The organism is Bacillus thermozeamaize, assembly GCA_002159075.1.
Taxonomy (GTDB): Bacteria; Bacillota; Bacilli; order ZCTH02-B2; family ZCTH02-B2; genus Bacillus_BB; species Bacillus_BB thermozeamaize.
In genome coordinates this window covers 1-57,671 of sequence record LZRT01000067.1, presented here as the reverse complement: position 1 = coordinate 57,671, position 57,671 = coordinate 1, and the positions used below count along the sequence as shown (strand labels likewise).

Here is a 57,671-nt window from a genome sequence, read left to right as displayed (position 1 = left end):
AACGACGACGGAGCTTGCCCATTTTTCTTCCCCCATAATTGAAATTTTATTTTTTCCTGAATATACAACTGATTCAACTTAAATTGTTTTCAAAATGTAAGCGGATACGTCAGAGACAAGAAAACGCTTTTTTTCAATCGGAGTCATGACGCTTCATGTTTTCGCCTCCTTGCCGTGTGATGTGATGTGTTTATTAAATGGTCGTGCAAAAATCATGCCAACTTTTTTACAGAAAACGTTTTGCTATTTTTTTTTGGCATCAATTTTGCTTAATGGTTGATGTGACAGGAAAGGTGACATTCTTCGTCAGAAGCGAAAGGAGTTGATCCGCATGATGACACCTGAGCAATATATCAACAGCTTGCGGGAACAAAAAAAAGAAGTCTACTTTATGGGGCAACGGGTGGAAAATGTCGTCGATCATCCGGCGATGCGTCCGCATATTAATTCGGCAGCCGTCACCTACCAGCTTGCTTGTGATCCTGCTTATGAACATCTTGCTACCGCAGTGTCCCATTTAACCGGTCGCAAGATCAACCGCTGGACCCATATTCCGCAAAACCAAGAGGATCTTGTGAAAAAAGTGATGATGTTACGCGTGGCGGGTCAAATCACCGGCACCTGTTTCCAACGCTGCGTGGGCATGGACGGTTTGATAACCCTTTATACGGTCACGTGGGAGATGGATCAAAAGCTGGGTACAAATTACCATGAACGGTTTAAAAAGTTCCTGATTGAAACGCAGGACAACGATTACATGACAGACGGCGCGATGACCGATCCGAAAGGAGATCGTTCCAAGAGTCCCTCTCAACAGCATGATCCCGATCTCTATGTGAGAGTTGTCGAGAAGAGGGAAGACGGCATCATTGTTCGCGGGGCAAAAATGCATCAAACGGGTGCGATCAACTCCCATCAGATCTTGGTGATGCCGGGTACAGCAATGAAGGAAGAGGATAAAGATTATGCGGTATCTTTTGCCGTCCCCGCTGACGAAAAAGGTGTCATCTATGTGTTCGGTCGTCAAGTGAATGACAGCCGGAAGTGGGAAGGAAAGATTGATCAGGGGAACCCCAAATACGGGGTGGTCGGCGGAGAAGCGTTGATAATATTTGATGATGTATTTGTTCCATGGGAGCGCGTGTTCATGTGTGGCGAGACGGAATTTACGGGGATCCTTGTCGACCGTTTCGCCTCGTACCATCGCCAGAACTATGGCGCGTGCAAGTCAGGCAATCTCGACGTCTTGATCGGGGCGACAGCAAAGATCGCTGACATGCATGGTTTGTCCAAAGCCGGTCATGTGAGGGATAAACTGGCGGAAATGGCTCACCTCGTGGAGACGATGTACAGCGGCGCCCTTGCTTGTTCGTACCATTGTTCCATGTTGTCATGCGGTGTCGCTTACGTGGACCCGGTATTGGCGAATACGTCGAAGTTTAATACGGCCCGGTATTACCCTGAAGTAACGAGGATTGCTCAGGACATCGCGGGCGGATTTGTGGCTACGCTTCCCTCGGAGCAGGAATTGGAAAATCCTCGCATCGCGCCATTTATTCACAAGTACTACAAGACCGGTGAGAATGTTGATCCGATCGAGCGCATCAAGCTGGGCCGCCTGATCGAAAACATGACTGGCGCAACCCCGATTATCGAGTGCATGCATGGCGCAGGCTCACCGCAAGCTCAGCGTGTCGTGATTCAGCGATCGATAGATTGGCAAGAAAAGCGTCGGCTGGCGGAGGCCATTATCTCTTCAGAGCCGAATGAAAAAAAGAGTGAGAATCATATAGGGTCGAATGTGTAAGAAACATAGAATCGCGAAACCCATTGGGATTTCCTGCATGGGCAAAAAACTCTGGATTCGCAAGCGAGCCAGAGTTTTTTTGTGATCAAATTGATGAATTTATGCAAGTCCCGTAAAAATGATGCATTTTTTCATCAAAAAAAGATTTTGGTCGTTTATATAAAGTTGAGCGAACTAATAGAATGGTGTATTTTTTAATCATATAGAATGATGTATTTTTTCATCATATGGGAGACGATGGGTGGGAGGGGATCTGATGCATTACCTGAAAGATTTCTTGGTTGAACTTCTTGAAACGATAAACTCCGCTGTGGTGTTTGTGGATAAAGAGGGCAAGATCCTGTTATACAATCGGAAAGTAATGGAGATTACAGGTCTGAAGAGGAAAGAAATTTCAGGCAGATTCATCAATGATGTTTTTCCTGAGAGCAAGTTGATGGATTGTATTCGTAACGGAGAATATCATTTTGGCCAGAAAGTAAAATTGAAGGGATCGACGTACATTGTTTATAGACGGCCGGTGTACCATAACGGAGAAATCATTGGTGGATTATCGGTCTTTCACGACATCTCGGAACAAGAAGAGCTGCAAGCTTCGCTTGATTACGCCCAAAAGTTAAATCATCAATTGGAGTCGATTATCAATTCGAGTTATGACGGGATCTATATCACTGATGCTCAAGGCAACGGAATCAAAGTCAACAAGGCTTATGAACGGATTACTGGGGTCAAACCGGAAGAGTTGTTGGGGAAAAATATGAAACAGGTTGTCGATGAAGGTATCGTCTCTGAATCAGTATCACTGAAGGTGATTGCCACTAAAAAGCCGGTCACCATTGTACAAAATGTGAGGGGAAAAGAAGTGTTGGTCACAGGCAATCCGGTATTTGATGAGGAGGGGCGATTGATCAATGTTGTTACGAACATCCGTGACATTTCGGAATTAAACAAGTTGAAACAGGATCTGGAAAAAACAAAAGCCCTTTCAGAAAAATATTTTTCCGAATTGACACGTCTGCGCCAAAAAGAAAAAGAAAACGAAGCAGGAGAAATCGTGGCCTATAGTAAAGAAATGAAACAAATCATCTATTTGGCCCGTCGTCTTGGACAAGTCGATTCTTCCGTTTTGATTCTTGGGGAGTCCGGTGTGGGAAAAGAGGTGATTGCACAGTTGATCCATGAGTCGGGAAAGCGAAAAAAGCACCCATTTATCAAAGTAAACTGCGGAGCGATTCCGCACAACCTTTTGGAATCCGAATTATTCGGTTATGAAGCGGGGGCTTTTACCGGAGCCAATCGACGCGGCAAACCCGGATTATTTGAATTGGCTGACCGGGGAACGTTATTTTTGGATGAAGTTGGAGATTTGCCGCTCGACCTGCAGGTGAAGTTGTTGAGAGCGGTTCAAAATCTTGAAATCACCCGCGTAGGCGGGACAAAAACGATCCACGTGGATGTGCGGATCATCTCGGCTACCAACAAAAACCTTGAAAAAATGGTGGAAGATGGAACGTTTCGCCAAGATTTATATTATCGTTTGAACATTGTCCCGATCAAAATTCCGCCTTTGCGTGAGAGAACAGAGGACATTATCCCTTTAACCTACTTTTTTCTGAATAAAATCAATCAAAAATATGGGATGAAGAAAAAAATGTCTCCTGAGCTTCTCAAAGTTTTCCAAAGTTACCATTGGCCGGGAAACATCCGTGAGTTGGAAAATTTGATTGAAAGACTGGTTGTGACGACGGAAGAGGAAACGATTACCCCGGACGATTTCCCGTCTGAAATGGTGACAGACTCGTTTATAACGCCGGAGTCCCCTCGCCCCTTGAAAGAGATTTTGCAAGACGTTGAACGAGGAATCATTGCCCGTGCGCTAAAAAAGTACAAAACGACGCGAAAAACGGCGGAAGTTTTGGGAGTTGATCAGTCCACTCTCGTTCGCAAAATTAAGCGCTTACATATTCCATATCCCCATTGATCCTGATGCCAAGAGTAACAGCTGATCGTTTGGCCAGCGTTGGCATAAAAATTGCTGAAAGATAATATGAGCTCACGATTTCTGGTACAATCCAATCCCGTCAAGCAAAACAGTAAGGGGGCAATAACGATGAAGATACCGACTTTTGACCTTACGGGGAAAGTGGCCTTAATTACCGGAGGCACAAAAGGGATCGGATTTGGCATGGCGATGGCCTTGGCTCATTATGGTGCGGACGTGGCCATTGTTGGGCGTAACAGGCAAGATGGGGAAACGGCGGTTCGCAAACTGCAAGAGAAAACGAACAAAGTGGAATTCTTTGCAACGGATGTCACTGACAAGCAACAAGTGAACGATATGGTGCAAAAAGTGGTAGATGCGTTCGGCCGCATCGATATTCTGGTAAACAATGCGGGGATGAATATTCGCAAGCCGTTAATCGAAATAGAAGAGGAAGATTGGGATCGGGTTTTGAACACCAATTTAAAAGGAATCTTTCTTGTCGGCCAAGCTGTCGCCCGACAAATGATCAAGCAAAAAGGGGGACGAATCATCAATATTTCATCCATTTTAGGATCGATTGGGTTGTCTCACCAGACAAGCTATGCCGCTTCTAAAGGCGGAATTAATCAGTTGACGAAAGTCTGGGCCTGTGAATTGGCGCCTTATCAGATTACAGTAAACGCCATTGGGCCTGCCTACATTAAAACGCCGATGACCGCAGAATGGTTGTCGGAACCCGATCGTTATCAAAACATTGTCAATAGTACTCTATTAGGAAGAATCGGCGAACTGGAAGATCTGGCAGGTCCAGTCGTTTTTCTCGCCTCGGACGCTTCGTCTTACATTACTGGCCAAGTGCTCTATGTCGATGGCGGATGGCTTGTCAGGTGAAAGGAGGAAAACCAATGTGGACGGAAAATGAAAAAAGTGGGATCGTCCGGGAATCTCATTTTGGACGGGAAGTATTCGTTTTTTCTGAGCGGCCTGCCAATGTGATGGAGATGCTGGAAAGCTCTGCTGTTCGTTTTCCTGACCGCGAGGCCCTGGTGATGGGGGAGCGGCGTTTGACATATCGGCAAATGAGGGAACTGGTAGAAAATATCGCCGGCCATTTGTACCACCGTTATCAGGTGCGGAAAGGGGAAAGAGTGGCGCTGTTATTGGGGAACGGCGTGGAATTCGCCCTCTTGTTTTTTGCTTGTGCCCGGATCGGGGCGATCGCGGTTCCTCTAAACACACGGCTCAACAGCAAGGAAATTACGTTTATGCTCAACCAGTCGGGTTCTTCTATTCTCTTTACCGACGATGAGTTCGCCTATCTTGTACAGAATGCGCATACATCCGTACCCTCGTTAAGGGCGAGATTTATCCTTGGCGGCGAAAGAGAAGGCTTTTTGCCTTATGAACCGCTGGAATCTCCCGCTGTTTCACCGCCGGAGACGATGGTTCGTGAAGAGGATCCGTTGTACATCATGTATACATCCGGCACTACCGGATTGCCGAAAGGCGCTGTCGGTAGCCATCTGGGTGCGATCCATTCGGTCATGTGTTATCACCGGATTTTCAGAACGACGGAAGCGGATCGTTCGTTAAACGCGGTTCCTCTTTTTCATGTGACCGGCTTGATCGGACAGCTTCTACATATGGTGTATGTGGGCGGAACCAATGTGTTGATGAGAAGGTTTAAGGCGGAACGGTTTATTCGTTTGTTGTCAGAGGAAAAGATTACATTTACTTTTAACGTTCCGACCATTTATGTGATGATGATGTCCCATCCTTCTTTCCGGGAGTACAGCTATCCTTCCCTGCGGATCTTGGCTTATGGCGGTGCCCCCATGTCCACCCATACCATTGAACAACTGCGAAGGGAATTCCCGGGTGTGCAGCTGCACAACGCATATGGGGCAACAGAAACGACATCACCGACAACCGTGATGCCGATAGGCTGCCAGGAAAAAAAGCCTGCATCCGTTGGTTACCCCATTCCGGTTGTTGAGATAAAAATTGTGAATGAAAGGGGAGAAACATGCAAACCAGGAGAAGTGGGAGAGCTTTGGATCAAGGGTCCTAATGTCGTATCCGGCTACTGGGAAAACGAAGAGGCCAATCGTAAATCGTTTCATGGAGAGTACTGGTGTTCTGGAGACCTGGCGATGATGGATGAAGAAGGTTTTGTCTACATTATGGATCGCCTCAAAGACATGATTAACCGAGGCGGGGAAAAGGTTTTTTCCGTCGAAGTGGAAAATGTGCTGTATCAACATCCGAAGGTGCTGGAGGCGGCGGTCGTCGGGATTCCGGATCCGGTTTTCGGCGAAGTGGTGAAAGCAGTGATCGTACCCAAACAAGAAACGACGGTGACGGCGGAAGAGATAAAACAATTCGTCAGGGAAAACCTGGCTGATTACAAAGTGCCTGCGGTGGTGGAATTTTGCAGCGAGCTTCCTCGAAATCCCGGGGGCAAAGTTTTGAAAAATTTGCTGCGTGAATCTCAACGCCAAGCGTAGAAAATTTGGCCAAATGTTCCTTGTCAAGTAGACAGGCATAAAAAGTCAAATGACCTGATCAAGATCCATGCTTGCCGGCATGGGTCTTTTTCTTTCCCATTTTGAGGATGTTCCTGTCCGATTTGGGAATCCTGTAAATGAGGAGCTTGGCGTCCAAGATTGGGGTCCAACATGAAAGAGCAGGGTGAATCGGATGAACAATGTGGTGGACTTTCAAGCATACCAGCAAAGAAACTGGGACCAGTTCAGGGAGCGCGCCGTTCATTGGCTGGATCCCGCAGAATACCAGACCTATTATCAAGAGATGGTCAGCTGGGTACTGGCGAGGGCCAATTGGTATGAACGTTATCTTGTGGAGGAGGCCTTGTTTGAGACGTTGCTGGACGGCTTTTGCATGGGGCTTGAAGCCAGCCGCCGGTATAAGGATGCGGAAAAGGGAGAAAAACGGGAGCAGGCTGCGGCGGTATTCAAGCAGCATTACCTGAAGCTGGCGGACGAATCGGTACGCCGGTACAGCGGAAAATATCATCTTTTCCATATTCTGGACGAATGGACATACCTTTCCATTCAGATCGTCCTGGATGATTGTATCTGCCGATGGTTTGAAAAAGGTTTTCGGGAAGGGATGCTTCGCAAAAAAAGGAAACAATGGTGAGACGGATGAACACAACCTTCAGCAGGATGAGAATCAGGAGGCGGCTTGTCCAAGTGATCTTGGGCTTGACCATGCTATGTTGCCTGAACATGGGAACCATCGGCCTGCATGTGGGGGCGGGCTCGGCCCATGCCTTGTCGCCTCTTGCGGGGAAAGTCGTTGTGCTTGACCCCGGTCACGGCGGACCGGACGGCGGGGCTGTCAGCCCGTCGGGTCTGGTGGAAAAAGCGGTGGCCCTGCAGGTGGCGCAATATCTCAGGGACTACCTGCAACAAGCAGGCGCGCTGGTGCGGATGACGCGTGAGACGGATACCGATCTGGCCAAGGCGAAAACCCGTGGCTATTCCCGGCGCAAGACGGAAGATTTGATGAAGCGGGCGCGCATCGTCAATGAGAGCCAGGCTGACATCCTGATCAGTATTCACCTCAACAGTTTTCCCAACCCGCGATACAGTGGCGCGCAGACGTTTTACTGCTCCAAACTGGAAGAAAGCCGCAAATTGGCGTCTTCAGTGCAACAGGAGTTGATCGCGGGGCTTGCCAACACAAAACGGATGGCCAAGCAGTTTGACGACATCTTTTTGTTGAATCAAAGCCGGATCCCGGCCGTTCTGGTGGAGATCGGGTTTCTCTCCCATGCGAAAGAGGCACAACTTCTGGCCGAGCCGGAGTATCAGAAAAAGGTGGCCGCTTCCATTTATCGGGGTATCCTCCGTTATTACACCGCCCCCCCTGACTGACATATTATGATATAATCATGGAGACGAAAGAGGTGTTGGATTCACAATAAGAGGTGATTAGGCCATGTTGACTCGCGAGCAAGTGCTCGAAGTGTTAAAGGATGTGGAAGACCCGGAGCTCCATAAAAGCGTCGTTGAACTAGATATGGTGCGAAACATCCAAATCAGCCCGGAAAACGATGTCCAGCTGGAATTGGTGCTGACGATTCAGGGCTGTCCCTTGAGAGCGGTGATTGAGGAAAGAGTGACAAAAGCGTTGAAGGAACGGGGAGCCCGCAATGTACAGTTGCGCATTGGCGCGATGACCGACGAGGAACGGGCCGCTCTCGCCAAGCGCTTGCGGGAAGAACGGGCGGCTCAGGCCGGGGCGACTTCCCAGCCGTCGGTTTCCCCGCTCTTGTCCAAGGATAGCGGTACCCGGTTTATTGCCATTGCAAGCGGGAAAGGCGGGGTAGGGAAGTCCACTGTAACGGTGAACCTGGCGGTTGCACTTGCGCGCGCGGGTGTTCGGGTGGGGGTCATCGATGCGGACATCTATGGCTTCAGTGTGCCGGATATGATGGGGATTGACCAGCGGCCCACCGTCATTGACAACCTGATTCTGCCGGTTCAAAAGCTGGGTGTCAAGGTCATGTCGATGGCCTTTTTCGTCGAAGATAACCGGCCGGTCATCTGGCGAGGCCCCATGTTGGGCAAGATGCTGCGGAACTTTTTCAGCGAAATCCACTGGGGCGAGCTGGACTACATGCTTCTCGACCTGCCGCCGGGGACAGGGGATGTGGCGCTGGATGTTCACCAACTGATCCCGCAAAGCAAGGAAATCATCGTCACGACCCCCCATTTGACGGCAGCTTTTGTGGCTGCGCGGGCGGGTGCCATGGCCATTCAGACCAATCATGAAATCATCGGCGTGGTTGAAAACATGTCCTGGTACGAATGCGGCCATTGCGGGAACAGAGCCTTCATTTTTGGCCAGGGTGGAGGACAGAAGCTGGCGGAGACGTTGCGCACCAAGCTGTTGGCCCAGATTCCCCTCGGCGCTCCGGAAGGAAGTGGTTTGGACGAGGCTCCCGGTATCTATCCGGCAGGTTCGCCGCAAGCCAAGATTTTTGATCAGCTGGCCAAAGAAGTGATCGACAGGACTGCTCCTGCCGTCAAGGGATAGATGGATCACGCGGTGGGCGCAGGGTGATTTTGCTGTGAGCGACCCATGGGTTCGGTGCTGCTCGCAGGTTAACTTCCACCCGCTGCACCACCGCCACCACCTTTTCCGCCGTCCTGCTGTCCACCCTGCTGCTTTTTTTCTTTCTTCGGCTTGGTGGCTTCTTCTTGCGCCTTGATCATCAATTGCAGGAGCTCCTCCTGGAACATGGGGCTTTGCAGCGACTCTTTCATCACGCTCATCATTTGCTGACGGAATTGGTTGCTTTTGAACAGTTTCAACAATTCCTTTTCGAATTCGGGATCCTGCATGGCTTCGATCATCATGGAGCGGTATTCCGGATCTTTCATCAAATCCTTGAGGAGCGTCTTGTTTTGTTCTTTTAACGCTTTTCCCAACTCGGCGGCAAACTTCGGTTCACGGATGATTTCATTCAATTTTTCCCGGTTTTGTTCACCGGTGATCATTTCTTGAATGATTTTTTTCAGGTCGTCCTCACTGAGGATGACCTGTTTTTGAAATTCCGGATCGTTAAACATCTCCTGAACCGCTTTTTTCCCGGCGTCCGTTTTGAGAATGTCCACGACCATTTCCTTTGTGCTTTCATAGGGCAATGGTTCCTGGGGCCGTTGTGCCGGGTTACAGCCATTGGCGACCAGGATGAAGGCCAACAGCCCCATCAGTGCCATCCGCCTTTTTCGCAACCCCCATGGATGTGTCTTTGCTTGAGAATGGCTCATGATGATACTCCCCTCGGATAACATTCTGGATGTATTATGCGTGAAAAGGTTCCTTGGAATGCGGGCGGAAGACTGGTAAAATCATAATGAAAAGCGCCTTGAAGGATAAGCCGAAGGCGTGATAGGGGAGGATATGCGTAGTGAAAGCGCGCAACTGGGCGTTTCTCTTTTTCACCACATTGGCGATTGGCGGCCTTTCCGGGCTGTTCTTTGGTTTCGGTATGTACGTGTTTCAAACCGGCGAAGAGGTGGTCGGCCAGGAGTTGATCCTGTCGATTATCGGTTATGCGGGCGCGGGGCTGATGTTCAGTTTAATCAGCCAGATGGGCCTGTTTGCCTATCTGTTTTTCCAGTCGATGATGCTGGGGCTTCTGAAACGAAACTGGCTCTGGCAAAGCTTTCAGGCGTTGCTCATCTTGCTGGTGCTGATCGACTGGGTATGGCTGAGGGCTGCGGCAGGCGGCGGCCGCTGGCTGGATTACCTGCCTCTGCCGCTGGCCCTTCTTGCCGTTGGGTTGGTCGTTGCGATACTGAAAAGCTGGATGACGGACAGGCAAGCCTTTATTCCGACGTTGTTTGTGATGGTGGTTCTGACGACGCTGGAATGGCTGCCCGCCCTGCTCACAGGCAACCCGCTGTCGATGTGGGTCATGGGGGTGCCGCTTTTCGTTTGCAACGCTTGGCAGGTGTTAATCTTGCACCGGCTGGTCAATGACGGAAAGAAACCGTCACCGGCGCGGAAGAAGAAATGGGCCACCGCCTGAGCGTCAAGGCAGTTCGGTGGTATCGATCTGGGCGGTCGCGATCAGTTCAGAGACGGTAACCAGTTCATATCCTTGTTCGCGAAGCCGGTCGATAATCACGGGCAGGGCTTCATGCGTCTGTTTGCAGGAGTCGCTGGCGTGCATCAGGATGATGTCCCCGGGGTGCACCTTGTCCAGGACGCGTTGGATGATGCGGTCAACCCCCGGATTCATCCAGTCGAGGGAGTCGGTATCCCACTGAATGACCGTATAGCCCAGCGAATCTGCCACGCGCAGGACACGCTTGTCAAAATCCCCGTTGGGCATCCGGATGAGATTGGGTTTGACGCCCGTCAACTCGCGCAGGATTTGGTCAGCCTTGGCGATTTGCTGGCGAATCTCTTCATCGCTCAACCGGCTGTAGTTGACGTGTTTATGGCCGTGGCTTCCGATTTCATACCCCGCATCGACGATTCGCTGTACGATCTCGGGATGATTTTCGGCCCAGGGCGAGGAGAGAAAGAAAGTGGCCTTTTCCACCTGTTTATCTTTCAGCACATCCAGAATCGGTCCGGGGCGCTTGTCTCCCCAGCTGATGTCGAAAGTAAGGGCCACTTTTTTCTTGTCTGTCGGCACGCTGTAGATGGCTGAGGGTTCGTCGCTGGAGAAGGTGGGGACGGCGTCGGCAAAGATGCTCTCCTCTTCTTTTTCCACGAAAAACACGCCGACGGCAAAGGCTGCGGCCACGGTAAAAATCAGGAACCTCTTCAATTGTGCGGCTTTTAAGACCATGAAAAGATTCATCGGGCGACACCTCTTTTCTGATGGGTTTGCTTGATGTTGGCATCAACGTGAAGAACGAGGCATGATCGTGATAAGGTTGTCCGCGCATGCCAGTATTAATGTATGCCTAACTTGCGGGCTGTATGAGAAAACCCGTCACCCGGCGTAGCCGGTCGCGGAATGGCATTTTGATCCGCGATGACTGTTGACAAAGACAGGTATCCATGGTATCATTCCTAACGTTGTTGCAGTTGCCCGTTGGCAACTGAACGAGGCATCTTGAAATCTCCGTCGAAACGTATTAGAATAATGAAGTGCACAGAGAGGTGCGCAGACCGTTCCTCCGTAGCTCAATGGTAGAGCAACCGGCTGTTAACCGGTAGGTTACAGGTTCGAGTCCTGTCGGAGGAGCCAGTTCAAGCTCCCATAGCTCAGCAGGTAGAGCGCTTCCATGGTAAGGAAGAGGTCACCAGTTCGAGTCTGGTTGGGAGCTCCAGCAGATGGCCCGTTGGTCAAGTGGTTAAGACACCACCCTTTCACGGTGGTAACAGGGGTTCGAATCCCCTACGGGTCACCATGGACGGTTAGCTCAGCCGGGAGAGCACCTGCCTTACAAGCAGGGGGTCGGCGGTTCGAACCCGTCACCGTCCACCATCGACAACTGGAGCTTTGACAGTCAAGCCGGTGTAGCTCAACTGGCAGAGCAACTGACTTGTAATCAGTAGGTTGGGGGTTCAAGTCCTCTCACCGGCACCATGTATAAGCTCTTTTTTTTGGGAAATTTTATGGAGGGGTACCAAAGTGGTCAAATGGGGCGGACTGTAAATCCGTTGGCGTTGCCTTCGTAGGTTCGAATCCTACCCCCTCCACCATCTACATATTGGGGAGTAGCCAAGCGGTAAGGCAACGGACTTTGACTCCGTGATGCGTAGGTTCGAATCCTACCTCCCCAGCCACGTTATGAGCCATTAGCTCAGTTGGTAGAGCACCTGACTTTTAATCAGGGTGTCGGTGGTTCGAGTCCACCATGGCTCACCATTTTTTTGTTTATTTACACCATTCTGTCAGTGGTGCTGCTGCGGACAAGCAAAGATGCGGGTGTGGCGGAACTGGCAGACGCGCTGGATTTAGGTTCCAGTGGGAAACCGTGGGGGTTCGAGTCCCTTCACCCGCACCAGGATACCAGCAATAAAACATCGGTGATTTTCGTCGCAAATCCTATACATCGGCACAAAAACGTCGCTCAGGGTGGTTGCCTGTGCGGCGTTTTTTATTCCTGAACTGCAAGCACCAAAATTAGGCAATTGCGCGATAACGATCCATTTGGGAGGGAATACGATGTACTATCAAGCTGGAAAGGAGGTTCTCATATGGGTTATCCCGCAGGTGGAGGAGGATTTCTCGGCAGCTTTATCGGCGTGATTCTGGTCATCTTCGTGCTTCTGGCCATCATTGCCTCTCACAGTGGATTTGGCTACGGCGGTTACGTTGATCCATAAGTGGTGTAAGGGGACCCAAAACCGTGAACCTACCGTATTCCTGTTGATGGGCTGTGGGGCTGCTGGAAGGAATTCTTCCGGCGGGCCCTCTTTCATTGCGCTTGAAAGGAAATATTTTCCAACAAAAAACCGCTTGAAAAAGAGCGGCAGATGGTGTATGTTAGTTAATGGAATTCTTCTTTATGCGGACGTGGCTCAGGGGTAGAGCATCGCCTTGCCAAGGCGAGGGTCGCGGGTTCGAATCCCGTCGTCCGCTCCATTTATTTGATGAATCAGCGTGAAGAACTGAATGGAAAGCACAAAAGCCTTGCACGGGAGTTGCAAGCTTTTTTTTTATTAGCTACGGAGGAACGCGGGATGAAGCCACTTCAGGAGATCTGGCAGGTTTTCTCGGTGGTGGTTGATATCGCCATCGTCTCGTATGTCTTCTATAAATTGTTGATGCTCATCCGGGGGACACGAGCCATCCAGTTGATTCAAGGCATTGTGATCATCGTCCTTGCGTGGGTGCTGAGTTCGCTTCTAAATCTGCGAACGTTGGAGTGGCTGATGTCCCAAGCGTTTACATACGGCGTTCTGGTGATCTTGATCATTTTTCAGCCGGAATTTCGGCGAGCCTTGGAGCAATTGGGCCGTGGCCGCTTCTTTGTGCGTACCGGCGTACAGGAGGACAGCGATCTGCTCAGCGTGGCCGAGGCTTGTTACAAGGCAGCCACATACATGGCCCAGCGGCGCATTGGAGCGCTGATCGTCCTGGAACGGAAGATCGGGCTCAACGACATGATTGAGACGGGGACGCGGCTGGAGGCAAAACTGTCTGCAGAGTTGCTCATTAACATTTTTACGCCCAACACCCCCCTTCATGATGGGGCGGTGATCATCCGTGATGCGACCATTATGGCTGCGGGTTGCTATTTGCCGCTTTCGGAGAGCCCTTTCATCAGCAAGGAGTTGGGGACGCGTCACCGGGCCGCGGTGGGGGTCAGCGAGATCACCGATTGTTTGAGCCTGGTCGTTTCAGAAGAGACGGGGCAAATCTCACTGGCTTCCGATGGCGTGTTGGAGCGGGACATTCAAGGCGAGGTGTTGTTTTTGCGGTTGCGGGAGGCGCTGATGCCGTCGGCGAAAAAGGCAGGATCTTTCCGCCAGAAATGGGGGCAGAAAGCCGATGGATAAGTGGTTGAACCAGCCGATGGTTGTTCGCATCGTCTCTGTCTTGTTGGCCATTATGCTCTGGTTTGTCGTCAATGGATCCAGTCCCAACCCGGTGACCACCACGGAAATCACCCAAAATGAGATTCGCATTGACAATGCCGCCCTGGAAGTAAGATATGACGAGCGAAAGGTAGCGCTGCTGGAAGCGCCGCAAACGGTCGATCTGATTTTGCGCGGTTCGCAACGGGATTTGAGCCTTTTTCGCCTGCGCGATTACAAAGTGTATGCGGATGTCACCGGTTTTGGCCCGGGAGAGGTACGGGTGCCCGTGCAGTTTGACGGATTTCCTCCCAACTTGCACGTAGAGGCCAACCCTGCAGAAGTGCGCATTGTCCTGGAAGCCAGGGAGAGCAAATCCATGCCGGTGGATGTGGAATGGCTCGGGATGCTGCCGGAGGGTTTCCAGTTGGGTTCGCCGCTCATCCGGCCGGCCGAGGTGCGGATCGGCGGCGGCAAGAGCCTGCTGGATCGAGTCGTTTCAGTGAAAGCGTACGTCCATTTGAATGCAAGAGGTGAACATTTGATCCAGGAGGTATCATTGCGGGCCGTCGATGCACAGGGGAACAGCCTGGATGTGGATATCCAGCCAGCGACCGTTCGGGTCGAGGTGCCCATTCGCAGTCCGCGCAAAACGGTGCCTTTGGACTTGCAATTGCAAGGCCGCCTGCCGGATGGGTACAGTGTGTCTGCGGTGGAGATGTCTCCCCAGGAAGTGACATTGATCGGGCCGCTTGCCGTGCTGAACAAGTATCACCAATACCGCGGGCCGACATTGGATCTGACGACCCTGAAGGAAACGCAGGTATTGAAACTGTCGGTTCCTATAGAAAAAGGCCTGTTCAGTGTAGAACCTGCGGTTATCGAGGTGCGCGTTCAAATCAGCCCATCCCGAACCAGGGTCATCGAGCAGTTGCCGATTCAGGTTAGGGGCCTGCCCGCCGGAAAAGAGATCAAATGGCTCCAGCCGGAAAACGGAAAACTGGACCTGACACTGGAAGGGACAGGGGAGCGGCTTGACGCCCTGTCCGCCAACGATGTGCAGGTGATCCTGGATGTCAGCCGGCTGTCCGAGGGAGAGCACCGCAGCCGTATGGAGGTGAAACTGCCTCCGTTTATCCAGGTCAAAGGCCTATTGCCGGAAGCCAGATTTCTCCTGCAGGCCGCCGGAAGCAGGGAGCCGGCCGGCGATCAGCCTGAGGACGTGATGCCGCCGGAACGTCCGCCCAATGAATCGGGATGAGTTCGGCCCGATCATGGATACGTCATGTTGTTGGAACAACCAGAGAGAACGATGGGAGTGGAAAAGAATGAGGAAGTATTTTGGCACCGATGGTGTACGTGGCGTCGCGAACCGGGAGCTGACGCCGGAGCTTGCGTTTCGGATCGGCCGCGCGGAAGGAAATCTGGCTGCGGCTCGTGCTTCCGGGCGGCCGAAAGTCCTGATCGGCCGGGATACGCGGATCTCGGGGGAGATGCTGGAGGCGGCGCTCACCGCTGGCCTGCTTTCGGCTGGGGCAGATGTATACCGGCTCGGCATCATCAGCACCCCGGGAGTGGCCTGGTTGACAAAAACGCTGCAGGCAGATGCCGGCATCATGATCACCGCCTCGCACAACCCGGTGGAAGACAATGGAATCAAAATTTTTGGTCCGGACGGGTTCAAGCTGACCGATGAGGAAGAGGAACAGATCGAGCGCCTGCTGGATGAGCCGGAGGACAAGCTGCCGCGCCCGGTCGGCGGCGGGGTGGGCCGTCTCCTGGATGCAGCGGAAAAAGCCGAGGATTATCTGAATCACTTGTCGGGGACCATCCACGGAGACTTGCAGGGACTCAAAGTGGTTCTGGATTGTGCCCACGGGGCCGCCTCCTATCTTGCGCCGCGCCTGTTTCGCCGGTTGGGGGCCGAGGTGTGGGTCATTGGCGCTGAGCCGGACGGCATCAATATCAATGATGGCGTGGGCTCCACGCACCCCTCCCGTTTGCAGGAAGAGGTGAAAAGGCAGCGGGCGGATGTGGGGCTGGCTTTTGACGGCGATGCGGACCGGCTGATTGCCGTAGATGAAGAAGGGCAGATTGTGGATGGCGACCACATCATGTGCATTCTGGCCCGGTCGTTGAAAGAACAGGGACGCCTGGCGAAAAACACCCTGGTCACCACCGTGATGAGCAATATCGGCCTGTACCAGGCGATGCGTGAGTTGGGGATAGCCACCGAACAAACGGCGGTGGGTGACCGTTATGTGCTGGAACGGATGCTTGAGGGAGGATTTGTCATTGGCGGTGAACAATCCGGACACGTGATCCTGCTGGATTATAACACGACCGGCGATGGCATGCTGACCGCCCTGCAACTGGTACAGGTGATCAGGGAAAGCGGGAAAACGCTCGGGCAGCTCAAGCAGGTCATGCGGAAATTCCCGCAAGTGCTGCACAACGTGCGTCTGAAGAGGGCAGAAGCCAAAACCGCCTGGCAGCAGCATCCGGCGATCATGGAAGCCATTGGCGAGCTGGAACGGCGATTGGGCGATGCAGGCCGTGTGCTGGTTCGCCCATCCGGAACGGAGCCGCTGTTGCGGATCATGGCGGAGGGTCCCGATGAAGCGATCCTGCGCCAGCATATCCTGCGCATTGCGGAGATCGTCGATCGGGAATTGAACCAATAAATTGATTGACACGGCGAATAACTGTCTGACAGCCGATGCAGATCCAGGCATTTGTCCTGTTTTCTGCTCGGCTGTTTCTATTTATTCCACGATCCTCCTTTTTCTTTTCATTTCAAAATTCATGGACGACAGCCAGGATGGGTGCCATTCATGCAATATCAATTCCTCTCTCGCTGGACAGACTTTACAAATCATTTAACCTGGCTTTAAAAAGGGTTAATATGTGCGGGATAAACTTTGAAGTAGATAATGAAATGTTAGATTTACAATGTTAAGCGAGAGGAGAGTGCAGATGAAACTTATTTTAATGGGGGATTTGCATTTTCCCGAATTGGATGAGACGATACCCGGACTGGTAGATGCTCGGGATGGTTTTTATCAAACATTTTTGGGACGTTTTTTAGAAATAGACGCGGATGCTCATATCTCACTTGGTGATTTGACAAATTACGGCACGCCTCTGGAGTTGAAGGGAGTGTATGAGATATTAAAGAACAGGGACAGGAATTTTTATCATGTCTTAGGAAATCATGATCTCTACGCTCAACCCAGAAAAGAGGTGCTCAAAATGACGGGGCAGGCACGCTATCATGTCATTGACACGGATCGCGCCGTGCTTGCCTTTTTGGATACCGCCAAGGAGATGGATTATGAGGATTGGGGAGGCTGGGTGGATGAAGAACAGCTGCAGTGGTTTGAAGAGGTGGTCAAGGCATCCGGTTCAAAGCCACTGTTGGTTTTTGCACATCATCCCGTATACAACACGACAAAAAGATCGGAGATTGATAAAGGCTCCATCCATCCGAGTATTGATATGTGGCGTATTTTACGGCAAAAAGAGGGTGTTGGCATCTATTTCAACGGACACACGCATGTAGACTCGATTGTCAAGCAAGATAATTGGACTTTTGTACAGCTTTCGGCATGCCTTGATCAGCCTGCCTTCCGAGTGGTGGAAATGGGACAGAATGAGGTTCGTATTTCTGCCGTTGACGTGACGGATGCGGACGTTTTGAAGAATGCGCCGATTGTTTTCAATCATATGAATCACTTTACACATAACCCTTTGGCGCGCGGGGAAGCATCCGACCGTGAATGCAGCGTCCCAATTCGATGAATTGTATCGGGCCATCTTTCCATTGCGGCTCAGTGAGCCGCCATTTTTATTTCATGCGAGACTTATTTAAATAAAATTTACAACGACTTAATACCCGGTTAATAATGATTCTTTATGCTTAATGTGGCATTGCAGGATACGCTGTGAAGATTTTGAGGGTAATTGCGAAAAAACAAAAGGTTAAGGAGGAAGTCCATGTTCAAGAAGCTGGGAACGTTCATCCTTGCACTGATCATGATTTCTTCTCTTGCCGCGTGCAGTACAAACAGTACGAGCGGTGTTTCTTCTTCGTCAGCCGATGGCAACGGAAAAGACAAGATCGTCATTAAGTACTGGTACGCCTGGGGCGGCAAAATTCAGGAAGCCAAACAAAACCTTGTCAAACAGTTCAACCGATCCCAGGATCGCATTGAAGTGATTGCTGAGTATCAAGGGACCTACGATGATCTTCATGCCAAGGCCCAAGCGGCATTTGCCGCAAAAAATGCCCCGGCGGTGATGGATCTCGAGATTGCCTCCACCGGCATTTTTGCCCGCTCCGGCATGTTGGAAGATCTGACGCCGTTTGCTGAACGGGACAAGGAAGAGGTCAAGATTGACGATTTTCATCCTGGGCTCATGGGGAACTCCTACGTGGATGGAAAACTTTACGGCCTGCCTTTTATGCGCAGTACCCCGATTCTCTATAAAAATGTCACCATGCTCAAAGAGGCTGGCTTGGATCCTGCCGGGCCGAAAACCTGGGAGGAATTTGAACAGTACGCCCGCAAGCTGAAGGAAAAAGGCAAACTGGCCATGACCATGCCTGCCGATATCTGGTTTTATGAGGCTTTTGTCGCGCAGAGTGGCGGACAAATGTTGTCTGAGGACGGCAAAACGGCAGCCTTCAATTCACCGGAAGGCGTTGCGCCTGTCGAGTTCATGAAGCGATTGGCCAGCGAAGGGCTGATCAAGATTCCGACCGGCGATGAGGCTGGAGAAATGGCCAATAAAGACTGGGCAAACCAAATCTCAGCCATGAAGTTCGGTTCGACTGCGAACGTTGCTGAGAGCATGGAAATTGCGAAAGGGAACGGGTTTGACATGATGACTGCGTTTATGCCTGCGAATAAATCGTATGGCGTCCCGACTGGCGGTTGCCATTTGGTGATGCTGGCCGGTCTTGGTGAAAAAGAAAAAGAAGCAGCCTGGGAATTTATTAAGTGGATGACGGCAAAAGAACAAACCATTTACCAACATAAAAACACCGGATATCTGCCCACCCGTATTTCGGCCATCGAAAGCGATGAATTACAAGCCCTTTATAAAGAATACCCGCAGTACAAAGTGGCGATTGACCAACTGGAGTACGCCCGGCCCCGGCCGATGGCAGATGCGTACCCAGAAGTGACGAAGATTCTCAAGCAAGCGATTGAGAAGGCCATCCTCGATCCGAAGGTGTCGCCGCAAGATGCGTTGAACGAAGCGGCTGAGAAAGCAAACAAACTTTTGAGTAAGTAGATAGGCGTCCCCTTCCCTTTATCTTTGTCTCTCGTGACCGAAGCCAGGGGTGGTGAAGCGCGTGACCGAGTGGCTGTCTGAGATTAAAGTGATCATCTTTGATATGGATGGAACGCTTTATCAGGAAGACACCTTTATGGATCGGTATATCCGCTATCTGTTGGAAGGAACCGAATGGGAAGCGGAAACGGATGCGGCCGTCGCCGAAGCAAGAAAGATCTTGTACGGGCAGCATCCCGTCAAATTCGGACATGCGCCTGCGCTTCCTGGATGAGCTGGCCGCACTGATGCGTGCCATGCAGAAACCAAGGACGAAGGCCATCCATCTATAAAGCTGATGGATTGAAAAAAGACCAAGCATGTCATTGAGGGGGGATCAAGGCGTGGCCAAGATTGAGTTGAAAAACGTGACCAAAGCGTTTAAAAACGAAGTGGTGATCCAGGAAATGAATCTTACCATCCAGGATGGTTCGTTTACGGTGCTCGTGGGGCCGTCCGGATGCGGCAAATCCACCACGCTGCGGATGATTGCAGGGCTTGAGAAGCAGACCTGCGGGGATATCTGGATCGGCGACAAGTGTGTGAATGATACGCCGCCCGGAATGCGCGATGTGGCCATGGTATTTCAAAACTATGCCCTCTACCCGACCATGACTGTTCGCGAAAATATTGAATTCGGGCTGAAAAACAGAAAGGTGCCGAAAAAGGAAAGGGAAGCATTAGTCAAGGATATCTGCGAAATTGTGGGCTTGACGCCTTACCTCGACAAGAAACCGCATGCGTTGTCGGGGGGCCAGCGGCAACGGGTGGCACTTGCCCGGGCGATGGTCAAAAAACCGAAGGTGTTTATTTTCGATGAGCCGCTTTCCAACCTGGATGCCAAATTGCGCAATCAAATGCGGACTGAGCTGATACAGCTTCATCAAAGGCTGGGCACCACCTTTGTCTATGTGACTCATGACCAGGTGGAGGCCATGTCCATGGGGGATCAGATTGTGGTGATGAACAAGGGAAAGATCCAGCAGGTGGACGCGCCGATGAAGTTGTACCATGATCCGGAAAATCTGTTTACGGCCCAGTTTATCGGTACGCCTGCGATGAACATCTTCCACTTCCGCGAGGTGGAAGGCTTGCATGTCGAAACGGAGGTTGAGATTGGCTATTTCGGCTTCCGTCCAGAACATGCGCTGCTGCATCCCGGTTATTATACAGAGGGGTTGGCCGTCGAAGGGGAAATCCTGACCCGCGAGAGCCTGGGGGCGGAAAATATTTATCAGGTCAAAGCAAAAATGGGAACATTTTTTGTGAAGAACTTCCTCGCCCCTTTGGAGCAGAAAAAACATGTCCGGGTGGTCGTTCCTTACGAACATCTCTATTATTTTGCTCCCGATGGACAGCGAATTCGCGGCATTGAAGTCCGGGCAAGGAGCCTTGTCGCCGGAGGCGCTTAGGGAGGTGCGCGGCAAATGGCACTGTGGGAAAAACTCCGCCCCTATGCGATGGTCGCTCCGGCTATCCTTGTCTTCTCGTTGTTTTTCATCTATCCCATCTTTTACATGATCTACCTCAGCTTGTTTGAATGGAATTTCATCAGCCCCGTGAAAACGTTTGTCGGTTTGCAAAACTTTATCGATCTGTTTCAAGACGAAGAATTCCTTCAGGTATTAAAGAATTCGTTTATCTACACCTTTTTGACGGTGACGCTCACCATTGGCATATCGTTATTTCTCGCCCTCTGGTTAAACCGTACCGGGATCATTTACGGGATTGTGCAAGGCGCGATTTTCAGCCCGCATATCATTTCATTGGTCTCCATCTCCCTGTTGTGGAGCTGGTTGATGGATCCCGAGTACGGCCTTTTGAACTGGGTGATTGGCTTGTTCGGTTTTGGTAAGTTGCAGTGGCTGTCCCATCCCGACACGGCCTTGATTTCATTGGTGATTGTTGCCGTATGGAAGGGTGTCGGCTTTAACACACTGGTTTTTATCGCAGGCTTGCAGAGCATTCCAAAGGATATTTACGAGGCGGCCGCTCTCGACCAGTCCAAACCTTGGACGACGTTTTACAAGATTACATTGCCCATGCTTTCGCCGACGATCTTTTTCCTGGTGATCATCTGCATGCTCAATTCCTTTCAAGTATTTGAGACGATTTACATCATGACCCAGGGAGGGCCTGTCAATTCCACCAATACGCTTGTTTACTATATTTATCAGTATGGTTTTCAGTTCTTCAAAATCGGCTATGCCTCCGCTGCCGGAGTGATCCTTCTGATCATCCTTGCTATATTGACCATCCTTTATTTTCGGCTTCTTTCAAGACGCGTCCATTATGGCTAAGCATGTGGATAATGGAAAGCATTTATTATAGTCGGAAAAGGTGATGCCGTTGAAATCTGCTGATCAGCTTGCTCCCGAACGCGGTTCGGATTGGCTTCCGCCGGTTGCCACTATGAACAGTGTAAAGGTGGCGCGATTTGTCATTCGGGTGATCAACGGGATCGGTTTGACGCTGTTGGTGCTCATTTTTGCCCTGCCGTTTGCCTGGATGATCTCGACGTCATTTAAAACGCTGCCGGAAACGATGGTTTTTCCGCCCAAATGGCTGCCAGAAAACCTTGTCTGGGAAAATTTTGTCCGGGCGTGGAATACCGGTCCCTTCCTGCATTACTTTATGAACAGTGTGATTGTTGCAGTCGGCATCCTTTGTTTGCAGATGCTGACGGTGATTCCTGCTGCCTATGCGTTTGCGCGTTACCAATTCAGGGGATCCGGGTTTCTGTTCGGCATGACCATGATTACCCTGATGGTTCCGGCGCAATTGATTTTTCTGCCTGTGTATTTGCAAATGAGCGCGTGGAAGTTGCTGGACACATACTTTGCCCTTATCCTGCCATTTGCTTCGAGCGCATTCGGGATTTTTCTCCTGCGGCAATCGTTCAAACAGGTGCCGGAGGAACTGATCGAAGCGGCCAGACTGGACAACGCCAAAGAGTGGCAAATCATCCTGAAAATCATGGTTCCAATGGCAAAACCGGTCCTTGTGACGTTTGCGATGTTCAGCTTTATCGCCCACTGGAACGATTACTTCTGGCCGCTCGTGATGACCACCAACGATACCGTCAGAACACTTCCGTTGGGGATCGCCCAGATTCGCCATGTGGAAGGGATTGTCACCTGGAATGTCCTGATGGCGGGAAATATGATTCTGGTCATGCCCATCTTGATCGTGTTCTTTCTCGCGCAGCGGCAGATCATTCGCGCCTTCGTCTATAACGGCGTAAAATGAGCGGCCTGCATTATGATGAATGAATGATATTCACATAACCTTTTCCAGCTAAAACCCGCGCATCATCATATCCGGGCTAAAACTCAGGATGTATCCTGTTTCTGCCCGGCTTTTTTGTTTGCCCGGTCTTAAGTCGGGGTAAAAAACCTACTTAGGAAGAGGTGTTAATTTTATCATTCTTGTTTTATTATAAAATGGTATTGCCATATAGAATTTCCATTTTTTAGGAGGGATGTGGATGTCCATTCTTGAGGTAAAAGATCTTCGCAAAACGTTTGGTTCTGTCGTGGCGGTTGACAGGATCAGCTTCACTGTGGAAGAGGGGGAGATCTTCACGATCATCGGCCCCAACGGTGCCGGCAAAACCACCACATTGGAGATGATTGAAGGATTGCAGGCGCCCGATCAGGGTGAGGTTTCCATTAAAGGCATGGGATGGAAGCGTGATGCTGAGAAAATCAAGCAGATTATCGGCGTGCAACCCCAAACGAGCGCGCTGTTTGACAAGTTGACCGTCTATGAGAATCTGGACGTATTTTCCAGTTTCTATCATAAAACGCGGCCCGTGCCTGAGATCATCGAATTGATCAACCTGCAAGAACACCGCAATAAATGGGTCCAGAACCTCTCGGGCGGCCAAAAACAGAGGCTGGCCATCGGGCTTGCACTGGTCAACGATCCGGACATTCTCTTTTTTGATGAGCCGACGACGGGACTGGATCCGCAAGCGCGCATCAATATCTGGGACATCATCTTAAAACTGAAGGAATTGGGGAAAACGGTGATTCTTACCACGCATTACATGGAAGAAGCGGAGAAATTAAGCGATCGCGTCTGTATCGTCGACCAGGGGCGGGTCGTCGCTTTGGACACGCCCAAGAAACTGATTGATCAATTGAGCAAGGAACGGGAAATTCAACTCGCTTTTACAGACCCTGCGCAAAATGAGGCGATGGCGGCGTTGATCAAAACGCTGCCAAAGGTAAGCAATGCAAATGTCGAAGAGAATCGCATCCATGTTTGGACCGAGCGCCCCGAGGAGACATTATATCATTTGTTTCAATATACGGCCGAGAATCACATTGAAGTGGAGCAGGTGAGCATCAAGGATCTGAGTTTGGAAGATGTGTTTATTGCCTTGACGGGCAAGGAATGGAGGGATTAGGGAGATGCGGCAGCTGATGAAGTTGTTTGAAGCAGAGCTGAAGTCCACCCTGCGTGAGAAAGCGGTCTGGTTTTGGCTGATTTTCTTTCCCGTCATTTTGTTTGTCATTTTTACAGTCATTATAGGCGGGGCAAACGAGGAGTCTGATTTTGAAGCCAAAGTGGTCACGGTGATTGAAAAGCCAAGTCAAGCAGCGGATCAATTGAACGCGATATTGCACGACATCGACGTGTTCAAATGGGCCGAAGACGAGCCGGTAGCACTGGAGACGGCAAGAGAACTGGTAAAGGACCGTAAAGTGGATGCGGCGATCGTTTTGCCGGCAGGGAATGAATCAGAAAAAGTGGTTCTATTGATGAATAAAGAGAAAGAGAATTCAGCAACGGCCCAAGCCCTTAGCGGCATTCTCGCCGGGGTTCTTGAAGAGATGAATTACCGTTTGGCCAACGCAAAACCCACGTTTGCGCTTGCAACCGAATATCTCTCTTCCGGCGGTAACCAAATCAAATTTGTGGATTTCCTGATGACAGGGATGTTGGCCCTGGGTCTTGCGCAATCGGGACTTTTCGGCCAGATGGGGCTGGTGGAGTACCGCCGGAATGGATTGCAGAAGCGGCTGATGTTGACCCCCATCAAAATGCATCTGTTTGGCATCGGCCACATCATGGTTCACTTTATTCTTGGCGTCATTCAGGTGATCGTGATTACATTGATTGGCGTGCTGTTTTTTAAGGTCAATCTGAACATCGACTTTCTCGCTTTTATCATCGTCTTCGCAGTTGGTGTCATCGCATTCAACGCGATGGGGTATATGCTTGCCTCATTCAGCAAAACGCAGGAAAGCTACTCTGGGCTTGCCAACATTGCCTCTTTTTTGATGATGTTTATCAGCGGCGTGTTCTTTGATCTCGCCATGCTGCCCGAATATATCCGCCCTGTTTCCAATGTCATACCACTTACCTATTTTGTCAGCGGGATTCGGGACAGCATGGTTTACGGCCTGGGAGTCACGCAAACACAGTTTTGGATCAACATCGCCGTGATTGCGGCATGGGGAGTGGCGGCATTTGTCATCGGGACGCTGTTCAGCAAAAGGCGGACTTAACCATCCTGAAACATGTTCAACATTTCGCTCCTTAGCAGATGTCAACCCCTTCGTTGTTGCCATTGCTGGCTGCATTCGAAGGGGATTTGATTGCTAAGGGAGGTTTTAAGTTGTAAGCGATGGAACTATATGGGTAAATACAACATCGATCATCTCGAAATCATCGGTATTGACCCCAATCCGCAGTTTGACCTGAAGACATTTTACCTGCGACTGGCCGGACAGTTATCCAGCCTGCAGCCCTAGATATTTTTGAGCCATACAACAAGTTCTGTTCAAAATTGTGTTCAAGCATGTGGAGATCTTTTGATCTGGGACAGGGTGTACGGATGATACCCGTATATCCTGCCTTTTTATTTGAAAAAGAAGCAAACATATATTCTGTGACATACTGTTGTCAGAATACCTAGGGTATCATGCGGATAGCATAAAAATTTGTTTGTTGGGGGGAGGCACATTGCGGCTTGCTGCACTGATTTTAGGCATTATTGGGGGCATTGCCGGGTTTGGCGGCGCACTTTTTGCACTGATAATTGGCGGGTTGGACGCGGCGTTTTCCGGATCAGGAACCAGTCCTGTCATTGGGTTGGGCGTAGCGGCTGTTTTATTCAGCCTGATTGGCCTGGTAGGCGGCGCGCTTGCATTAAAAAAACCAAAGGCTGCGGGGATCATGATGCTCGTCAGTGCTGTCGGGGGCCTCGTTTCGATTTCATGGGGTTACGTTGTAGCTTTTCCAGTATTTCTCATCGCGGGGATTTTGGCGCTGTTGAGTCAAAAGGAACTTGAGACAACCACAAACATATAGGGAGGTTTGGTGATGATGCATGTCAAAAAATGTCTGGCCGGCTTGTTGATTGGTCTTCTTGCTGTGTTTCTTGTCGGCTGCGGGGAAACGGTGACGCCTGAGAAAGTTGATTCAAACACGTCATCTCAAGAAAAAGAGGATGCAAACCCGACGGCGCAAGATGCGGAAAATCAGAAACCTCCGGCGCCACAGACCTTTGCGGTGGGAGAACAAATTAAAATGGGTGACCTCATTTTTGTGGTGAACAGTGTGCGCGACAGCGAGGGAGATCAATTCATCAAACCGCAACAGGGTCATGTCTACAAGATGGTCGATGTGACGCTTGAGAATGTCGGAAATGAATCAGACGTGATTAGCTCATTAATGATGTTTTCGCTGAGCGATGCAGACGGATATAAGTATAACGTGACCATTGGACCCGAGACAAAAGGAAGTTTGGATGGTGAATTGCAACCAGGCAGGAAGATGCGTGGCGAACTCACATTCGAAGTGCCGAAAGATGCGAAAGGGCTAGAGTTGCTGTTTGAACCAAATGTTTTTGGGTTTGGTCAGGCGATTGTCAAGCTCCATTGACAGCGTTGAGCAAGGCGGGTTCGGGCTGTAGAAAGTGGGTGCCAATCGGGAATCGTTCGTTTCGAAGTCGAGTTGATCTCAGGTATTGCTCCTGATGCGGCTCGGCTTTTCGTTTGGTTTTAGACGGAGTAAAAATGGTTTTGGTGCAGGGTTACCAATCAGTGATATACTGATGTGGAAAAATCCATGAGGAATTGCATTGCTTCACTTTGACCCATCCTCGCATCCTGAAAAAAATAAACGGTGAGTAAATGGAACACTCCCGCCACCTGCGTTACCGCTTTGAAGAGGGGCTTCTTGGAAATGAATGATAAAATACGTCCGGTTTGGGGAGGATCGCCATGGCAACTGTCGATGACTTTTTAAAGTTGGATATTCGCGTTGGAACAATCGTCAAAGCAGAGCGGTTTCCTGAAGCGAGGAAGCCGGCGATCAAACTGGAAATCGATTTTGGTGAATTGGGTGTGAAGACATCTTCCGCTCAAATTACGCGCAGGTATCAGCCGGAGACGCTTGTGGGCCGTCAGGTGGTTGCGGTTGTCAACTTCCCACCAAGGCGCATCGCGGGCTTTTGCTCTGAAGTGCTTGTCCTTGGCGGCGTGCCGGAAGAAGGAGATGTTGTGTTGCTAAAACCTGATGAACCTGTCCCCAACGGCACACCGATTGCTTGAGGAGGATGCCGTCTGCAGCTTTCATGCTGCACCTGATGGGCTGCTTGCGCCGGTTGACGGCCAGGCGGCTCAGCTTTTCTTCAGGATGCTTAAGACATTTTGTACATATTCGGCGTTTCGCGGATAGGCAAACAACACGCCGTCGGCGTAGTGCCGGGCCACCTGGGTGGCCTTTGCCAGCTTATGCGGGTCCAGGTCACAAGCGTACAATTCGATGAGGAACGGTTTTTTCAACATGTCTCGAAAGCCCCATGCCAAGGTTTCCAGCCAATAGGTGACACTGTAATGAAGATCGTAGACCGGTATGACGAAGCAGTCGACATACTTGCTCACCGCATCAATGTCCACGCCGAACCTGTGGTAATGGTGAACTTTTAAAGGATCGGGATAGAGCGTCATATAGAGCCTGTTCTTTGTCGCTTCCCGGCAGGATCGCACAAAATCGGTGATCACAGATGCCCGCCATGCCTCCCAATCTTCCAGCCGGGATTGCTTCCATTTCTCTTGGCAAATGGTGCACCAACAGAACCCCTCGCGCGGAAACCCCACAACGTCCAGCCTCACTTCTCCCTGCCGATCCGCTTCTTTGACGATGCGCAACAACTTTTCTTTCCACTCGTCCCTGGATGGACAGAGACAATCCCAGTCGAAGTATTTTTCCTTTCGCGTGGCTTTCATCCCGTCTTTGGACACCGCGACAAAATCAGGATGCTCCTTAATCCATTGGTTATCCGAAAAACAGCTGACCATGCTCACGGTGCCTGGTATGGGCGTGCGGTGAACGCCTAATACATCTTTAATTTCATACATGATGACAGAAAGATCATTGGCTTGCTGGACCAGCTCGGGATTGCTCGTCACAATGCCGTACGTATTTTTCGCTTGCATATCAACACCCCTATCCAGGTCATAGCAACAGTGTAGCACAAAATTTTCATTTGCCTAAAGAAATCTGTGGTTGCTGCCCGGAGTAGACGGCATCGATCCGGACTTTTGTCCAGGATAAAAACTGTTCTGCGGTCGATATTCATCGAAGGGTGCCGCTTATTTACTTTATCTGGATATCGTTGCTTGAAAATGGTTCCAGACATTCCAAAAATTAAAAAGGAGAAGAATGAAAACATGAAAAAAGGACGGCTATCAATGAAAAAGGTTGGCTTGACGATTGGCATCTTAGGATAGAGGGCTGCATGTGTACTTGAGTGAAGAGATCAAAATCGGGGAAGAAGTCCGGTTTCAATCCAACGGGGTGACCATTTCGGGCAGCTTGGTTAAACCGGATACCGACGAACCGACTCCGGCCATTGTCGCGATCACCAAGGGCTCAGCGCGGAAGAGGTTGAAAAGAAATGGCAAACCCGGAAAAAGCTGTACGACATCTATTTCAATCTGACATCCACAGTCAAGCTGGGTTATCTGAGCAGGATTATTGATCATGATCCGGCAACGGTCATTCCAAAGATTCAAGCCCCTGTGCTCACCATTTTTGGCGAAGCGGATCCATTCGTGAATACCTCAGTGGATGCCCCTCTTACGGAGCAATTATTAAAACAAGGCGGAAACGACAAGTATCGTATTGAAATCATCCCTGGAACGAATCACTGGTTTATGGAAGTTGGCAGATGCATGCCGCCTCATGCGATGGAAACGAAACACGAATTTAGTCCGAAGGTTCTTGAAATCTTGTCCGGTTCAACGAATGGTATCACAGTTTGGGTTAAGGCCTAACGAACCGCTGAAATGATGGCGATGCGAGTGAAAGAAGTGGCGGATTTGGTTGGCATCCGAATGATATTATTTATTATTGGAATGAATAAATGTCCGTAGATAAAGGGTTGCCAATATGAAAAGAAAAGTTGAAATACTCTCGGTTTGAAGTGATTAGACCATCTAAAAATCGAAAAAGTCCGTCTTCTGGCTGTTTCAGCAGGAGGGCCAAGCGGAATTTACTTGGCCTCTCGTCACCCGGAAAGGATTAAAACCCTTACATTACAATGTGCAGTAACGAAAGAGTGGCTAACTTCCAAGGACAGGGAATATAAGGTTGCACAGATTCTATTCCGTCCCCCGGCTGAAAAATATGTTTGGAACATCGTTGCCTTCTTGTACAATCGATTTCCTCATTATGTTTTTAGGCTGATGCTTCCTTCCTTCAGTAAGCTCGCTTATGACAATGTAGTGACCAAAATGAGAGAAGACATGCTTTCCATGCACATAAACACATCCCGCATTCGGAGCTTGTTTTACTTCATTCTTGGGGACATTTAATCTGGCTTGGAAAGGAAGCTGAAAAAGTTGACAGGATATTACTAGACTTTTTGATGTCTCATAAGAACAATTAACAATTTGTTAATACAATCAATCGGGTAAGCGATTTCCGTTCAAGAAAAATGCGAGCCATGAAGGACTCGCATTTTTTGCCCATTATTTTTTTGCTTCATTGAGCTTTTGATAGATCTTATCGGCCACAAGCAGGCCGACGGCGTCATTTTGCGCCCAAATCCGGTCCCAGTAGCTGAGAGGAACGGGGCGGGGTCCCACAAAAGGGGAAATTTCCAGGGTCAGAGCCGGTTTTCTTTGTTCCAGGATGAACCAGTCTGTGAATCCGCCGCCACTTAAACTTTGTCTCAAATTTACAATCTTATAGCCCGTTTTGGCAGCCACACTGTTTGCCAATGGGCGGGTGAGCGGCTCGATGTCTAAACGCGTATAAATCAATTCTCCTGAAGAATGGTAAGCGATGGCTGCTTGAATGTTCCGGCTCAAAGTAAAGTTGTACAATGCGCGTGATTCCGGTTCGCTGAGCGGTTTGGGCCCCTTGTAATTTTCCGGAGCCGCTCTGCCCGGGTCGGCTGTAATGGTATTCCAGAGGGCAGGATATTGGCGGTTCAGGTCGACGCCCCGGATGTTGGCTTTCCAACCTGAAAAGTTTGTGCTGTTTTTGTTTAAGGCGAGGATCAGGCTGGGATTTTTGGCGCTGCGATGCCCTTTTTGTACCAACGTGACCCCGTCAGGATTCACCATCGGAACAAACCAGATGCTTGTGCGATCCAGCACTGTCTGCACATTGTAACCGCCGATGCTTTTTCCGGCGTGATAAGCGTAAGCATATTCATCGAGCATTTTCATCACGAGATTCGTCGTCATGTGCTCACGCGCATGATGCGCCGCATTGATCAGGATTTCCGTTGGTCCTGTTCCCAGTTTCACAGCATAAAGGTTCCGGCCGTCCACTGATTTTCCGATGATCCGGGTTTCAATGAGCGCGGGATACATCGCTTCCAGAAACCCGATGTCAATGATCATCTGTTCATAGGTATAGGTTTGACGTGGATTGACGACAAGCCTGGGGAGAACTTCCGTAGCATTCTTATGGATATAGCCGATTCGTCCGGATACATCAATCCGCCACCAGGCACCGTAGCTGCTGATAATCGGGTACGTTTGTCCTTGTTCAAGCGTAGCGAACGGCACCAACTGACCTGATGTGTTGTCGTATACGGCCGCCTTTTGGATAACGCTGAACTCCACCGACGAAGGACTTTGGCCGGTATTGATGTTTTTCAGGTTATGGCTGAATACGGGCTGCGTTGCTCCTTTGTGGACATAAGCTTTTCCTTTTCCGAACTTGATTTCGTGCCAATTTCCATAATCCCGGATACGCGGGTAGACTTGCCCCTGATACAGTTCTCCCACTTTTACAAGCGCGCCTGAACGGTTTTCATAGACAGGCGCATTTTCTGCGATCACTGTAAAGAAACGGTCTGTTGGGTTGAAATCAAGCTTGACCAGACTTTTAAGGACATAGCCGATTCTTCCGGCCACATCCACCCGCCACCAGCCGCCGTAATCGCTAAGAATCGGATATCTTACGCCAGCCTGAATGACGGCAAACGGGGTGAGGGTGTCCGACGCTTTGTTATCGTATACGATCGCATCTTGCAGCGTGACGAAATGCCGTTCCGAAGGAGTAAAACGCCCATTGTTCAGATCTTTCAGCACGCTGCCGTCGGCCGGTCTTGTCGCTCCCTGCCACACGTAGCCTTTCCGGTCGCCGAATTGGATTTCGTGCCAGTTGCCATATTGGCGAATGCGCGGGTATACCTCTCCCTGAAGCAATTCTCCCATCTTGACCAAGGATCCGCTGCTGTTGTCATATACAGCCACCCTGTCCTCAACCACTTCAAAGAAACGGTCTTGTTGCGCAAACGAGGGTGATATTTTCTCTTTCGTGCTTTCTTTCGGCTTTGGCCCTTGTTTCTCTTCAGTTGTCTCCTCCGGCTCTCCGGAAAGGTCATGTTCCTTGAGCAGATCCGTCTTTTCTATGTTGAGCAAGCGGTTTCCCAAAACGATGCGGTAAGACCGCTCATCTTTGTCCACATAAGGATACGACGTGCCTCCATAGAATACGGCAACAAGATCCCCTGATTCCGGCTCGCTGATTTCCACATCATCTTGGACAAAAACCAAGCCTTTGGCGTCAACGTCGTCCTCAACCCATGCCGTGTCGTTTTGTTCATCCCAATCAATGACTTCCACATCTTCCTTTGGAACATAAGCCAGCGTCTGGCCCCACTGAAAGTAGATGCGTTCTTGATCCATTTTCTTAAAACGCAAGTACGCATCTTGTTTGAGCAGGCCCAACGCGCGTTCTTGTTCTGCATCCGTGATCTCCGTGTCACGAACGACTTTGAAATAAGAGGGATGAGTCGGCGCTGATCCATCAGCGGGCGCATGATTGGATGCAGCGGCCTCCAAGGGGATGTGGAAGAGCGTGGAAAGAAGCGTCAGCACGAGAAACAAAGCGAAAATCGACTTTAGCGTTTTCAATTCCTTTCAATCCTCTCCCTGAATGAAGCTAGAAAACTTTTCTAATAAGACATGACTATTATATTACCATAGATCGCATACGGACATGAATGAAACAAAAATAAGAAAAATCCCCCATACATCATAAAAACCGCCTCGCTTGATTCGCTCGGCGGCTGGACATGCTCCCGTTCGTTCAACATCGATTTTTTTCTTTAGCTGATTTCGTACATTTGGATATCACCCGGCTGTAGGCAGCGCCGAATTTCTTCCGCCAGGGTCCCTGCAGCCCGATCGCACCATACCATCTGCTTCCAGCCCATGGCTCTGGCCCGGGCAGCCGTCTCCTCGCCAAAACAAAGAAGCGGCCGCTCCTGCCATCCCGTCCCCGCGAACTGAGCCAAGCCTTCCAGATGATAGGGGTCATTTGCCGCCAGCCAGTCGAACGTTCTGGCCTGCAGAAGCGGGGCCGCAGGGTGGGAATCGATCCAAGCCAGCCGGCCGGCGGTAGCCGTGCGCCAAATCACCCCATCCGGGTACGTGACGCTCCCGTATGGGCCACGACTCAGGCACAGCACCCGGTCTCCTGGCGCAAGCGGCAGGTTTCGGTAAACAGCGGCGGGCGGTTCGTTTGCGGCAAACCGTCGCTCCACTGGCAATCCCCGGCTCTCAAGGGCTTCGGCAGTTGCTTCGCCCAGTGCGGCAATCCGCGCTTGGATGCGGCGGATGTCGAACCGTTGCTCACCGAGCGTGCGGAAGAAGAAATCCGCCTGCCGCTCGTCGCCAAACACCAGCCAACGGCATCTCTCCAACTCATCGGTCAGCCTGATCGCATCGTCATCCGCCAATGCGGTTTGCGCGGCGACGGGCACCGGCAGAACGTCGGCTCCGAGCGACTCCAACACAGCCGCCAGATTCTCCCCCTGTTCCAACGGATCGCTTGCCGCGACGGCTACCGTCAGTCCGAACAGCGGTTTGCTCTCGTACCAATCGAGAGCATCACGCAACCTGACCACCTCGCCAATCACGATGATCGCCGGAGCGGAAAACTTCGCCTCCATCGCCTGCCGGTCGATGGTGGCCAGCTCGCCGACCAGCGTCTGCTGTTCACGCAGCGTGCCCCAGCGCACCAGCGCCACCGGCGTGTCCGCCGCCATGCCATGTGTGAGCAACCGTTCCCGGATGTATGGAAGATTTTTCACTCCCATATAAATCACCAAGGTCTTGACGGCAGCCATCGCCGCCCAATCTATCTCCATGCCCGCGTTTTGCTCGCACAGATGGCCGGTGAGAAACACGACGGCCGAATTGTATTCCCGGTGTGTCAGGGGAATCCCTGCGTACAGCGGCGCCGCGATGCCCGAGGTGATGCCTGGCACGATGTCAAACGGAATGCCCGCTTTCCGGCACGATTCCGCCTCCTCGCCGACCCTTCCGAAGATGCTCGGATCGCCGCCTTTCAGCCTGACCACCACGTTGCCTTGCCGTGCTTCCCGAACGAGCAATTGGTTGATTTCATCCTGCGGAAGGGAGTGGCGGGACGCTTCCTTTCCGGCGTAGATCAACCTTGCGTCCGCCCTGGCGTGAGCCAGCAGGAGCGGATTGACCAGCCGGTCATACACGATCACGTCCGCTCGTCCCAGCGCCTCCTTGCCCTTGATCGTCAGCAGCTTGGGATCGCCCGGACCGGCCCCCACAAAAATGACGCTTCCTGTCTTCATCATCCATCGTCCCCCTTATGTTTCCGTTCCTTGACCGATGCCCATCATTTCGTCCGTCAAAAACGCCGCCTTAGCAGACTGGACAATCCATTCGCTGATCAACGGGTGAGGCAAATAGGCACGTCCGTCGTACCGATAGGGTATCCCCGCCAGCCGCTGAGGAAGAGCGCGGCGTGTAAAATACCCCTGGCTGACGAACAGGGGAAGCGCGATCAACTCGCCACATGCCGCAAGCTGTCGGGCGCGGGCAGCGACCGTATCCGGCCGCAGTGTGGCATAGCCCGCGGCGGAAAAGCCATAGCGGTTTTGCAGGCGAGACGTTAAACGGTGCAAGAGCAGCTCCCAACGTTCCCGGTACCCCGGCAGGTCGCTTCCGTGGCCGATGAGCAGGAGCGATTCCCGGCAGGGATCGACAGACAGCCGTTGCACCCGTTCCGAGAGGATCCGCTCCACCAGGGGATGGTCCTCCAACGGCGGACACCACAAAAACCGGACGCGGGTGGAGACAGGCTGAATCGCTTTGGGCACGATTCCGTCCGGTCTGAGGCCAAGCATCCCTCTGATCTCGCTGATGTGTGTGCTGCCGGCGGTGACGAACAGCGGCACGGCGGCGATCGTCTCCACACCTTCCCGCTCCAAGCGTGCCACCTCATCAGCGATACCGCGCCCATCCGTCCCGCCCAGGTAGGCGACCCGAATCGGCATCTTGCTGCGGCAAGGACGGATTGCCGCTTCCACCCGTTCCATCCAGCCTGGGTCGGGCGATCCGTGAGCGATGACCAGAACGGCCGCGGCTGCATGGATCATTCGGCTTCCCCCTTTCCGATAATGATAATAATTCCAATATATTTTATGTGAATTATAGGTTCTCGCGTATGAGCTGTCAACAGAAAAATGCTGGGCGAGCGATACGGGCCAGCGTCATGTCTGGACGCCTGGAAGCAGCAAAGATTGCCGTTCAGGCGGTCGCTGCGACTGGTGCTTTTCGCTTTTCGTTATCACCCGGGACGAATACCCATCATAAATTAATCATGATGAATTCAAGGGTCTTCCCGTTTGTTGAAACTTGCAAAACTTGACAATATCAATGATTGATTTTCAAGCCCAGACATGGTAATGTAAAACATAAATCCACAAAAGCATATTAATTTAATATGATTTATTCAATTAATAATGAATGTGGGGTGGTAAAGGATGAAGGCGACAGGGATGAAAAAGCGGTTGTTGCTCGTCTCGTTGGCGGTCTTGTTAGTGATCGGTGTCACGGCGTGCGGCAGTTCGGCAACCGGCTCGCCGGAAGAAAAGACGGGCGGTTCGACGGACAAGGCTTCGACGGGGGCTGTCGAGTTGCTGAATGTGTCATACGATCCGACGCGTGAGTTTTATGAAGAGTATAATCAGGCGTTTGCGAAGTATTGGAAGGAGAAGACGGGCCAAACGGTGACCATCAAGCAATCCCATGGCGGTTCCGGAAAACAGGCGCGATCGGTGATCGATGGCCTCGAAGCAGATGTGGTGACCTTGGCGCTGGCCTACGATATTGATGAAATCCAGCAGGCGGGGCTGATCGAAGAGGGTTGGCAGAAACGTTTTGAGCACAACAGTTCGCCATATACCTCAACCATTGTTTTTCTCGTGCGCAAGGGAAACCCGAAGGGGATTCGGGACTGGGATGATCTCATCAAGGAGGGTGTCGAAGTGATTACGCCCAATCCGAAGACGTCGGGGGGCGCACGCTGGAATTACCTGGCCGCTTGGGGATACGCTCTGGAGAAATACAATCATGACGAGGCAAAGGCGAAGGAATTTGTGACCGAGTTATATAAACATGTCCCCATCCTTGATTCGGGGGCGCGCGGGGCGACGACGACCTTTGTGGAACGCGGCATCGGCGATGTGCTGATCGCCTGGGAAAACGAGGCGTTGCTTGCCCAGAAGGAGCTTGGCGAAGGGAAATTTGAAATCGTGGTGCCTTCGGTGAGCATTTTGGCTGAGCCGCCGGTTGCCGTTGTCGATAAGGTGGTCGACAAGCGGGGGACCCGGGAAGTGGCCGAGGAGTATCTGAAATATTTGTACTCAGAAGAAGGCCAGCGGATTGCGGCGAAAAATTTCTACCGGCCGCGTCTTGAATCGGTGGCCAAGGAGTATGCGGACACGTTCCCGCAGGTGAAGCTGTTCACGGTGGATGAAGTGTTTGGCGGCTGGCAGAATGCACAAAAGACCCATTTTGCGGACGGAGGCGTCTTTGACCAGATTTATGTGCCTTCCAAATGAATCCTGAAGGCGGCTGCTGAATGAATCCTGAGGGCGCCTGTTTCACCAACGACGGGAGTGATGGGAACGAATGGCAGAACGAGAAAAAGAAAGTCGGGTGAAAGGAAGGCGGGGGAAAGGCGGGAGCGTTCTTCCGGGTTTCGGGCTGTCGATGGGTTTTGCCATGACGTACCTCAGCCTGATCGTTCTGTTTCCCTTGTCGATGATCTTTCTGGAGGCGGCGGCGTTCGACTGGCGCAGCTTCCGGGATGTGATTCTCGATCCACGCGTCATGGCTTCCTTCCGCGTCAGCTTTCTGACCGCTTTTCTGGCAGCGGCGGTGAATGCGTTTTTCGGCTTGTTGGTGGCTTGGGTCCTCGTGCGTTACCGGTTTCCGGGGCGCCGGCTGATTGACGGGCTGGTGGATTTGCCGTTTGCCTTGCCCACTGCCGTGGCAGGGATTGCGCTGACGACGCTGTATGCGGAGAACGGATGGGTGGGGGGCCTGCTCAAAGAGCTGGGCATCAAAGTGTCGTTTACGCCGCTCGGCATCACTGTGGCGCTGGTGTTTATCGGCCTCCCCTTTGTGGTGCGCACGGTGCAGCCTGTCTTGGAAGAGCTGGAGACGGAGGTGGAAGAAGCGGCGGTGTTGCTGGGCGCCCGTCGCTTGCAAGTTTTTTTCCGCGTCATTCTGCCCGGGCTGTTGCCGTCGTTGTTGACGGGATTTGCGCTGGCTTTTGCGCGGGGATTGGGCGAATATGGTTCGGTTGTGTTCATTTCCGGGAACATGCCGATGAAAACGGAAATTGTCCCGCTGCTCATCATGACCAAGCTGGAACAATTTGACTATCCGGGCGCCACAGCCATCGCTGCCGTGATGCTGATCGTTTCCTTTCTCCTTCTGCTGGTGATCAACGTGTTGCAATGGCAAGCCAGCCGTCGCGTCATTTCGGATTGATCGGGCGGATCAGGGAGTGAGCGCTACAGAAACAGGAGGGTCGCATTTGAACAGCAAGGTTTCCGCGTTACCTGACGCAAGGACACAGGAACAACCGCGCCATCTTGCCGAACCGGCAGCGGTGAGGTGGCTGCTTATCGGGATTGCGCTCCTTTTTTTGGGACTGGTTCTCGTGTTGCCGCTGCTTGTCGTGTTTGCCGAGGCTTTCCGCAAGGGATTGGCCGTGTACTGGGCAGCGGTGAGCGAGCCGGATGCGCTTTCAGCGCTTCAGCTGACGGTTCTGACGGCGGCCATCGTGGTGCCGCTCAACACGCTCTTCGGCCTGGCCGCTGCATGGGCCATGACGAAGTTCCAGTTTCGGGGCAAGCAGGTGCTGGTGACGCTGATCGACCTGCCTTTTGCCATTTCCCCTGTGATTGCTGGCCTCATCTTTGTCTTGCTGTTCGGTACGCGGGGGGTGTTCGGCCCGTTCCTGGAGGCGGTTCATTTCAAGATTATTTTTGCTTTCCCCGGCATCGTGCTGGCCACCCTATTTGTGACTTTTCCGTTTGTCGCCAGGGAGTTGCTCCCGCTCATGCAGACACAAGGGAGCGCTGAGGAGGAGGCGGCCGCCAGCATGGGGGCTACCGGTTGGCAGATTTTCTGGCGTGTGACCTTGCCGAATATCAAGTGGGGCTTGTTATACGGCATGATCCTTTGCAATGCCCGTGCGATGGGGGAATTCGGCGCGGTGTCCGTGGTGTCCGGCCACATCCGGGGACAAACCAATACGCTGCCGCTGCACGTGGAGATTCTGTATAACGAGTATCAGTTTGCCGCCTCTTTTGCCGTTGCTTCGATTCTGGTGTTCCTGGCCTTTGTCACGCTGGTTGTCAAACATGTGGTGGAGCGCAAGCACAAGACGCAATCTATCTGAAAGGAAAGGGAGTTATGCCATGCATATCGTGGCCAAGAATCTGTATAAACGGTTCGGGGAATATGAAGCGTGCCGGCATGTTGACCTTGAGATCAAGCAGGGAAAGCTGATTGGCCTGCTGGGCCCGAGCGGCAGCGGAAAGACGACCCTGCTGCGGCTGTTGGCCGGTCTGGAGACGCCGGACGCCGGGGAAATTTATTTTGACGGCAAGCCGGTCACCGATTTGCCGCCGCAGCAGCGGAACATTGGGTTTGTGTTCCAGAATTACGCGTTGTTCCGGCACATGACCGTCTTTGAGAACATTGCTTTTGGACTGTCTGTCCGCAAAAGGAAAAAAGAGGTGATCCGCAAGCGGGTGGCGGAGCTGGTGGAACTGACCGGCCTCAGCGGGTTGGAGCGACGGTATCCCCACCAACTGTCCGGCGGCCAGCGGCAGCGGGTGGCGTTTGCCCGGGCGCTGGCGCCGGAGCCGCAATTGTTGCTCCTCGATGAACCCTTTGCGGCGCTGGATGCCAAGGTGCGCAAGGAATTGCGGGGATGGTTGAAGGAGATGATCGGCCGCGTCGGGCTGACGACCGTTTTCGTGACCCACGACCAGGAGGAGGCGCTTGAGCTGGCGGATGAAATCTTCATCATCAACCAGGGAAAAGTGGAGCAGTCGGGCATCCCTCTGGAGATTTACAAATCTCCCCGCACACCGTTTGTGGCCTCATTTATCGGCGAATCGTATTCCTTGGAAAAACCGTCGTCCCTCAAAGGCTTTGATTGGGTGGCGGAAGACGGCCAGGTGTTCGTCCGTCCGGAATTCGTTGACATTTTCAAGGCGGGCGAAATCACGGACCGGTGCGTGGCCAATCAAGGGAAGGTGACAAACGTCACTTTCCGGGGAAACAACTGGCAGATCGAGGTGATGGTTGGAGGTCAGAAGGTGTATGGCACCCGTTCGCTGGAACAGCCGCCGTTACAGCCGGGAGAAGAGGTGGACGTGATCTTTCGCCGCTTGCTGGTGTTTGCGCAGGGTCGACCGCAGGTGCTTGAAAACCGGGTGAAGCCGGGAGAAGAAAAGCGGATTCCGGCGTTTGTGTAGCGTTCATCTGAAAACGAAGGGTGAAAGGAAAGGAGCGTGTGGCATGGCTGAGACCAAAACATGGCCTTGGGCGAATGATCCGACGTTGAATCGGGTGGAGCTGCTGAAACTGGAAAAGGACGGTTTGGATATCATCGACACGATTGTCAACAAGTATGCCAAGGAAGGCTTTGCCTCCATCCATCCGGATGATTTTGACCGCTTTAAGTGGGCGGGGGTGTATCAGCAACGGCCAAAACAAGGGCATTTCATGATGCGGGTACGCATCCCCGGAGGGATTCTCACCTCCCGGCAAGCCAGAGCGCTGGCCGGGATTGCCAAAGATTACGGGCGGGATCTGGTGGACGTCACGACGCGCCAGGCGGTGCAATTTCATTGGTTGACCGTAGAGTCGCTGCCGGACATTTTTGGCCGCCTTGAAGCGGTGGGCTTAAGTTCGCTGGAGGCTTGCGGCGATTGCCCGCGGACGATTGTCGGCAATCCGCTGGCCGGCATTGATCCCAACGAAGTGCTGGACACGCGCCCCATTGTCGAGGAAGTAAACAATTTCTTCGTCGGTAACCGGGATTTTTCCAACCTGCCGCGGAAGTACAAAATTTCCATTTCCGCCAATGTGTACAATACGGCCCATGCGGAGATCAACGATCTCTCTTTCACGCCGGCGAAAAAGGTGATAGACGGCGAGGAAGTGGTCGGCTTTCACGTATGGGTGGGGGGAGGGTTGTCCACGCGGCCGTATATGGCGCAGAAACTGGATGTATTCTGCCGTCCCGAAGAGGTGCTGAAGGTAGCGATCGGGGTGACCACGTTGTTCCGCGATCACGGGTACAGGCAGAAGCGGACGCACGCGCGGTTGAAGTTTCTCGTCGCCGATTGGGGCGTGGAAAAGTTCCGTGAAGAATTGGTGAAGTTGGTCGGCGAGCTGGAGACAGCCGGTGAGGATTTGCTCAAGGGTTGGAATGCAGGATACTTTTACGGTATCCATCCGCAAAAGCAGGAGGGATATTATTACGCCGGGCTGTCTGTGCCTGTCGGCCGGATGAGCGCCGACGAATTGGCTGAATTGGCCCGTCTGGCCGATGAGTACGGCGACGGGACCATCGGAACCTGCAACTCGCAAAACGTCCTGTTGCGCTACATCCCGGAGGAGAAAGTGGATGCGTTCCAAAAAGAGCCGTTGATTCAGAACCGCTTCCTTCTCAAACCCAAACCTTTCGTCGGATACGCCGTTTCCTGCACGGGGATTGAATTCTGCAACCTGGCCATCGTGGAGACGAAGGAGCGGATGCGGGCGCTGGCGCAATATCTGGACGAACACGTGGAACTGGACACGCCGGTGCGGATTCACATGGTGGGTTGTCCCAATTCCTGCGGGCAACGGCAGATTGCCGACATTGGCCTGCAAGGGGCGCTGGTGAAAACGGAGCAAGGCACTGTCGACGCGTTTGATCTCTTTGTCGGCGGGACGCTGGGGCCTTCGGCCCGCTTCAACCATCGCCTGAAAGGGCGCGTGCCGGCGGAGCGATTGGGGCCGGTGTTGGCGCAACTGATCGAGGCGTACAAGGCAGAACGTCTGGCGGATGAGGCCTATTGGCAATACGTGGAACGGGTTGGCGTGGCGCATATCCAGGCGCAGCTGGATCAGATCCTGGCCTCGCTGACGGAGCCGTCGGCTGATCAGATGGTGCAGTGAAGGCGGGGAGGGATCATGGATGTCAGATGCGTCCGATACAAAGGAAACCTTTCTCTACCGGGTGGAAGCGGAATTGCAGGACGGGAGGCTTTTGACCGTCATCGTCGCGGCTTACTCTGATCAACAGGCGTTCCATCATGCCGAAAACCATCTGCTGCGGCACACCGTGGCGCCCCCGCGCATCGATAGCCTGAGTCTCGTGGAAAAGAAACCTTTCCGGCGTGGTGCCGGGTATGTGATCGAGACGGCGAAAGAGGGATTTTGAAGCGCAGGCATCGTGAGACCTTATCCCAAGGAGGGAGCAAATTGTCGGACATGGCGTTGTCTTACGGGCTTTTAAACGATCAGATGGTTGCCGAGCTCAACGGGCAATTGGCGGATCATGATGCTTCAGGCATTTTAACGTGGGCGTACGGCTGTTTCGGCGATGAGTTGGTGTACGCTTGCAGTTTTGGCGCCGAAGGGATGGTGCTCATCGATCTGATCAGTCAGGTGAAGGCAGATGCGAGGGTGCTTTTCCTCGATACCAACGTTCACTTTCCCGAAACCTACCGGCTGATTGAGCGGGTGAGGGAAGTGTATCCGGCGTTGCGGATCGAGATGGTTCAACCCGCATTGACGCTGGAAGAACAGGCGGCTCAGTACGGGGAGAATCTGTGGGTGCGCGATCCGGACACTTGCTGTCAACTGCGCAAGGTGCAACCGCTGGCGCGGGCGCTCACCGGCACCAGGGCATGGCTGTCCGGACTGCGCCGCGAGCAGTCGCCGACGCGGGCCAACACGCAGTTTGTGAACCTTGACCACAAGTTTCAGTCGATCAAGATTTGTCCGCTGATTCATTGGACATGGAAGGATGTCTGGAACTACATCATGGAACATCGCCTGCCCTACAATGAACTGCACGATCGCGGCTATCCCAGCATCGGCTGCATGCATTGCACCCTGCCTGTAGGCGAGGGCCAAGATTCCCGCGCGGGACGGTGGGCGGGATTGGGCAAGACAGAATGCGGCCTGCATGCATGAGTCGCCGGGTCTGTCCGCGGTGAAGCTGATTCGGGATGTCGATTGATTCAGGATGATGTTCAAGGATGATGTTCAAGGATGATGTTCCCGTCCTTGGAGGATTGACAGGTGTACTGTAATGGATGCAAAGGAGCGATAGTATGAGTCAGATCCCGCCGCACGGCGGCACGCTGGTGAATGCGTTGGCCTTCCATCTGGATACGTCCGTTTTGCGCGAACTGGAACATGAGATCGAACTGGACAACATGGCGCTGTCCGATCTGGAATTGATCGCCAACGGCGCCTTCAGCCCGCTGACCGGCTTCATGGGGGAAGCCGACTATTACAGCGTGGTCGAGCGGATGCGCCTGTCCAATGGCCTGGTTTGGAGCCTGCCGATCACGCTGCCCGTGACCGAGGAGGCGGCCGAGAGGATAGCCATCGGTGAGAAAGTCCGGCTGGTGCAGAACGGGGTGGTGTATGGCGTACTGGAGGTGCGGGAGAAGTACCGCCCGCACAAGGAACTGGAGGCGGAGAAAGTGTACCGCACGACAGACCTTGCCCACCCCGGGGTGCGGAAGCTGTTTGAACGGCCGGACGTATACCTCGGCGGACCGGTGACGATGGTTCGACGCCCCGTAAAGGGACGTTTCTCCGCCTTTTACCTTGATCCCGCCGAGACGAGAAAGGCGTTTGCCGAGCGGGGATGGAAGACGGTGGTGGGCTTTCAGACCCGCAATCCGGTTCACCGGGCGCATGAATACATCCAGAAGACGGCGTTGGAGATCGTTGACGGCCTGTTGTTGCATCCGCTGGTGGGAGAGACGAAAGCGGACGATATTCCAGCCGCCATCCGCATGGAGAGTTACCAGGTGCTGTTGAAACAATATTATCCGCGGGAGCGCGTCTTTCTCGCCGTCTTTCCGGCGGCGATGCGCTATGCCGGCCCACGGGAGGCCATTTTTCATGCGCTGGTGCGGAAAAACTATGGATGCACCCATTTCATCGTCGGCCGTGATCACGCCGGCGTCGGCAATTATTACGGCACGTATGACGCGCAGCTCATATTTGGCGAGTTTGCGCCGGAGGAACTCGGCATCACGCCGCTTTTCTTCGAACACAGTTTTTACTGCAAGCGATGCGGCAACATGGCTTCCACCAAAACTTGTCCCCACGCTGAAGAAGATCACCTGATCCTCTCCGGGACGAAAGTGCGCCAGATGCTCAGCCAGGGCATCGCGCCGCCTCCCGAATTCAGCCGCCCCGAGGTGGTAGAGGTGCTGATTCGCGGGATGCGCCAGGGGACGAAAGAAGGGGGAGCGGCAGCCGCTGAGGCAGCTGTTGTCGCGCATGCGGTTCATGAGCAGGAGAGCGGTGAGCCTGCGGCAAAAGAGACGGCATCGGGTAAGACGGCGAGCGCTCAGGTGGCAGCCAGTGCTGTTTCGTCCGATGCGGCTCCCGCCGCAGCCAATCTCGTCTGGCACGCCTCTTCTGTCACCAAGGAGGCGCGTCAGCGCCTCAACGGACACAAAAGCGGCGTGATCTGGCTGACCGGACTTTCCGGATCCGGCAAGTCGACGCTGGCCAATGCATTGCAGGAGAGACTGCACGCGATGGGCGTGCGCGGTTATGTCCTGGATGGCGACAACATCCGGCACGGCCTGAACCGTGATCTCGGTTTTTCCCCCGCCGACCGGACGGAGAATATCCGGCGGATTGGCGAGGTGGCGAGACTGTTTGTCGACGCCGGGCTGATCGTCATGACCGCTTTCATTTCCCCGTTTCGGGAAGACCGGGAACTGGCGCGGGGCTTGGTGGGAAGGGACGAGTTTATCGAGGTGTACGTAAAGTGTCCGTTGGAAGAATGCGAACGCCGCGATCCGAAGGGGCTGTATGCGAAAGCGAGGAAGGGGGAGATCGCGGAGTTTACCGGCATCTCTTCCCCCTACGAAGAGCCGCTCGCCCCGGAAGTGGTGATCGAGACGCACCGGCAATCGCTTGCGGAGTCGGTGGAGGCAATCATCCGGCATCTGCGGGAGCGGGGCTGGCTTGCGGCAGAATGACGGTTGGAATGACAGCGTAACTTGATGCCAACTTGACGGCGTGGCATGACGAATGAACAACGAATGAATCAGCCGCATGCAAGCGTTTTTGATGGAGCCGGCGGGGACAGCGCCCTGACCGGCTTCCTTTGTGCGGCCGTGTTTGCAGGGGGTCAAACCAGCCGTTGGCTGTTTGCGCATCTTGTAGCTGCCTTTGGCCTTGAGAAGAAAGATATTTAAAAAAGAACGGCAAAGTTATAAGATGAGAGAGGGAGATGCCGGGACAGGGATCAGATGCAGGGAAAGGGATCATTAGTGGGAATGTTTTTCGAATATTTCATTTCCTGGGATGGCATTTTATCTTTAGAATGAACTGTTGCGAAAGGGGGAATCTTCTTGGCCGTACATGATGCAGGGAGGCATCCTTCCGCCGGTGACGCCGACTCCGGCATCCCCCGTGAGGGTGCGCTGCTCTGGAAGCCGTCGGAGGAGTGGATTGGGAAAACCAATCTCGTCGCTTTTATGAAGTGGGTGGAGAAGCACAAAGGGCTTTCGTTTCCCGATTATCATGCGTTGTGGCGCTGGTCGGTCGATCATCTGGAAGATTTCTGGGAGTGCGTCTGGCAGTTTGCCGGAATCCGGTCGTCGGCGCCGTACACGCGGGTGCTGTCCGAGCGCCGCATGCCGGGGGCCAGATGGTTTCCCGGCTCCCGGCTCAACTATGCGGAACACGTTTTCCGCGATCGGCCGGAGGAGGAGCCGGCGATTTACTTTCGTTCCGAACGGCATTCTCTGAAAACGCTCTCCTGGCGTGAACTGGCCAGACAGACGGCCCGGGTGGCCCGCTGGCTGAAGTCGCAAGGGGTGCAGCCCGGTGACCGGGTGGCGGCCTACATGCCCAACATTCCGGAAACCGCCATCGCTTTTCTCGCCTGTGCCAGCATCGGGGCCATTTGGTCCTGCTGTTCTCCTGATTTTGGCGCACGGAGCGTCCTGGACCGGTTTCAGCAGATTGAGCCGAAGGTCCTTTTTGCCATTGACGGTTACCAGTACAATGGCAAACGTCACGATCGTGCGGAGGTGCTGCGGGAAGTTCAGCGTGCTTTGCCGACGCTGAAGCAGACGGTCCTGGTTCCATATCTGAACCCGGATATCGCTGCAGAGGATTTCGTCAACACCATTCGCTGGGAAGAGATGCCTGCGACAGAGGCTCCGCTCACCTTTGAGCAGGTGCCGTTTGACCATCCCTTGTGGATTCTCTACACCTCCGGAACGACCGGCATCCCAAAGGCGATTGTCCACGGGCACGGGGGCATTTTATTGGAACACTGCAAGGCCTTGCTGCTGCACGCCGACATCAAACCGGGTGATCGGGTCTTTCGCTTCACATCGACAGGCTGGATGATGTGGAACATGCTGGTCAGCAGCCTGTTGGTCGGGGCCGCGATTGTCCTCTATGACGGACATCCGCTTTATCCCAACGAGGAAGTGCTGTGGGAACTGGCGGAGAAGGTCGATGTGACCTATTTTGGCACCAGCGCCGCCTATATCGGCCTGATGATGAAGACCGGTTTCAGGCCGAACCGGAAATATCGTTTTGCCTCGATGCGTGGTTTCGGTTCGACCGGGTCGGCCCTGCCGTCGGAAGGGTTTCTGTGGGTATACCAAAATGTGAAAGAGGATTTGCACCTGGCTTCCGGCAGCGGCGGAACGGATGTATGCGCCTCTTTTGTCGGGGGGAACCCGATTCTGCCTGTCCATGCGGGACACATCCAAGCCATCAACCTCGGCGTCAAGGCGGAGGCGTATGATGATGACGGGAATCCTGTCGTGAACGAAATGGGGGAACTGGTGATTACCCAGCCGATGCCCTCGATGCCCCTTTATTTTTGGAACGATCCGGGGAACGCGCGGTACCTGGACAGTTATTTTGACCGGTATCCCAATGTCTGGCGGCATGGTGACTGGATCAAGTTTTTCCCGGACGGCCGCTCCATCATTTACGGGCGCTCCGATGCCACGATCAACCGGCAGGGCGTGCGCATGGGAACGGCAGAAATCTATGAAGTGGTGGAAGCGGTTGACGAAGTGGTGGACAGTCTGATCGTCGACCTTGAAATGCTCGGCCGCCCGTCCATGCTGCTGTTGTTTGTGGTGTTGAAGGAAGGCTGTTCGTTGACGCCAGAGCTGCAGGAGAAGATTCGCGCCGTCATCAAGGAGAAGGTGTCTCCGCGGCATGCGCCCGACCGGATCTATCAGGTGCAGGAAATTCCCAGGACGCTGAACGGAAAGAAGCTGGAGGTGCCTGTCCGGCGGATTCTCCTGGGGCATTCGCTGGAAAAGGCGGTGAACATCGATTCGGTGGCCAACAAGGAGGCCCTGGCGTTTTTTATCCGTTTGGCGAAGGAGCTGGATGAGGAGACAAAACACAAAACATAAATGGGTTGTCTGACGGCAAAAATAAACCTGCCCCTTAATCCAGACCAGAGGTGGGATTTCCGTTGTCGTATACGTGTCATTATTGCCAGGCGGAAACAGACTCCGCGGAGGCGCATGGTATCACCGTGTATGACAAGAACGGCGTGGAAGAACGAATGGAAGTCCTCTGCGATGCATGTTACAAGGAATGGCTGGCTTCACTGAAGGGGTAATGAGGGGGACGCGTGTCTCCCTCATTTTTTTTTTGCGGTTTCACGAAGATGACGGGAGCTGGCAATTGAGAATCCAGCCGATGCCGTATTTATCTGTGACGTTGGCATGCAGCGCGCCCCAAAAGGTTTTCTGCAATTCCAATATGGCCTGTCCGTCTTTTTTCAATGAATCATACACTTTTCGAATTTCGTCTTCGGTGTCAAATTCGATCGTGATTTTGACGTTGTCTCCTTTCGTCATCGGTCCGAAGATGTCGGAAAAATGGATGACATGTTCTCCGATATGAAGTTCCGCATGCAGACATTTTCCTTCGTGGCCTTTAAACATTTCGACCTCGTCTGCCATCTGCACGTTTTTGATTTCCCCGCCAAAGATGCTTTGATAATATTGCATGGCTTCGAGGCAAGGTTCGACGAACAAATAAGGATGGATGCTTTTCATCTGGATTCCTCCTAGCGTGCTATTCGTCAGGTTTTACAAACAGCAGAAAAATGGTGATCAGCGTAAAAGCGGTCAAGGCCAAAAACGGGATCGTGATAAACCCGAGCCAGTTGATGTAATCCACATTGCACGGGACGCCTCCCTTGCACGGCTGGAAAGAGGCCAGCGCATCCACTTTTTGCAGCAGGTAGTGGTAGAGCGAGATCGATCCCCCGGTGATGGACAGCGGAAGCGCATACTTTTTGATGCCGGTATCGTGATGGTAAGCGGCGATGCCGAGAATCACGCTCAGCGGATACATCAAAATGCGTTGGTACCAGCACAGCTCACACGGGACAAATCCCAGCACTTCACTGAAGTAGAGGCTGCCTAAGGTCGCCACAACAGAGACCAGCCACGCCCCGTATAGCAGATAAGCGCGCAAACCGAAGGCCATTATTTCGCCGCCTCCAGCTGCTGCTCGATCATCGCCTGAATGGCTTCGTAGTCGAACGGATCAGGCAGCATGACGTTGTTGATCATCACCGACGGCGTCAGTTCCACCTGGAATTTGTCCACAAGGGCCATGTCGGTTTCGACGGCTGGCAGCGCTGTCTCTCTGTCCAGTTCTTCCTTAAACCTTTCCAGGTTCATGTCCGGGACGTGCCGCTCCGCCAGTTCGACCAGCCTTTCTTTGGTTACCCAGCGGCTGTCGTGGGAGGAGGCTTGCGCTTCAAACAGGGCGTGGTGGTAAGTCCAGAACGCATCGGCATGCTTGGCGAAAACCGATTCGGCAGCCAAGGAAGCCAGCTTGGATTCTTCCCCGTGAAACAGCACGTTGATGAAGGCAAACCGGACCTTCCCCTTGTCGATATAATCCTCCTTCAGGCGGGGAAAAATGCGCTCTGTCCACACTTTGCAGGAAGGACATTTGTAATCGCCGAATTCGACCACCGTTACCGGCGCGTCGCTGTTCCCCAAAACCGGCTGTCCGTCCAGCGATGGCGGTTCGCTGTACTCTACCGGTTGGGCGGCTTGTCCTTGCAGGACTTGATTGATGACCACCACAAGAACAAGAAGCCCGATGACGGCGAGCGAAATCCAGATAAGCGGCCGGACATTGTTGGCGCTTTTGTTGGCGCTTTTGGTTGCGTTTTTTGCCTTTTTTGCATGCGGCATTCGTTGAGGCGGGCTTTTTTTGGCCACGGTCGTACCCCCCTTGCCGCCGTAAACCACGGCGTCATCTTCTGTGTGATGGGACAGTATTCTAATGATAACATATCGCGCTGTGCTTGACATGTCAGCCAACACAAGGGGTTGCCGCTTGTTCATGCGGTCATTTAAGTGGAATGGCATGGATGTTTTGTGATATTGTGAAAATAATGCAAATATCTGTGGGAAAGGCCTTGTGAATCATAGAAGGATTCCAAGGAAGTGATTCTGAAAAAATGGAGGGGTTAACAGTGTCTGCTAAGGGGCACCGGTATGAATCCGGTGCAAGAAAGATCATCACTTGCCTGCATTGCGAACATGATCGTTTTGAAGAGGGGCGTGCTTTGTTAAACACCAGAGGGTTTTCCTTTTTTGATTTGGATTGGCTCAACCGGGGAGCCACCATCCTGACATGCATGCAGTGTGGTCTTGTCCATTGGTTTGCACATGATGTGAGGAGAAAAGGGTCTTGAAAGCGGAAGCGAAAGCATTCGCGTTCAGCGTATGAAAGCATGACCGTACCGCAGACATCGATGCTCGTGACCATGCAAACAGCATGCTGTGAGCGGGGAGACCCAACAACAATGGGTCAGCCCCTTTTTTCATGCAACGATTGAAGCAGCCAATGCGTCCTGATCGGCGAGGGAGGATGAAGGGGGTCAGCTGATTGGAGCCGTCCAAGTTCGTGCGTGATGAAGATATTCTTGCGTTTCAACAGGGGGACCGGCAGGCCTTTCAGAGGTTGGTGGAGGAGCTGAGCCCGGGCCTCATCCGGACCGCCTATTTCTGGACGAGAGATCTGGGCATCGCGGAGGATTTGGCACAGGAGGCTTGGTTCAAAGCCTGGCAATTCCGTGCTGCCCTGAAGAAACCGATGCACTTTCGCAGATGGTTATACCGGATTCTGTACAACGGTTACATCGACTGGAGCCGCCGCCGGATCCATCAGGAACGACCACAGGATCCGGCGTTCATCCATCCGTCTACCACCATGTTTTCCGACTCAGCCGCGCCTTCCCCGGAGGAACAGTTCTTGGCGGATGAAGACATCCGCCAACTGAACCGGCTGTTGGCACACCTGTCTCCTCTTGATCAGCACATCATCGCGTTGCGTTATGGCAGTGACTGTACGATTTCCGAGATTGCCATGATCCTGAAGATGCGGCAGGGTACGGTGAAATCACGTATCCATCGTGCGCTTCAGAAGCTGAGACAAGAGCTGGCGCGGGAGCAGAAAGTCCGGGGAAATATTCCAATCGATGCCGAGAAGGGGGATGTCTGATGACACGTGACCATGGACCGGTGGAAAGGCAGGAGCTGGAAGAGAAGTTGCGTGCATACTACGAACAGCTCGGACGGCAAGTGGCTTCGTCTGCAAATGTCTGGGAAATGGTGCAAGCGCGCTTGAACGGCCCAGAGAGATCACGACCCCGCGTGTTCCTGCCGGTCAGGCTGGCCCGCGGGATGGCAGCGGCGGGCGTGACGTTCATGCTGATGGCTGGCGTTTTTCATTTTGTTCCAAAGATGGAGATGACCGCAATGGCCGTGCTGCGGCCGGACGAAGCCGGTCGTGCTGCGCGCCTTTCCCTTTTTTCTTCCGATCCCGGTCTCTTTGCCCTTTTCCGCAAGCAGGCCTTCCAGGAGATCGGCGTGTCCGACAGCAAGCAGGGGCTGATATTGGAGGTCATGGATTTTTACGCGGATCAGCACCGGACCGTCCTCATCTATCGCGTGCGGGAGACGGAGCCGGAAAATGCCAATTCGGCTGGCTCAGGCGGTGAAAACCATACCGCTCCGGTTTTGAGGCGCTGGAACATCCTTTTTAGTCATTCTGAGCTCATGGCGTGGAATCAGCTCTTGGACCATGCGTTTGCCGAACATCCATCGCTGCGCAGTTATCCCGTGTACCTGCAGGATCAGTTTGGCGTCCGCTACCGGATGCAGGCGGCCGCTGTGTTTGCCGACGGCACAGGTTATCTGGAATTTGCACCGGTTCACGCTGTCGGCATGGTGACCGGGTTGCGGATGAGCCTCCATGTCCCGGCCATGGGAGCTGTGTTTGCCCCGGATGGTCCATTTGGGGAGAAGCGGGTGGAGATCCGCGAGGGAAACTGGGAGGTTTCCTTTTTGACCTTTCCCACCAAGGAGCAGGAAGTGCAGCTGTACCCTCGCGCTGTTGATAAAAAAGACGGATGGACCATCACCCTGGAGTCTGTTCGGCACGCCCGGAGCCAGACGATCCTTCACTTGCGGGTGGACGGGATGAAAGATGAAACCAATGGCGATAACATCTTTTTTGAATATCGCCTTTATGACCCTTCCGGACAAGAGATTATTCCAGTTGGCAGCAGCAGCAATGGAAGGCAGACACGAATCGCTTTCCCGCCGCTGCATCAGGCAGGAACCTACATTCTGAAAGCCTATAAAGCCGATATCCTGAAAGAGACACCCGCCCGGAAGGAAAAAGTTACTCGCAGCCTGCCAGCGTGGGAACTTTCCTGGTCGCAGCCGCAGATTATGGAAGGAGAACGTGGTGCACCAAACGATTCATTGGTCGGCATGTCTGTCCTCTATGAAGGAACAGACTGGCATGAAGCCGTGAGTTTCCTCCCGTTTCCTGCCGTGGCTCCGCCACCGGGTTACACCATCGGAAAGCTCCGCGTCGCTTCCGATTTCCGTCTGCCTGTGCCGGCGCAGCGGGAAGAGGCCAGCAGGATCTTCACGTTCCAGTTGATCACGCCCACTGGAAAACGAGTGAATATTTCCCAGAGCAACGTATGGGACACCCCGGTGCCTACGGAATTAAGCCTCGAACAGTATCTCGCAGTGAATCAAAAAAGTCCGGACGCGCCTATCCGGCATTTTAATTCGTATTCGATTGATGGCATCCTGGCGCATGAATGGCACCTGCGGGACGATGCCGGCCGTAGCGGCATTGCCTTGTATCTTTACCCGGTTTGGGGCAGCATCAGCATCACCGGAATGCCAGGGACATCCCGTGAGGAGCTGCTGGCTGTGGCCAAAGAGTTGGTGCAAGCCATGGGCAACCCGTAGATGAGAAGCCAATAGGGGATGTAGGGAAACAAAAACATGAATCGTGGTCGATAGGAACGCACCACCTTATAAATGACCGGGTCCTTCGCATAGGCAAAAAAGGCCCGGTTTTTTATTATATGTCATTCCGTCTGGCGCTTGTTGACAGTTGGTTCTTCTCAAAAAATATAGGTTCATTTAAAATGTTAAATCATAAAATTAGTTTATGGATTGGCCAATTTTTTGAGCAGGGAGGATGTGAAATGTCCGAATCCATTTTTGAAATGTTGGAACGGGAATCGATGGAGTGGTTCAATGAACTTCTGGACGCGATGAATGTAGGCATCCTCATGCTGGATCGGAACGGGATTGTCAGATTGGTGAACAAGGAATATACCAACATCACTGGAGTGCAGAAGGAGGAGATTGTCGGGAAGTACCTGCCTGACGTGCGTCCGGGGGCGGTCGCGCACAAGACGTTGGTTGATAAGCAAAAGCGATCGAACGTGATACGTCAAGAGGGGGACAAAGCGTATGTCGCCGACATTGCGCCCATTTTCATCAAGGGCCGCCTGTCGGGAGTCGTGTCGGTCATCAAGAGCGTCACTGAAATTTATCAATTGACCAAGGAACTGCAAAAAAGCCAGGAACAGTTTGACCAGCTTAAAAAAACGGTCGATCGCTTGAATCGGGCCCGCTACACGTTTCAGGACATCATCGGGGAGGAACCGACGTTTGTCAAAGCGAAAGAACTGGCCAAAAGAACGGCCGCGACCAATTTGAATGTCCTGATTCAGGGAGAAAGCGGCACGGGAAAGGAGCTGTTTGCCCATGCGATTCACAACGCCAGTGCGAGAAAGCATCATCCGTTTATTGCTGTGAACTGTTCCGCCATCCCTTCATCCTTGCTTGAAAGTGAATTGTTTGGTTATGAGGAGGGGGCATTTACCGATTCCAAACGTGGCGGGAAGATCGGTTTGTTTGAACTGGCCGATCGCGGCACGATTTTTTTGGATGAGGTGGGGGATATGTCCTATGAGCTGCAGGCAAAGTTGCTCCGCGTACTGCAGGACGGACGGATTCGCAAGGTGGGAGCGGTGCATGAAAAGCAGGTGGATGTCCGGGTGATCGCAGCCACGAACAAGGATTTGATGCAACTGATCCGCAAAAAACGTTTCCGGGAAGATCTCTATTACCGCTTGAACGGGGTGAATCTTTATATTCCGCCGTTGCGGAAGCGAAAGCAGGATTTGCCTTTGTTAATTCGCCATATCGTGAAAACGTATTCAGACGGGATTTTGTTCGATTTTTCCAAAGGAGCGATGGATTATTTCTTTCAATACGATTGGCCCGGAAACATCCGTGAATTGATCAATGTGGTTCATTATGCCATCAACATGACCGATCGCCACCTGATTACCGAGCAGCACCTGCCGGATTCGATTAAGAAGGCCCCGCCGTTGAAACAGATGGCCGCATCGGCCACCCTCAAGGAGGTTCTGGACAATACGGAACGGGAAATGATCACCCAGGCGTTGATGAGGCATGGCACAGATCTGGCAGGAAAGAAGAAAGCGGCTGAGCAGTTGGGGATTTCCCTGCCGACGCTATACAACAAGATCAGGCGGTTAAACATTGAGCCTATTACTTCCAGTTCTTTTTCCTGAAAGGATATTTTTGGTTATCGATGTTGAGAAATGCGTTCTAAAAAATGATAAGCCAAAGTGAACCGGGCATGTTTTCAGCGTTTTGCGTGGAGAATGGATACAGAAGCCAATGTGTGATTTTAGAATCTTATAAATGAATGGGCATGCCAAATGTTCTTGCATACCAATAATGGTCAGAAATCGACAAGTTTTATATGAAATGGCATCTTTCTTGCTTATGCATTGATAGAGCAACAGCAAAGAGAGGTGATGGGATTTCAGGTCATCTGTCGAACCCTCAATACTTTTAGGATGCGGGAGGTTTCATCGTGGCGTTGGAACTGACGAAAGAGCAGGAACTGCTGAGAAAAACCGCCCAGGATGTGTGCCGGCAGTTTGACGATGAGTATTGGCGGGAGATCGATCAAAGCCATCGTTTTCCCATCGAGTTTTGGAATGTGTGCGCCGATGCCGGGTTTATGGGGGTCATGATTTCGGAGGAGTATGGCGGAAGCGGCCTTGGGGTCACGGAGGCGGCGCTCATCTTGCAGGAAGTGGCCAGATCGGCTGCGGGTATGGACGGTTCATCCGCCTTGCACTTGTCGATCTTCGGGGCCAACCCGTTGTTTTATCACGGGACCAAGGAACAATGTGAAGCCTATTTGCCGGACGTGGCCAGCGGAAAGCTGCACGTGTGTTTTGGCGTCACGGAACCGAATGCGGGAACGGATACCACCCGGATCACCACTTTTGCGAAGCGGGATGGCAATCATTATCGGATCAATGGCCACAAAGTTTTCATCACCAAAGCGCAAATGGCCGATCGGATCCTGCTTTTGGCCCGCACGGTCCCTTATGAGAAAGTACAAAAGAAAACGGACGGCATGACCCTGTTTTTTGCGCCGATGGACCGGAACGCCATCGCCATTCGGGAAATTGAGAAAATGGGCCGCAATGGCGTGGATACAAATGAACTTTTCATTGAAGATCTTAAGGTCGATGCCTTTGATCGGATCGGGGAAGAGGGCAAAGGGTTTTATTACTTGCTGGATGGGTTGAACCCGGAACGGATCCTGATTGCGGCCGAAGCGCTGGGGATGGGGTATGGAGCGCTTGAGAGGGCCGTGAAATACGCGAAAGAGCGGGTGGTGTTCGGCAGGCCGATTGGCAGCAACCAAGGCATCCAGTTCCCTCTGGCGGATGCCTATTCGCAGTTGAAAGCGGCTGAAATGCTTGTCTACCACGCGGCATGGCTGTATGACCAGGGCAAACCCTGTGGCGCCGAGGCCAATATGGCGAAGCTCCGGGCGTCGGAGGCCGGGTTTTATGCCGTCGACGTGGCCTTTCAGACGTTTGGTGGTTATGCGTATGCGCGGGAGTACAACATCGAGCGGATTTACCGCCAGATCCGTCTGCCGAGAATTGCGCCGATTACCAATGAAATGATCAAGAATTATATCGCTCAACATGTGTTGGGCTTGCCGCGTTCGTACTAGCGATCATTCTTGCTTCATGCGGAAAAAACGACAGCGTTTCCAAAAAGGGGGTAACAGAGAATGAAAAAATTGGCCAATCGTTCTTTATTGGCGTTGCTGACTGGCATTATGCTGTTTTCATTGGCGGCTTGCGGGTCTGCTGAAACAGGCGGCAGTGAGCAATCCGGCGGAAATACGGGCGGTGCTGCGGGAGATGCGAGAAAGGATCAAGTGACGGTCATCAAAGTCGCCGACTCTTTCCCGAATACCAATCCCATTTCAAAGTTTGGCACACAGGTATGGATCAAAAGGCTCGAAGAGCTGGGCAAGGGGAAGATAGAAGTTGAATATTATCCGGCGGAACAGCTGGGAAAAGCCGCCAGCTTGTTGGATGTCGTGAAAAACCGGGTGGCCGATGTCGTTTATCTGGGGTCCTTGTACTATACCGATAAATTGCCGTTGAGTTCGATTGTCGGCAATCCCGGCCTGGTAAAAGATGCCGCCAGCGGCACAAAGGCGTATCACAAACTGGTGACTGAAGATTTGTATGAAATCGAATACAAACCGCATGGAGTCAAACCATTATGGGCCGTCGCGTTGAACCCTTATCAGATTGTGACGTCCGACCGACCAGTAAAGACAATGAATGATTTCAAAGGGTTGAAAATCAGGACGGGTGGAGGCATGCAAGATCAGATCGTCAAAGAATTGGGCGGAACGCCCGTGTCTGTGCCGGCGCCGGAAATATATACCTCTTGGGAACGGGGGACCATCGACGGTTCGTTGCTTTCCCTGTTTAGCTGGCCCGGATACCAAGTGGATAAAATAGCCAAGTATTCTTCGATCAATGCTACGCTGTCCTCTTTTGGCGTGATTTATGCCGTCAACGAAAGCGTATGGGAAAGTTGGCCGGAAGATGTCCGTCAAATCGTTCTTCAGGCAAGCAAGGAAGTGGCTGAGGCTTTTCCGGAAAGCGTGATGAAACATGAAGAAGAATTGATGAACCAGTATAAGGCACAAGGGATTGAATTCTATGAAATCTCAAATGAAGAATTGGCCAAATGGAATGAGAAGTTGGACCGACTGAATCAGGAGTGGGTCAAGTCAATGGAGCAAAAGGGGCTTCCGGGCAACGATATCATGAACAAATTTATCGAATATAGCAAGTAAAACAGGAACCAAGCACTTGTGATTCCCGTTACAGGAATCACAAGTGCAAAAAATCCATTTTTCCGGGTGATTAAGATGAAACTCATCTTAAGGTATTTTGACAGATTGGAAAGGGCAATGTTTCTGGTATCGCAAATCGCGGTATTTCTGATGATGATTTTGACTACGGCTGATGCCGTTTGCCGTTATGTGCTCAGACAGCCGATTGTCGGTGTCTTTGAGTTTACCACCAATTATCTCATGGTCATCACAGTTTTTTTGAGCATGAGTTATGTCATGCGGATAAAGGGGCACATCACGATTGATTTGATTACGGAACGTTTGCCGGCCAAATGGGTTGGTTATTTTCGGATGGTCTTTCTATTTCTCGGTGCCGTCATGATGTTTATCTTGGGATACCAAGGTGTGGGACTGACGATAGAAGCCTGGGAAAAAGGGTATACCACGATGGGACTCATTCCTTGGCCCATGTGGATCTCGTATGTTTGTATTCCGATTGGCATGTTTTTATTTTGTATTCGCTTGCTTTTTGAGATCGTTCATACATTCAAGGGAACGGATGATTCAGACGTTAGTCGTCCTCTAATCGATTGAAGGAAAAGCGATCAAACCAGGAAAGGGGTTTTGTCCTGAATGGAAATCATCGTGCCTATCGTCCTCTTGTTTTTTTCCCTTGCATTTGGGATGCCTATCGCATTTGCGTTGGGCGTTTCCGGGCTGATAGGACTTTGGATGGTCGGCGGTTTGGATATGCTGCTTGGGATTGCCAAGACTACGCCTCATGAAAGCGTGGCGAATTTTTTGCTCACAACGGTGCCGATGTATATTTTGATGGCCGAAATTATGACATCGAGTGGCGTGACGAAAGATGTGTTTCATGCCGCATATAAATGGCTGGGACGCTTGCCGGGAGGACTTGGGATTGCGACCGTCATGTCTGGAGCAGGGCTGGCTGCGGTTTGCGGGTCCAGTACAGCTTCGGCCGCTACCTTGTCAGCTTCTGCAGTTCCCGAAATGAAGCGGTATGGCTATCGGACCGATTTTGCGTTGGGAACGGTCAGCATCGCCGGGACACTGGCCATTATGATTCCTCCCAGCATTGTGCTCATCATCTATGGAATTTTGACGGAAACAGGGATCGGCGAATTGTTCATTGCAGGAATCATTCCGGGCATCTTAACGGCTCTTGGGTATATTTTGACGATCTTGATCTGGGCGAAAAGAAACCCTGGAGTAGCGCCCAAAGTTGACGTCGCCTTTTCATGGAAGGAAAAGTTTCAGTCTCTGAGCGGAATTTGGCCCATGCTGCTGGTGGTCATCAGCGTGATCGGATCCATCTACTTCGGCATTGTCACTCCGACTGAGGCGGGAGCGCTTGGTGCATTTGCCGCTTTCATGATTGCGTTGATCATGCGGAGACTGACAACGAACAGCATGATGCACGCATTGGAACGGACACTGAAATCGACGGCTATGATTTTGACCATCGTGATCGGAGCCATGATTTTCGGCTATTACCTTACGGCGACCCAAGTGACCCAAGGCGTGGTTGAATTTGTGCAGAACACAGGGGTGTCCAAGTGGGTCGTTCTTGCCTTTGTTCTATTCTTGTACATCATTCTCGGCATGTTTATGGATCAGCTGGCGATCCTTATCCTTACGCTGCCTTTCACATTTCCGTTGATGGTTTCTTTAGGTTTTGATCCGGTGTGGTTCGGCATTATTGTCACGAAAACGGCCGAGATCGGCCTGGTTACGCCGCCGGTAGGAATGAACGTATTTGTCGCGGCGGGTGCGGCAGGTGAAAAAACCGCGACGGCGTTTCAGGGGGTTTTATGGTTTGTGATTACAGATTTAATCATCCTGTTGATCTTGGTCATGTTCCCAATCTTGTCGACCTGGCTTCCCAGCATGATGTAAGCCGTGTGTATAAAAAATTCATTATGACAAGGAGGTTCGAACGGTGGGCTTTTGGAGACATGTGAATGAGGTGGAAACCTATGTTCCTCCTGGTCACGCGGGGACATTCAATCGCCGATTGGTCGGTTTGGCGGATGGCATGAAAAACGTGGAAGTGATCATCGGCGAAATGGAGGAAGGAGGTTCAGCGCTGCCGCATTTCCATGATGATGTAGAGCAGGTCATGTATATCCTGGAGGGAAAGATGTATGTGGAGATAGACGGGGAACAGGCCGAATTGACGGCCGGTCACGCGGTATGGATCCCCAAAGGGGCAATGCATGAAGTGAAAAACGCCGGTCCGGGAAAATTGCGTTTCGTGTTGATGTATGCTCCTCCGAAATCCAGTTGAGGTGATATTCCTCTGTTCCGAATGATTTGCAGCAACCAATTTTCAATGAAGGGAGTGCCATGATCTCTTGGGAGTGTTGTCAGGCATTCGTGTCATTGATCTGACCTCCGTGCTGATGGGACCATTTTGCACGATGATTCTGGGAGATCTGGGGGCTGACGTGATCAAGGTGGAAAGCCCGGAGGGAGATACGACGCGCTTGGTTGGCCCGTCCAGGAATGCCGGCATGGGCTGCTTTTTTCTCAACTGCAACAGGAACAAGCGCAGCGTGGTACTGAATCTGAAGCATCCGCAGGGGCGGGAAGCCCTGCTGAAAATGGTCCGGCAGTGCGATGTTTTTATCCATTCCTTGCGACCGAATGCGATTGAAAAACTGGGGTTGACTTACCAGGAATTGTCAAAGGTGAATCCGAAATTGATATATTGCGGGGCATATGGATTTCGCAAGGATGGCCCGTACGGCGCCTGGCCTGCTTATGACGACATCATCCAGGGCATTTCAGGGATTGCAGCCGCTCAGGGACAGATGACGGGGGAGCCTCATTATGT

52 protein-coding genes, 10 tRNA genes and 2 pseudogenes (1 of these 64 running past the window's edge) are annotated in these 57,671 nt (G+C 52.3%); 54 read left to right on the top strand and 10 right to left on the bottom strand.

The features are described 5' to 3' along the window. Positions 1–22 carry the 5' portion of a hypothetical protein gene (locus BAA01_10995; GenBank protein OUM87951.1) on the bottom strand. Its footprint begins 1,229 nt before the window's first position, so 22 of the gene's 1,251 nt are visible here — the first part of the coding sequence; it begins with the start codon at positions 20–22; its stop codon lies off the left edge, out of view. A gap of 309 nt (positions 23–331) precedes the next feature. On the opposite strand from BAA01_10995, the gene BAA01_10990 reads away from it, so the two are divergent. From BAA01_10990 to BAA01_10960, 7 genes are all read left to right on the top strand, one after another. Beyond that, entirely contained in the window at positions 332–1,807 is a 1,476-nt protein-coding gene (locus BAA01_10990) for a 4-hydroxybutyryl-CoA dehydratase (GenBank protein OUM87950.1), read from the top strand. A 256-nt stretch (positions 1,808–2,063) separates the two neighbouring features. After that, positions 2,064–3,788, top strand: coding sequence for a hypothetical protein (locus BAA01_10985; GenBank protein OUM87949.1), 1,725 nt, complete (start codon positions 2,064–2,066; stop codon positions 3,786–3,788). A gap of 129 nt (positions 3,789–3,917) precedes the next feature. Beyond that, complete coding sequence (locus BAA01_10980; protein ID OUM87948.1) at positions 3,918–4,682, top strand: 2-deoxy-D-gluconate 3-dehydrogenase; 765 nt, start codon at positions 3,918–3,920, stop codon at positions 4,680–4,682. A gap of 14 nt (positions 4,683–4,696) precedes the next feature. Then, complete coding sequence (locus tag BAA01_10975; protein OUM87947.1) at positions 4,697–6,298, top strand: AMP-dependent synthetase; 1,602 nt, start codon at positions 4,697–4,699, stop codon at positions 6,296–6,298. Between the two features lie 193 nt (positions 6,299–6,491). Continuing rightward, the gene (locus tag BAA01_10970; protein ID OUM87946.1) at positions 6,492–6,953 is read left to right on the top strand and encodes a hypothetical protein; all 462 of its coding nucleotides are present in this window, start codon (positions 6,492–6,494) and stop codon (positions 6,951–6,953) included. Continuing rightward, positions 6,947–7,693: an N-acetylmuramoyl-L-alanine amidase CwlD gene (locus tag BAA01_10965; GenBank protein ID OUM87945.1), complete on the top strand. Its 747-nt coding sequence runs from the start codon at positions 6,947–6,949 to the stop codon at positions 7,691–7,693. Before BAA01_10970 ends, BAA01_10965 begins: the two co-directional genes overlap by 7 nt. Positions 7,694–7,757: 64 nt before the next feature. Further along, positions 7,758–8,858: an ATP-binding protein gene (locus BAA01_10960; GenBank protein ID OUM87944.1), complete on the top strand. Its 1,101-nt coding sequence runs from the start codon at positions 7,758–7,760 to the stop codon at positions 8,856–8,858. A 68-nt stretch (positions 8,859–8,926) separates the two neighbouring features. Here BAA01_10960 and BAA01_10955 read toward each other — a convergent pair whose 3' ends face one another. Then, positions 8,927–9,559, bottom strand: a complete 633-nt coding sequence (locus BAA01_10955) for a hypothetical protein (protein OUM88004.1) — start codon at positions 9,557–9,559, stop codon at positions 8,927–8,929. Between the two features lie 176 nt (positions 9,560–9,735). Here BAA01_10955 and BAA01_10950 point away from each other — a divergent pair, with 176 nt between their 5' ends. Next, entirely contained in the window at positions 9,736–10,359 is a 624-nt protein-coding gene (locus tag BAA01_10950; protein ID OUM87943.1) for a hypothetical protein, read from the top strand. A gap of 3 nt (positions 10,360–10,362) precedes the next feature. Here the strand turns inward: BAA01_10950 and BAA01_10945 are convergent, their stop codons facing one another. Then, positions 10,363–11,142 (bottom strand): polysaccharide deacetylase family sporulation protein PdaB, encoded by a 780-nt coding sequence (locus BAA01_10945; GenBank protein OUM87942.1) that lies wholly within the window; start codon positions 11,140–11,142, stop codon positions 10,363–10,365. Between the two features lie 318 nt (positions 11,143–11,460). Here BAA01_10945 and BAA01_10940 point away from each other — a divergent pair. From BAA01_10940 to BAA01_10825, 24 genes are all read left to right on the top strand, one after another. Beyond that, positions 11,461–11,535 (top strand) — tRNA-Asn (locus tag BAA01_10940). A 6-nt stretch (positions 11,536–11,541) separates the two neighbouring features. Next, positions 11,542–11,617 (top strand) — tRNA-Thr (locus BAA01_10935). Between the two features lie 6 nt (positions 11,618–11,623). After that, positions 11,624–11,698 (top strand) — tRNA-Glu (locus BAA01_10930). Between the two features lies 1 nt (position 11,699). Continuing rightward, positions 11,700–11,775 (top strand) — tRNA-Val (locus tag BAA01_10925). Between the two features lie 26 nt (positions 11,776–11,801). Next, a tRNA-Thr gene (locus BAA01_10920) sits at positions 11,802–11,877 on the top strand. A 31-nt stretch (positions 11,878–11,908) separates the two neighbouring features. Beyond that, positions 11,909–11,993: transfer RNA gene (locus BAA01_10915), tRNA-Tyr, on the top strand. Between the two features lie 9 nt (positions 11,994–12,002). Then, positions 12,003–12,077: transfer RNA gene (locus tag BAA01_10910), tRNA-Gln, on the top strand. A gap of 6 nt (positions 12,078–12,083) precedes the next feature. Beyond that, positions 12,084–12,159 (top strand) — tRNA-Lys (locus tag BAA01_10905). A 56-nt stretch (positions 12,160–12,215) separates the two neighbouring features. Further along, positions 12,216–12,298: transfer RNA gene (locus BAA01_10900), tRNA-Leu, on the top strand. 506 nt (positions 12,299–12,804) lie between these two features. Continuing rightward, positions 12,805–12,879, top strand: a tRNA-Gly gene (locus BAA01_10895). Between the two features lie 98 nt (positions 12,880–12,977). Next, on the top strand, positions 12,978–13,796 hold the full coding sequence (locus BAA01_10890) for a TIGR00159 family protein (protein ID OUM88003.1): 819 nt from the start codon (positions 12,978–12,980) through the stop codon (positions 13,794–13,796). Further along, entirely contained in the window at positions 13,789–15,075 is a 1,287-nt protein-coding gene (locus BAA01_10885; GenBank protein ID OUM87941.1) for a hypothetical protein, read from the top strand. Before BAA01_10890 ends, BAA01_10885 begins: the two co-directional genes overlap by 8 nt. A 67-nt stretch (positions 15,076–15,142) precedes the next feature. Continuing rightward, positions 15,143–16,498, top strand: a complete 1,356-nt coding sequence (locus tag BAA01_10880) for a phosphoglucosamine mutase (GenBank protein ID OUM87940.1) — start codon at positions 15,143–15,145, stop codon at positions 16,496–16,498. 292 nt (positions 16,499–16,790) lie between these two features. After that, positions 16,791–17,615, top strand: coding sequence for a metallophosphoesterase (locus BAA01_10875; GenBank protein ID OUM87939.1), 825 nt, complete (start codon positions 16,791–16,793; stop codon positions 17,613–17,615). A gap of 195 nt (positions 17,616–17,810) precedes the next feature. Then, on the top strand, positions 17,811–19,115 hold the full coding sequence (locus BAA01_10870) for a glycerol-3-phosphate ABC transporter substrate-binding protein (protein ID OUM87938.1): 1,305 nt from the start codon (positions 17,811–17,813) through the stop codon (positions 19,113–19,115). 61 nt (positions 19,116–19,176) lie between these two features. Continuing rightward, positions 19,177–19,389 carry a hypothetical protein gene (locus BAA01_10865; GenBank protein ID OUM87937.1) on the top strand — a complete coding sequence of 71 codons (213 nt, stop codon included), beginning with the start codon at positions 19,177–19,179 and terminating at the stop codon, positions 19,387–19,389. Positions 19,390–19,498: 109 nt separating this feature from the next. Continuing rightward, positions 19,499–20,566, top strand: a complete 1,068-nt coding sequence (locus BAA01_10860; GenBank protein OUM87936.1) for an ABC transporter ATP-binding protein — start codon at positions 19,499–19,501, stop codon at positions 20,564–20,566. Between the two features lie 15 nt (positions 20,567–20,581). Next, positions 20,582–21,454 carry an ABC transporter permease gene (locus tag BAA01_10855; GenBank protein ID OUM87935.1) on the top strand — a complete coding sequence of 291 codons (873 nt, stop codon included), beginning with the start codon at positions 20,582–20,584 and terminating at the stop codon, positions 21,452–21,454. A 112-nt stretch (positions 21,455–21,566) separates the two neighbouring features. Continuing rightward, positions 21,567–22,403, top strand: a complete 837-nt coding sequence (locus BAA01_10850) for a sugar ABC transporter permease (protein ID OUM88002.1) — start codon at positions 21,567–21,569, stop codon at positions 22,401–22,403. A 238-nt stretch (positions 22,404–22,641) separates the two neighbouring features. Beyond that, entirely contained in the window at positions 22,642–23,568 is a 927-nt protein-coding gene (locus BAA01_10845) for an ABC transporter (GenBank protein OUM87934.1), read from the top strand. A 4-nt stretch (positions 23,569–23,572) separates the two neighbouring features. Then, a complete protein-coding gene (locus BAA01_10840) occupies positions 23,573–24,673 on the top strand; it encodes a hypothetical protein (GenBank protein OUM87933.1) in 1,101 nt (366 codons plus the stop codon). 457 nt (positions 24,674–25,130) lie between these two features. Then, a complete protein-coding gene (locus tag BAA01_10835; protein ID OUM87932.1) occupies positions 25,131–25,478 on the top strand; it encodes a hypothetical protein in 348 nt (115 codons plus the stop codon). Between the two features lie 12 nt (positions 25,479–25,490). Continuing rightward, positions 25,491–26,051: a hypothetical protein gene (locus BAA01_10830; GenBank protein ID OUM87931.1), complete on the top strand. Its 561-nt coding sequence runs from the start codon at positions 25,491–25,493 to the stop codon at positions 26,049–26,051. Between the two features lie 341 nt (positions 26,052–26,392). After that, positions 26,393–26,722 (top strand): tRNA-binding protein, encoded by a 330-nt coding sequence (locus tag BAA01_10825; GenBank protein OUM87930.1) that lies wholly within the window; start codon positions 26,393–26,395, stop codon positions 26,720–26,722. Positions 26,723–26,791: 69 nt separating this feature from the next. Here BAA01_10825 and BAA01_10820 read toward each other — a convergent pair whose 3' ends face one another. After that, on the bottom strand, positions 26,792–27,610 hold the full coding sequence (locus BAA01_10820; protein ID OUM87929.1) for a hypothetical protein: 819 nt from the start codon (positions 27,608–27,610) through the stop codon (positions 26,792–26,794). Positions 27,611–27,914: 304 nt separating this feature from the next. On the opposite strand from BAA01_10820, the gene BAA01_10815 reads away from it, so the two are divergent. From BAA01_10815 to BAA01_10805, 3 genes are all read left to right on the top strand, one after another. Continuing rightward, on the top strand, positions 27,915–28,115 hold the full coding sequence (locus BAA01_10815) for a hypothetical protein (protein ID OUM87928.1): 201 nt from the start codon (positions 27,915–27,917) through the stop codon (positions 28,113–28,115). 80 nt (positions 28,116–28,195) lie between these two features. After that, positions 28,196–28,450 (top strand): hypothetical protein, encoded by a 255-nt coding sequence (locus BAA01_10810; protein OUM87927.1) that lies wholly within the window; start codon positions 28,196–28,198, stop codon positions 28,448–28,450. Between the two features lie 222 nt (positions 28,451–28,672). Further along, positions 28,673–28,990 carry a hypothetical protein gene (locus BAA01_10805; GenBank protein OUM87926.1) on the top strand — a complete coding sequence of 106 codons (318 nt, stop codon included), beginning with the start codon at positions 28,673–28,675 and terminating at the stop codon, positions 28,988–28,990. Positions 28,991–29,146: 156 nt separating this feature from the next. Here BAA01_10805 and BAA01_10800 read toward each other — a convergent pair whose 3' ends face one another. The 3 genes from BAA01_10800 to BAA01_10790 all read right to left on the bottom strand — a co-directional run bounded on the left by BAA01_10800 (position 29,147) and on the right by BAA01_10790 (position 34,059). Beyond that, complete coding sequence (locus tag BAA01_10800) at positions 29,147–30,028, bottom strand: hypothetical protein (GenBank protein ID OUM88001.1); 882 nt, start codon at positions 30,026–30,028, stop codon at positions 29,147–29,149. Positions 30,029–31,746: 1,718 nt separating this feature from the next. After that, positions 31,747–33,255, bottom strand: coding sequence for a uroporphyrinogen-III C-methyltransferase (locus BAA01_10795; GenBank protein OUM87925.1), 1,509 nt, complete (start codon positions 33,253–33,255; stop codon positions 31,747–31,749). 12 nt (positions 33,256–33,267) lie between these two features. Continuing rightward, positions 33,268–34,059, bottom strand: coding sequence for a hypothetical protein (locus tag BAA01_10790; GenBank protein ID OUM87924.1), 792 nt, complete (start codon positions 34,057–34,059; stop codon positions 33,268–33,270). A gap of 402 nt (positions 34,060–34,461) precedes the next feature. Between BAA01_10790 and BAA01_10785 the strand changes: the two genes are divergently transcribed. The 9 genes and pseudogenes from BAA01_10785 (at position 34,462) to BAA01_10745 (ending at position 45,642) form a co-directional block, all read left to right on the top strand. Continuing rightward, the gene (locus BAA01_10785) at positions 34,462–35,526 is read left to right on the top strand and encodes a sulfate transporter subunit (GenBank protein ID OUM88000.1); all 1,065 of its coding nucleotides are present in this window, start codon (positions 34,462–34,464) and stop codon (positions 35,524–35,526) included. 70 nt (positions 35,527–35,596) lie between these two features. Beyond that, entirely contained in the window at positions 35,597–36,463 is an 867-nt protein-coding gene (locus tag BAA01_10780) for a sulfate ABC transporter permease subunit CysT (protein ID OUM87923.1), read from the top strand. 46 nt (positions 36,464–36,509) lie between these two features. Continuing rightward, a complete protein-coding gene (locus BAA01_10775; protein OUM87922.1) occupies positions 36,510–37,379 on the top strand; it encodes a sulfate ABC transporter permease subunit CysW in 870 nt (289 codons plus the stop codon). Between the two features lie 19 nt (positions 37,380–37,398). Then, a complete protein-coding gene (locus BAA01_10770) occupies positions 37,399–38,466 on the top strand; it encodes an ABC transporter (protein ID OUM87921.1) in 1,068 nt (355 codons plus the stop codon). Positions 38,467–38,509: 43 nt separating this feature from the next. Continuing rightward, positions 38,510–40,159: a ferredoxin--nitrite reductase gene (locus tag BAA01_10765; protein OUM87920.1), complete on the top strand. Its 1,650-nt coding sequence runs from the start codon at positions 38,510–38,512 to the stop codon at positions 40,157–40,159. A gap of 19 nt (positions 40,160–40,178) precedes the next feature. Continuing rightward, positions 40,179–40,424 carry a hypothetical protein gene (locus tag BAA01_10760; GenBank protein OUM87919.1) on the top strand — a complete coding sequence of 82 codons (246 nt, stop codon included), beginning with the start codon at positions 40,179–40,181 and terminating at the stop codon, positions 40,422–40,424. A gap of 83 nt (positions 40,425–40,507) precedes the next feature. Next, a complete protein-coding gene (locus BAA01_10755) occupies positions 40,508–41,182 on the top strand; it encodes a phosphoadenosine phosphosulfate reductase (protein ID OUM87999.1) in 675 nt (224 codons plus the stop codon). 140 nt (positions 41,183–41,322) lie between these two features. Further along, positions 41,323–42,462, top strand: a pseudogene (locus BAA01_10750) (sulfate adenylyltransferase). A gap of 1,191 nt (positions 42,463–43,653) precedes the next feature. Further along, positions 43,654–45,642, top strand: coding sequence for an acetoacetate-CoA ligase (locus BAA01_10745; protein ID OUM87998.1), 1,989 nt, complete (start codon positions 43,654–43,656; stop codon positions 45,640–45,642). 252 nt (positions 45,643–45,894) lie between these two features. Here BAA01_10745 and BAA01_10740 read toward each other — a convergent pair whose 3' ends face one another. Genes BAA01_10740 through BAA01_10730 form a run of 3 tightly spaced genes read right to left on the bottom strand, consistent with a single transcriptional unit; the run spans position 45,895 to position 47,454 of the window. Then, a complete protein-coding gene (locus BAA01_10740) occupies positions 45,895–46,296 on the bottom strand; it encodes a glyoxalase (protein OUM87918.1) in 402 nt (133 codons plus the stop codon). A 19-nt stretch (positions 46,297–46,315) separates the two neighbouring features. Then, a complete protein-coding gene (locus BAA01_10735; protein OUM87917.1) occupies positions 46,316–46,732 on the bottom strand; it encodes a 2-oxoglutarate dehydrogenase in 417 nt (138 codons plus the stop codon). After that, on the bottom strand, positions 46,732–47,454 hold the full coding sequence (locus tag BAA01_10730) for a hypothetical protein (GenBank protein ID OUM87997.1): 723 nt from the start codon (positions 47,452–47,454) through the stop codon (positions 46,732–46,734). The genes BAA01_10735 and BAA01_10730 overlap by 1 nt, the downstream gene beginning before the upstream one ends. 269 nt (positions 47,455–47,723) lie before the next feature. On the opposite strand from BAA01_10730, the gene BAA01_10725 reads away from it, so the two are divergent. The 10 genes and pseudogenes from BAA01_10725 to BAA01_10680 all read left to right on the top strand — a co-directional run bounded on the left by BAA01_10725 (position 47,724) and on the right by BAA01_10680 (position 57,671). Next, positions 47,724–47,960 (top strand): hypothetical protein, encoded by a 237-nt coding sequence (locus tag BAA01_10725; GenBank protein OUM87916.1) that lies wholly within the window; start codon positions 47,724–47,726, stop codon positions 47,958–47,960. A gap of 194 nt (positions 47,961–48,154) precedes the next feature. Next, positions 48,155–48,769: a hypothetical protein gene (locus tag BAA01_10720; GenBank protein OUM87915.1), complete on the top strand. Its 615-nt coding sequence runs from the start codon at positions 48,155–48,157 to the stop codon at positions 48,767–48,769. Then, positions 48,769–50,541: a hypothetical protein gene (locus tag BAA01_10715; protein OUM87914.1), complete on the top strand. Its 1,773-nt coding sequence runs from the start codon at positions 48,769–48,771 to the stop codon at positions 50,539–50,541. Before BAA01_10720 ends, BAA01_10715 begins: the two co-directional genes overlap by 1 nt. Positions 50,542–50,783: 242 nt before the next feature. Next, entirely contained in the window at positions 50,784–52,187 is a 1,404-nt protein-coding gene (locus tag BAA01_10710) for a Fis family transcriptional regulator (GenBank protein OUM87913.1), read from the top strand. Between the two features lie 308 nt (positions 52,188–52,495). Continuing rightward, positions 52,496–53,662, top strand: coding sequence for an acyl-CoA dehydrogenase (locus BAA01_10705; protein ID OUM87912.1), 1,167 nt, complete (start codon positions 52,496–52,498; stop codon positions 53,660–53,662). Between the two features lie 60 nt (positions 53,663–53,722). Further along, positions 53,723–54,811, top strand: a complete 1,089-nt coding sequence (locus tag BAA01_10700) for a hypothetical protein (GenBank protein OUM87911.1) — start codon at positions 53,723–53,725, stop codon at positions 54,809–54,811. A gap of 18 nt (positions 54,812–54,829) precedes the next feature. Then, positions 54,830–55,405, top strand: coding sequence for a hypothetical protein (locus BAA01_10695; protein ID OUM87910.1), 576 nt, complete (start codon positions 54,830–54,832; stop codon positions 55,403–55,405). Between the two features lie 39 nt (positions 55,406–55,444). After that, positions 55,445–56,731 carry a C4-dicarboxylate ABC transporter permease gene (locus BAA01_10690; protein ID OUM87909.1) on the top strand — a complete coding sequence of 429 codons (1,287 nt, stop codon included), beginning with the start codon at positions 55,445–55,447 and terminating at the stop codon, positions 56,729–56,731. A 43-nt stretch (positions 56,732–56,774) separates the two neighbouring features. Continuing rightward, positions 56,775–57,122 carry a hypothetical protein gene (locus tag BAA01_10685; GenBank protein OUM87908.1) on the top strand — a complete coding sequence of 116 codons (348 nt, stop codon included), beginning with the start codon at positions 56,775–56,777 and terminating at the stop codon, positions 57,120–57,122. Between the two features lie 67 nt (positions 57,123–57,189). After that, a pseudogene (locus BAA01_10680) lies at positions 57,190–57,671 on the top strand (acetyl-CoA acetyltransferase).

Coding starts and splice junctions, on each gene's coding strand:
- BAA01_10990 (OUM87950.1), top strand. CDS start 332: ATGATGACACCTGAGCAATATATCAACAGCTTGCGGGAACAAAAAAAA.
- BAA01_10985 (OUM87949.1), top strand. CDS start 2,064: ATGCATTACCTGAAAGATTTCTTGGTTGAACTTCTTGAAACGATAAAC.
- BAA01_10980 (OUM87948.1), top strand. CDS start 3,918: ATGAAGATACCGACTTTTGACCTTACGGGGAAAGTGGCCTTAATTACC.
- BAA01_10975 (OUM87947.1), top strand. CDS start 4,697: ATGTGGACGGAAAATGAAAAAAGTGGGATCGTCCGGGAATCTCATTTT.
- BAA01_10970 (OUM87946.1), top strand. CDS start 6,492: ATGAACAATGTGGTGGACTTTCAAGCATACCAGCAAAGAAACTGGGAC.
- BAA01_10965 (OUM87945.1), top strand. CDS start 6,947: ATGGTGAGACGGATGAACACAACCTTCAGCAGGATGAGAATCAGGAGG.
- BAA01_10960 (OUM87944.1), top strand. CDS start 7,758: ATGTTGACTCGCGAGCAAGTGCTCGAAGTGTTAAAGGATGTGGAAGAC.
- BAA01_10945 (OUM87942.1), bottom strand. CDS start 11,142: ATGAATCTTTTCATGGTCTTAAAAGCCGCACAATTGAAGAGGTTCCTG.
- BAA01_10890 (OUM88003.1), top strand. CDS start 12,978: ATGAAGCCACTTCAGGAGATCTGGCAGGTTTTCTCGGTGGTGGTTGAT.
- BAA01_10885 (OUM87941.1), top strand. CDS start 13,789: ATGGATAAGTGGTTGAACCAGCCGATGGTTGTTCGCATCGTCTCTGTC.
- BAA01_10880 (OUM87940.1), top strand. CDS start 15,143: ATGAGGAAGTATTTTGGCACCGATGGTGTACGTGGCGTCGCGAACCGG.
- BAA01_10875 (OUM87939.1), top strand. CDS start 16,791: ATGAAACTTATTTTAATGGGGGATTTGCATTTTCCCGAATTGGATGAG.
- BAA01_10870 (OUM87938.1), top strand. CDS start 17,811: ATGTTCAAGAAGCTGGGAACGTTCATCCTTGCACTGATCATGATTTCT.
- BAA01_10855 (OUM87935.1), top strand. CDS start 20,582: ATGGCACTGTGGGAAAAACTCCGCCCCTATGCGATGGTCGCTCCGGCT.
- BAA01_10850 (OUM88002.1), top strand. CDS start 21,567: ATGAACAGTGTAAAGGTGGCGCGATTTGTCATTCGGGTGATCAACGGG.
- BAA01_10845 (OUM87934.1), top strand. CDS start 22,642: ATGTCCATTCTTGAGGTAAAAGATCTTCGCAAAACGTTTGGTTCTGTC.
- BAA01_10840 (OUM87933.1), top strand. CDS start 23,573: ATGCGGCAGCTGATGAAGTTGTTTGAAGCAGAGCTGAAGTCCACCCTG.
- BAA01_10830 (OUM87931.1), top strand. CDS start 25,491: ATGATGCATGTCAAAAAATGTCTGGCCGGCTTGTTGATTGGTCTTCTT.
- BAA01_10825 (OUM87930.1), top strand. CDS start 26,393: ATGGCAACTGTCGATGACTTTTTAAAGTTGGATATTCGCGTTGGAACA.
- BAA01_10820 (OUM87929.1), bottom strand. CDS start 27,610: ATGCAAGCGAAAAATACGTACGGCATTGTGACGAGCAATCCCGAGCTG.
- BAA01_10800 (OUM88001.1), bottom strand. CDS start 30,028: ATGATCATTGACATCGGGTTTCTGGAAGCGATGTATCCCGCGCTCATT.
- BAA01_10795 (OUM87925.1), bottom strand. CDS start 33,255: ATGATGAAGACAGGAAGCGTCATTTTTGTGGGGGCCGGTCCGGGCGAT.
- BAA01_10790 (OUM87924.1), bottom strand. CDS start 34,059: ATGATCCATGCAGCCGCGGCCGTTCTGGTCATCGCTCACGGATCGCCC.
- BAA01_10785 (OUM88000.1), top strand. CDS start 34,462: ATGAAAAAGCGGTTGTTGCTCGTCTCGTTGGCGGTCTTGTTAGTGATC.
- BAA01_10780 (OUM87923.1), top strand. CDS start 35,597: ATGGCAGAACGAGAAAAAGAAAGTCGGGTGAAAGGAAGGCGGGGGAAA.
- BAA01_10770 (OUM87921.1), top strand. CDS start 37,399: ATGCATATCGTGGCCAAGAATCTGTATAAACGGTTCGGGGAATATGAA.
- BAA01_10765 (OUM87920.1), top strand. CDS start 38,510: ATGGCTGAGACCAAAACATGGCCTTGGGCGAATGATCCGACGTTGAAT.
- BAA01_10760 (OUM87919.1), top strand. CDS start 40,179: ATGTCAGATGCGTCCGATACAAAGGAAACCTTTCTCTACCGGGTGGAA.
- BAA01_10755 (OUM87999.1), top strand. CDS start 40,508: ATGGTTGCCGAGCTCAACGGGCAATTGGCGGATCATGATGCTTCAGGC.
- BAA01_10740 (OUM87918.1), bottom strand. CDS start 46,296: ATGAAAAGCATCCATCCTTATTTGTTCGTCGAACCTTGCCTCGAAGCC.
- BAA01_10735 (OUM87917.1), bottom strand. CDS start 46,732: ATGGCCTTCGGTTTGCGCGCTTATCTGCTATACGGGGCGTGGCTGGTC.
- BAA01_10730 (OUM87997.1), bottom strand. CDS start 47,454: ATGCCGCATGCAAAAAAGGCAAAAAACGCAACCAAAAGCGCCAACAAA.
- BAA01_10725 (OUM87916.1), top strand. CDS start 47,724: ATGGAGGGGTTAACAGTGTCTGCTAAGGGGCACCGGTATGAATCCGGT.
- BAA01_10715 (OUM87914.1), top strand. CDS start 48,769: ATGACACGTGACCATGGACCGGTGGAAAGGCAGGAGCTGGAAGAGAAG.
- BAA01_10710 (OUM87913.1), top strand. CDS start 50,784: ATGTCCGAATCCATTTTTGAAATGTTGGAACGGGAATCGATGGAGTGG.
- BAA01_10700 (OUM87911.1), top strand. CDS start 53,723: ATGAAAAAATTGGCCAATCGTTCTTTATTGGCGTTGCTGACTGGCATT.
- BAA01_10690 (OUM87909.1), top strand. CDS start 55,445: ATGGAAATCATCGTGCCTATCGTCCTCTTGTTTTTTTCCCTTGCATTT.